Here is a 55695-nt window from a genome sequence, read left to right as displayed (position 1 = left end):
CGCGTCGCCGCGATCGGCCGCGTGGCGCAGCACCGCGCTCAGATTGTCGAGTTCGGCGGTCACCGCGAGCACGGCCGCGACCTGGTCGCCCGTGCGGAACTCGCGCGCCGCGGCGGCGGTGAATCCGCAGGCCCAGGCCGCCATTCGGTCGCGGACCAGCGCGGATTCGGCGCCGTCGGTGCGCGCGTCGACCTCGGCGAGCTGTTCGGCGCCGAACTCGCGCACCGTTTCGAGCATGCGGTAGCGCACGCCCGCGCCGTCCGGGTCGTCCAGGACGGTCAGCAGCGACTGGCTGACCAGCCCGTCGACGGCGGTGGCCACCTCGGGGCCCGCGGCGACGATCTCGGCCGCGGCCAGGGTGAACCCGGCCGGGAAGCGACTGAGCCTGCGCAGGGTGACCTGCTGCTCGGGATCGAGCAGGTTCCAACTCCACGCGATCACGGCGTGCAGGGTGCGATGGCGGTGCGGGGCGGACCGGTCGCCGCTGCGCAACAGGGCGAAGCGGTGTTCGAGCCTGGTCTCGATCTCGGCCACACTCATGGTGCGCACCCGGGCGGCGGCGAGTTCGATCGCCAGCGGGAGGCCGTCGAGGGTGCGGCACAGGCGCGCCACGAGCTCGGGATCGAGGCGCACGTCGGGGCGCACGGCGCGGGCGCGGGCCGAGAACAGGTCCGTCGCGGGTGAGCCCGCCGCGTCGATCGCCAACGGGTCGAGGGGATAGACGGATTCGGCCGTGATCGACAGGGGTGAGCGGCTGGTGGTGAGCACGGTCAGGTGCGCGCAACCGCCGACCAGATCGGCGACCAGGTCCGCCACCGCGTCGATCACGTGCTCGCAGTTGTCCAGGATCAAGACCATCGGCCGGGCCGCCAGCGCCTCCCGCAACCGCCGACCCGAGTCGATGTGTCGGCCCGGCCGCAGCCCACCAGGCTCGCGCGCCTCACCCAGCCCGAGCACCTGTCCGATCGCGGCCTCCACCGCCGCGCGCGCGTCGGCGCCCCCTTCCGTCTCGGCCTGCACCGACGCCAGTTCGACGAGCGCCACCGGCACCGAACTCGCCAGCCGCTCCCCCACCGCGTTGGCGACCCTGGTCTTGCCGGTCCCGCCCGGACCGAGGATCGTGGTGACGCGGGAACGGTTCGTCAGACCGGCGATGGCCGCGAGATCGGCTCCGCGACCGAGCAATTCGTTGGGTGCGGCACGCAGGCCGACAGCCGAGCGCGGGCCGGACCCACCCGGGTCACCCGACTCGCGCGCACCGCTGCCGACCGACGCGACCGGATCGCGCCCCTGCCGTGTGCCGGGGTCGGACAACACGGCCGGATCGCGCACCTGCCGTGTGTCAGCGTCGGACAACGCGGCCGGATCGCGCACCTGCCCTGTGCCGGGGCCGGACAACGCGTCTGCCCCACCCGGCTGCGGGGCACCGACCGACTGCCGTGCGACCGTGATCGGCTCGCCGCGCAAGATGGCGGTGTTGAGGGCCAGCAGGGCCGGACCGGGATCGGCGCCGAGTTCTTCGATCAGGCGTAGGCGGTAGGCGGCGAAGACCTCGAGAGCTTCCGATGATCGATCGGCGAGGGCGAGCAGGCGGATCAGGGTGGTGTGGGCGGATTCGTCCAGTGGATCGGCGGCGGCGGTGGCGCGGGCCAGCGGGAGGGCGGTGGTGAAGTCGCCGAGGGCGGTGTGAGCGGCGAGTTCGAGGTGATCGAGCCGGTGACGCACGGTCTCGGCGGCGGTGCGCAGATCCTCGGCAGGGGTGGAATCGGGTAGGTCGGCGCCCGGCTCGCCACGCCACAGTGCGCGGGCCCTGGCGATCTCGGTGAGGCTGTCGGCCGGATGATCGGCCAACCGCTGGTCGGCGCGACGGGCGAGGTCGGCGGCCAGGGTGAGGTCGATGCTGTCGGCGGGCAGGGTCAACCGATACCCGGCGGGGCCGATCTCGAGCGCACCGTCGGGCAGCAGCGCGCGCAGGCGCGAGACCTGCGTGTGCAGGGCGTTCATCGGCGCGCGCGGCGGCTGCCGACCCCACACCTCCTCGATCAGCGCCTGCGCACCGCGCGCCCGGCCGGGACGCACCGCGAGCGCGGCCAGCAGCAGGCGGGCGCGGGCACCGGGCAGCGCGATCAGGTCCTGGTCGCGGCGGATCGCGATCACGCCGAGGACACCCACGACAACGCGGGAAACAGCCTCGGCGGGCGACCCGACGGGGCCGCGGAGTTGTGCAGACATGGGCGGAACTCATCGTAGGCGAGAACACCGACCGAACACGGTGCGCGCCCGTCGGCGACACAGCCCGCGACGGTGTCGCGACATCGACCCCACCGCCACTTAAGCTCACGCGCATGGGCAATTTCGCGGTGTCGCGGCGCACCCTCATCGCCGCCGAACCCACCCGGATCCACGCGCTGATCGACAACTTCCGCCAGTGGCGACTGTGGTCACCCTGGGAAGACGCCGACCCCCAACTCGCCCGCACCTACACCGGCCCCGAATCCGGCGTCGGCGCCCGCTACGCCTGGCGCGGCAACCGCAAAGCCGGGGCGGGTGTGATGGAGATCAAAGCCGACGCCGACCGCGAGATCGGAGTGGAGCTCACCTTCGAAAAGCCGTTCAAGGCCACCAATTTCGTCACCTTCACCCTCGCCGACGCCGCCGGTGGCACCGAGGTGAGCTGGCAGATGACCGGCACCCGCACCGGCCTGATGGGCGTGCTGGGCAGCGTCTTTCCCATCGACAACCTCATCGGCAAGGACTTCGACAAGGGCCTGGCCCGACTCAAGACCATCGCCGAATCCGCTCCGGCCTGACCGAATTCGGGCCGACCGCACCGAGGCGGGCAGCGCGCGAGGCCGAGATCGGATTAGGCTTCGAATCATGGCTACAGCAGCGGAATGGATCGAGGGCGCCCGACCACGGACGCTGCCCAACGCGATCGCGCCGGTACTCGCGGGCACCGGCGCCGCCGCCTCGCTCGACGGGGCCGTCTGGTGGAAAGCGCTGCTGGCCCTGCTGGTTTCGCTGGCCCTGATCATCGGCGTCAACTACGCCAACGACTACTCCGACGGCATCCGCGGCACCGACGACGTGCGGGTCGGTCCACTGCGCCTGGTCGGGTCGAAACTGGCCTCGGCGCAATCGGTGCGCACCGCGGCCGTGCTGAGTCTGGCGCTCGGCGCGGTCGCCGGGCTGGTGCTCGCCGCGACCACGGCCTGGTGGCTGGTGCTGCTCGGCGCGCTGTGCCTGGCCGGTGCCTGGTTCTACACCGGCGGCAGCAAACCCTACGGCTACAGCGGTTTCGGCGAGATCGCGGTGTTCGTGTTCTTCGGGTTGATCGCGGTGCTGGGCACCCAGTACGTGCAGGCGCTGCGGGTCGACTGGGTCGGGCTGCTGCTCGCGATCGGGGTGGGCGCGTTCTCCAGCGCGGTGCTGGTCGCCAACAACCTGCGTGACATCCCCACCGACACCGAATCGGGAAAGGTCACCCTCGCGGTGAAACTCGGCGACGCGCGCACCCGCACCCTGCACCTGATCCTGCTCGCGACACCGTTCGTGATCAGCCTCGCGCTCGTGGCCCGCACACCGTGGGCCCTGGTCGGCCTGCTCGCGCTGCCGCTGGCGATCCGCGCCAACGCGCCCGTGCGCACCGGGAAGGGCGGGCTGGAACTGATTCCCGCCCTTCGCGATTCCGGGCTGGCGCTGCTGGCCTGGTCGGCACTGAGCGCGCTGGCGGTCGGGCTCGGTTAGTCGTCGCCGTCGGGCACCAGGATGCCGAGCACCCAGTTGACCAGAGTGATGATCACACCGCCCCACAGCGCCGCCCAGAAACCGTCGACGCGAAGACCGTAATCGGTGATCTCGGTGATCTTGGCGGTGAGCCACAGCATGAAGGCGTTCACCACCAGCAGGAACAGCCCGAGAGTCAGGATCACGAAGGGCAGCGACAGCAGTTTCACGATGGGCTTGATCACCGCGTTGACCACCGTGAACACGGCGGCGACGATGACCAGGACCAGCGCCTTGCCCCAATTGCCCCATTCGGCTTGCCAATCCGGCGGCACGATGACGTCGATCTTGTCGATCCACGCCGCCGCGGCCCAGATGGCAATGGCGTTGATGACCAACCGTATTGCTAGTTGCATACACGCAATGCTAGGCCCGAAAACGGACATCGCGGCGGGTCCGACACAGACACGGGAAGAATTCAGGCGGCGCGGTCCAGGCTCGCGTAGATGTCGGCGCGCAACCCGGTCGATGCCTCGGTGCCGACCGTTCGACACACGGGGTCAGCCCAATCGATAAGTGAGCTTGGCGAACTGCCCCATTCGTTCCACCTCGACCAGCGTCATCCGGTCGGACAGGATCCGTCGCGGCAGCAGCGGTGCGCCACCACCCAGCGTCACCGGCGTGATCCCGACGATCACCTCGTCGAGCAGGCCCGCATCGGCGAAACTTCCCGCCAGCTCACCACCACCGATGAGCCAGATGTCACGGTCCCCCGCGGCCGCGACCATCTGCTCGTGCACCGGCTCCACCACCCCCTGCACGAACCGCACGTTCGCGTCCGCGATCACGGGCAGTTCGCGATGGGTGAACACCCAGCAGGGCCGATCACCGTAGTTCTCGCGCCAATACTCCGGCGGATTGTTGGCCGCCATCCACTCGTAGGTGGTCGCGCCCAGGCACAGGGCGCCGATCTCGCGCAGGAACTCGCCGATGTCATCGGTCGCCTCGTCGGCCTCTGACACGGCCAGCAGCCAGTCCAAGGAATTGTTCGGGTCGGCGAGATAGCCGTCGAGGCTGGCCGCGGTGTAGTAGCGAGTCGTCATGGACATCGATCCTCACACCAGAACCTGACATCTCCTGTCAGGGTTGCGCGACGGGTTTCAGCCGTTCCAGCGGCCGGTGGTGGCGAATTCGTCGAGGATCGCGGTGGGGGCGGCGAGGTCGAGGTTCTGGGCGGTGACCCAGGCGTCGTCGAAATAGGTACCCGAGTAGCGGTCGCCGCCATCGCACAGCAGGGTCACCACGCTGGCGCTACGGCCGGACTCGAGCAGCTCCGAGACGAGGCTGAACGCGCCCCATAGGTTCGTACCGGTCGACCCGCCCACCCGGCGGCCCAGCACGTCGCTGGCGTGGCGCGCGGTGGCGATCGACGCGGCGTCGGGCACCGCGATCATCCGGTCCACCACCTGACCCACGAACGACGGCTCCACCCGAGGTCGGCCGATCCCCTCGATCCGCGACGGCAACCCGGTCTCGAACCCGGCGTCACCGGACTCGTACCCGCCGAAGAACGCCGAATTCTCCGGGTCGACGACCGCCAGCCGGGTCGCGTGCCTGCGATAACGGATGTAGCGGCCGATCGTGGCGCTCGTGCCACCCGTGCCCGCGCCCACCACGATCCACTCCGGAATCGGATTCGTCTCCAACGCCAACTGCTGGAAAATGGACTCGGCGATGTTGTTGTTGCCCCGCCAGTCCGTGGCCCGCTCGGCATGGGTGAACTGGTCCATGAAATGCCCACCCGACTCGGCCGCCAACCGCTTGGCCTCGGGATACATCTCCGACGGACAGTCCACGAAATGGCAGCGACCACCCTGGGCCTCGATCAGCGCGACCTTCTGCGGCGAGGTGCTCGCCGGCATCACCGCGACGAAATCCAACCCGAGCAGTTTCGCGAAATACGCCTCGCTCACCGCCGTCGACCCCGACGACGCCTCGACCACCGTCGTCCCCTCGGTCACCCACCCGTTGCAGATCGCGTACAGGAACAGCGAGCGCGCCAACCGGTGCTTGAGACTGCCGGTGATGTGAGTCGACTCGTCCTTGAGATAGAGCTGCACCGGCCACCGACCCGGCAGCGGATACCGCAGTAGATGGGTGTCGGCCGACCGTTGGGCGTCGGCGTCGATCAGCCGGACCGCGTTGTCGACCCAGTCCCGCGACGCGCTGCGATCGAGGAACCTCACGCCGAGGAGCTGTCGTCGTCACCCCGTAGTCGAGCCCGCAGCTGCGCCTTGTCCTGGCGACGGCGTTCATCGACGACGGCGATGTCCTCGTTCACCCGCACCCGCAGATTCTTGAACGGCGTCAACGTCAACGACAGCGGCATCGCCACGATCAACGCGAACAGGGCCGCGACGATGATCGGAACTTCGACACCGATCAGCGTCGCAACGCCTACGATCAGTGCGGCGATCAACACCACCAGCCCGATCCGCGCCAGCGTGTAGAGCGCGAGATTGCGCGCCAAGCGCTTGCGTGCGTCCTGCTGACCGGTTGCTTCGCTCACCACCTCAGCCTAATGGTTGCCGCGGCGCACCCTGTTCGCGGCTTTTGTCTATTACTTCCCCTTTACCAACAGTAGGTGGTTCGACTACATGGGGGTCGCAGTGCGACGATGACGCCACTGATGAGGGAACTGTCGAGAACGGAGAGGTTAGCTATGACTGCGATCACCGTCGGCCTTCAGGACACTCTGCTGACACCAGGCCAAGTGGCCGCCATGTTCCACGTAGACCCCAAGACCGTCACCCGGTGGGCGCATGCGGGCAGGCTCGGTTCGCTGCGCACGCCGGGCGGGCATCGTCGATTCCGCGAGTCCGAGGTCTTGCAGTTGCTCAAATCGCTCACCACCGAGGCAGCACCGCGCTGACTCACGGGCTGACGCGAGCCCGCACGGGCTCGCGTTCACCGTAAATTTCCCTCCTCGTGCGCATGCGTACATCGGCTACCCTCGATAGCAGGAGGTGAGCGACGTGACGTACCTGTTGGCACTCATCGCGATCGTGGCCATCGCGGTGCTGTGCTGGAAGGCGTTCGGGCCCCAGCGCCCGAGCCCCCGATCCGGCCCGCCCCCGCGCAGACCCGTTCTCGGTCCCGACGACGACCCGGAATTTCTCTGGCGCCTCGGCAAACAACCCCGCGACGACTCCGGCCCCACCGAGTGACCCCGCGATGTTGATCACCGTGAGCTGAGGCACATACCCCCGTTGTGCGGTGAAAGCACCGGGTAGATAACGTATTCCGGTGATTGATGTGCAGCAGGGTTCCATCCCGACCACTTGGCGCGCGGCCGACGGCAGCGCCGTGACGTTCACCGAGGCGCGCTCGGAGTGGACTCGCGCGGCACACGAGGTGCTGGCCGACACCGCCACCCGGTTCAACAACTTCATCGTCAACACCGAACTGGCCGAGCTGGTGCAGGAGGAATCCGGCATCCGCACGCACGTCAAATGGCAGCACTGGCTGCCCGTGGTGCTCGACAAGGTCTCCGAGCACTGTCACAAGAACAACGAGCCGCCGCTGAGCGCGCTGTGCGTGCGCAAGAACCAGACCGTGGGCACGAGCTACCGCCACATCCTCGAACTCGCGGGCCTGCCCATCCCCGACGATCTCGAGATGCACGCCGCCGCGGCCCGCTGGCAGTGCTACCAGCACTACGCCACCGACCTCCCCGCCGACGGCGGCCTGCCCACCCTGCCTCCCAAGGTCGCCGCCATCCGCCACTCCACCTCCGCGGACCTGGCCACCGCCGAAAAAGCCGAAGCCGCTGTCAAGCGCCCTTCCACTTCCCGCCGCACCGTCGCGGTCCCCAAGCCCGAACCGGTCCGCAAACCGGTCTGCCTGCACTGCCACGTAGAACTCCCCGCCAACGGGATCTGCTACTACTGCTGAGAGGTCGCGAGCCCGGCCGCACCACGCCCGGGCTTCCCTTCCGCTCCAGTTCCGAGGCCGTCAGCCCTCGATCCGATGAACGAGTTCCCTACCCCGCTGCCTCGGCGTCCACCCTCGGCGCAGCGCCTGGTGCACCACCCGCGCGACCAACCGCGGAGTGATGACCGTGCCGTGATCAACCCAGGTGACCATCCGCTGCCCGTGGCCCTCGGCCACTTCCACCACGATCGCCAGCCCAGGCTCATCATTCGGCGCGACCACCCACCGGTACCGCTCCCCATCCAGGTCCAGAATCCGTGTTCCCTGCCGCGCCAATCCCATGCGACGACTGAACACTCCCCCCACCGACATATTCAACGGGTTTTCATGGCCCCCACATCTCGGCCCGGGCGACGAACTCGGATCAGGCGCAGCTCGGCATGCCGAAGCCGCCGGTGCTGGAGCCGTTGGTCAGGCATAGGAGGGCGAGGGTGGGGAGGGCTGCTGAGCCTGATCGGGGGTCTGCCCAGGCCAACCACGGGGCGGTGTTGGAGCCGGTGTCGACGATGGGCTGTGCTGGCGTGGGAGCGGCTGAGGCGGTTGCCGGTGTCGATACTCCGCAGCCCAGCGAGACCGCTATCGCCGCGATCACGCTGAAACTTCGACCACGCATGTGCTCACACTCCTCGAACGTTCGTCAGGACATCGAGAAGGTAGCGCACTCAGCGCATTGTGAAACGCCCGCATTTTTGTGGGGTTGCGTGATCAGGCGCCCGGGGGACGCGATCGCCTAGTTCAGGCCCGCGTAGCTGTGCAACCCGCTGATCACCATGTTGATGATGAAAAGGTTGAAAAGCATCGCGGTGAAGCCGGCGATGTTGATCCAGGCGGCCTTGGTGTCGCGCCAGCCGGAGGTGGCTCGGGCGTGGAGGTAGGCGGCATAGAGGACCCACGCGATGAAGGAGCAGGTTTCCTTGGGGTCCCAGCCCCAGAAGCGGCCCCAGGCGGCTTCGGCCCAGATGGCGCCGAGGATGACGCCCGCGCCGAAGAGGGGGAAGCCGATGATGGTGGTTTTGTAGGCGAGCTGGTCGAGGGTGCGGGCGTCGGGGAGGCGGCGGGCGATGGTGCCGAAGATGCTGTCGGATTCCTCGCCGGCGGGCTGACGCATGCGGAACAGGTAGAGCAGGCTGGCGACGCCGGAGACCAGGAACACGCCGCTGCCGACGCTGACGATGGTGACATGGATGGGCAGCCAGAACGAGCGCAGCGCGGGGACGACGGGGGCCGCGTCGGCGTAGAGGACGGTGCCCGCCAGGAACATCAGGATCAGCACGGGGACCAGCAGGAAGGTCCACATGGCCCGGTAGCGCTGGTCGCGCAGGAAGTACAGGCCGATCACCACGGCGGCCGCGGTGGCCATGGTGGTGAACTCGTACATGTTGCCCAGCGGGAAACGGTGGGTCGCGAAACCGCGCAGCACGATCGAGGTGATGTGCAGGACCGCGCCGACGACCAGGACCGAGAAGGCCATGTTGCCGAGGCGTTCGCCCAGCGGTGTGGCCTGGGGCGTCTCGACCCGGCCGGGCAGCCCGGGATCGCCCGCGGGGACGAGTTCGCGGGCGGCGACCTGTTTGGCCCGCGCCGAGGCGTACTGCACGATCAGCAGGATCGTCGCCAGGGTGTAGATGGCGATAGCCGACATGAACGCGAAGTCGCTGTAGCGTGCGAGCGTTTCGTCGATCTGCATCAGGATTCCGTCTCCGTGTCGAGTGCGCGCGTCCGTGCCCGTAGTCGGTCGAACTCGGCGCCCCAGCCCGCTTGGTCGCTGCGGGCCAGACCACCCATCTCTACTACGGTACGTCGTTGATCCACGGTACCTGCCGCGACCTCGCCCGGGTACGCCCGGACCCAGATCCGGCGGCGTTTCACCAGCAACGACACCAGCAGACCGGCCATCATCGTCAACGCGGTCACCAACACCCACTGCTGGGCGGGGTCGTGCGAGACCTGCAGGTTCACGAACTCCTCGGCGCCGTCGAAGGTCACCTTGGTGCCGTTGGGCAGCGTGGTGGACTCACCGGGACGCAGGTTGACCCGCGCCTCCTTGGTCAGGCGGCCCTGCTTGATCATCTCCGGGTCCAGCGCGAACAGCGACTGCGAACGGCCGGTGTCCAGGCCGGTGTTGCCCCGGTAGACGTCGACCGCCACGGCCGGATCGTCCATCGTCGGGAACGAGGAGGTCAGCAGGTTGCCGTGGAACATGGCAGTGGGTGCGAACAGGCCTTCGATGGCGATCTGGTTCTGGCGACGTTCCTCGTCGGTGGCGTACATGCCGCCGGGCGGATCGATGCGCAGCACACCGCTGGACAGGAAGGTCTGCGCGTCGTCGGGCCGCCACTGGATGGTCTCGGTGCGGGTCTGCCCGTTGGGGAAGGTCACCGTGAAGGTCGGCGCGAAACCGTGTCCCTGCAGGTAGATGCGGTCACCGTCGGCGCGCAGCGGATGGTTGACGCGCAGTTCGGTGCTGCGCCAGGTGTCGGTGCGCAGGTCGTCACCGGCCTGGTACTCGATATTGGAGTGGAACATCTCGGCCTGACCGGTGGGCAGGTAGTCGGCCTTGAAGTCCTTGACCTTGATGCACAGCGGCGTCATGCCGGTGCCGTCGTTGACATTGCCCGCGCGGAACGAGTCGAACACCGCGGGCGAGGTGGTGCAGAAGCCGGGACCGTTGTTGGCGATCACGATGACATTGCCCTCGTACCCGAACAGCTTGCCCAGCGCGATCGCGACCAGCAGTCCCACCAGCGACAGGTGGAATACCAGGTTGCCGAACTCGCGCACGTAGCCCTTCTCGGCCGACAGCGTCACCTCGCCGTCGCGCTGACCGGGCCGCACCTCGGTCCGCCAGCCACGCAGCGACGCCTGGGCGGCCTCGATCACCTGCTCGGGAGTGCGCTCGTCGGTGTCGCTCGAGTGGTGCGGCAACCGGCCCAGATTGCGCGGCGCGGGCACCGGCGGGGTGCGCAGGGCCCGGTAGTGGTCCCAGCAGCGCGGCAGGATGCAGCCGACCAGCGAGATGAACAGCAGCACGTAGATGGCGGTGAACCAGAAGCTGCCGAACACGTCGAACAGTTCGAACCGGTCCATCCACGGGCCCAGCGTCGGCCGGTCGAGAATGTACTGCTCGACCTTCTGGGTGTTGAGACTGCGCTGCGGCAACAGCGCGCCCGGAATGGCGGCCAGCGCGAGCAGGAACAGCAGCACCAGCGCGGTGCGCATGCTGGTCAGCGAACGCCAGGAATTGCGGACCATGGCCCACACCCGGGCAGGCAGCGACTGCCGGACGGGCGGAGTGGGGGTGGTCGGCGCGGTCAGTGTGTCAGTCATCAGATCGGAAGAGTCACCTCGGAGACGAACCCGTCACGCACCCAACCGACGAACTGATCCCACGCCCCCGTGACCAGTGCGACGCCGACGGCGACGAGCAGAACACCCCCGATTACCTGAATGATGCGCGAATTGCGCCGCAGCCACCCGACCCCGCGCAGCGCACCGGCCGACCCGAAGGCCAACACGATGAACGGCAGCCCGAGACCGAGGCAGTAGGCCACGATCAAGCTCACCCCGCGCACGGCGGTGGTGCCCTCGGTGCCCGCGGACACCGCCATCACACCCGACAGCGTCGGGCCGAGACACGGCGTCCAACCGAGCGCGAACACCCCGCCCAGCAACGGCGCGCCGAGGATGCTGGTGAGCCTGCGCGGCTCCATCCTGGTGTCGCGTTGCAGGGCGGGAACCAGACCGATGAACACCAGACCCATCAGGATCGTGACCACACCGCCGATGCGTTGCAGCAGCTCCCGGTTCACGTTCAGGGTCTGGATCACGCCGAACACGGTGGCCGTGGCCAGCACGAACACCACCGTGAACCCGGCGACGAACAGCCCGGCGGCACCGGCCACGCGCAGCTTGGCGCTACGGCGTTGCGCGGTGAGCGTGCCTGCCTGCGCACTGGTGGCCGGCGGTGCCTCGGCACCGACCAGACCGGCCAGATACGACAGATATCCGGGCACGAGCGGCACGACACACGGTGACGCGAACGACACCAGGCCCGCCAGCAGGCAGGCTCCCAGCGCCAACAGCAACGGACCCGATGCCGCGGTCTGCTGGAAGGAATCCCCGACTGCGGCGAGCGGTATCACTCGTCGGTGCCCGCGTCGTCTTGCTGCTCGTCGCGCGGCAACGACAGGGTGCGCTCGGTCTCGGCCGGTTCAGCGGGGCCGAAATCGAACAGCCCGGCACCGGCGACACTGCGCGGGACGGTCGCGATACCGGCCCAACGGTCATCGACCGTCCAGCCTGCACCCATGCGGCGCGCGCCCTGACGGGGGCGACACGCGGTCAAGTTTCCGGGACGACGACGGCTCACTGCTTCTCCTCGGCGGCGATTTGCTCGACCACGGGCTGCAAGTCTTCTGCCAATAGCGAGCGAAGGAAGACCGCGGCGACCCGGTGCTGACGATCCAGGATCAACGTGGTCGGGATAACACTGGTGGGAAAGTTTCCGCCGAGCGCGAGCAAGGTTCGCATCGACGGGTCGTAGATGGACGGGAACTCGATCTTGTTGTCCACTACGAAGTCCTGGGCTTTGTCACGCTGGTGGTCGCGGACGTTGATTCCCAGGAACGCGACGCCTTGATCTCTGGTCGCCGCGAACACTTTTTCTAGCGCGGGCGACTCGGCGCGGCACGGGCCACACCACTGTCCCCACAGATTCACGACCACGATCTGGTTCGGGAAATCATCGACCGAAACGATCTTTCCCTCGTTCATCAGATCGGGCCCCGAGAGCGTGCCGATCGTCCCGCGCGAGGCGGGCGGGTCATATCTGATATCCGTTTTACCACCGGGTGAGACGAATTCGAAGGTCCCACCGCCGGTGGCCACCGCATCGGTACCGGTCGAGCAGCCCGCGGTGGCGAGTACCAGCGCGGCCGACGCGACGGCGATCAGCACCCGCGACCGATGGCCACGGGTGGATCCCGATGAAGTGCGGACAATCATGCGCCGTGTACCGACGGATCCGACGCGCCCGCGGGCTCGGAGTAGACGATGTCGACGAGGGTGTCGCCCTGGTAGACCAGCGAGGTCAGCGAGGCGAGCGAGCACTGCCGGTTGCGCGGGTCGTGCCACAACCGCTGGCCCTGCAGGAATCGGCGCAGCGTCCACACGGGCAGCTGATGCGAGACCAGCACCACCTCGTGGCCTGCGCCCTCGACGCGGGCCTTGTTGACCGCGGCGAGCATCCGGTGGGCGATCTGCAGGTACGGCTCGCCCCACGACGGGGTGAACGGGTCACGCAGCTTCCACCAGTGCCGGGGCTTGCGCAGGGCGCCGTCACCGACGGACACGCGCAGGCCCTCGAAGGTGTTGCCCGCTTCGATCAGGTTCTCGTCGGTGCGCACGATCAGGTCGTGGGCGGCCGCGATCGGGGCGGCGGTCTCCTGGGCGCGCTGCAGCGGCGACGCGATCACCATCGAGATGTCGTGATCAGCCAGCGAGCGCGCGACCGCGTCGGCCTGGGCGCGACCGGTGGCCGACAGGCTGAAACCGGGCAGGCGGCCGTAGAGGATGCCGTTGGGGTTGTGCACCTCGCCGTGGCGCAGCACGTGCACGATGGTCTCGACGCTCGACGGGTCGTCGTCGAGGGAGGGCGGGGCGGCGGCGGGCGCGGGGTGGGGCGCCTCGTCGCTGTTCGCCGGGACGGGGGCGAATTCTGCGTCGGGCTGGTCGGAGCTCACGCTGGGGATCCTTCGGGGGTTGCGGCCGCGGCCGCGAGGGCGGCGGCGGGCAGAGCGGCGGCGATACGGTCGAACGCGTCCTCGTCGAGTGCCGCGGAGACGAACCATGCCTCGTACGCGCTCGGCGGCGCGTACACGCCCGCGTCGAGCAGGGCGTGGAAGAAAGCGGGGTAACGCCAGGTCTGGCTCGCTTTGGCGGCGGCGTAGTCGGTCACCGGGCGGTCGGCGAAGAACACGCTCACCATATTGCCTGCGAACTGGACTTGATGCTCGACCCCGGCCTCGGTCAGCGCTTTCGCGAACAGCGAGCCGAGGCGACCGGCGTTGCGGTCCAGCGCCGCGTACACCTCGTCGTCGGCCGCGCGCAGCGTCGCCAGGCCGGCGGCGACAGCTACGGGATTCCCGGACAGGGTGCCCGCCTGGTAGACCGGGCCGAGCGGGGCGAGGTTGTTCATGATCTCGGCGCGACCGCCGAACGCGGCGGCGGGCAGGCCACCGCTCATCACCTTGCCGAAGGTGTAGAGGTCACCGGCGACGCCTTCGCGGCCGTACCACCCCGCGGCGCTGACCCGGAAACCGGTCATCACCTCGTCCATGATCAGCAGCGCGCCGTTGTCGTGGGCGAGGGTGCGCAGGCCCGCGTTGAAACCGGGCAGCGGCGCGACCGCGCCCATGTTGCCCGCGGCGGCCTCGGTGATGACGCACGCGATCTGGCCGGGGTGCGCCTCGAAGGCGGCGGCCACGGCGGCGAGGTCGTTGTAGGGCAGCACGATGGTGTCGCCCGCCTGGGCGCCGGTGACGCCGGGCGAGGTGGGCAGGCCGAGGGTGGCCACGCCCGAGCCCGCGTCGGCCAGCAGCGCGTCGACGTGACCGTGGTAGCAGCCGGAGAACTTGATGATCTTGGAGCGACCGGTGAAGCCGCGGGCGAGGCGGACCGCGCTCATGGTGGCCTCGGTGCCGGAGTTCACCAGGCGCACGCGCTCGACCGGGTCGACCCGGGCGGCGATGGCTTCGGCGAGTTCGATCTCGGCCTCGGTGGGCGCGCCGAACGACAGTCCGCCGGTGGCGGCCTTCTGCACGGCTTCCACGACGGCGGGGTGGGCGTGGCCGAGGATCATCGGACCCCACGAACACACCAGATCCACGTACTCGTTGCCGTCGGCGTCGAGGAGGGTGTAGCCGTTGGCCGAGGCGATGAACCGCGGCGTACCGCCGACCGAATTGAACGCACGAACCGGGGAATTGACACCACCCGGGATCACCGAGGCTGCCCGCTCGAAGAGCTGGGCCGAAACCGGTACCTGCGTAGGACTCACGGATTCCAGTGTCTCAGTTCGCCTCGGCACGCCGGACGACAGGGTGGAGCACAGTGACCCAGACCGCAGCGACCCACCGGCGACACGCCCGACACGCCGCCCGGATTCCCGTCGATAGTCGGGTCTAGGGCCATTGGCCTGCGGCTACGCTCCCCCGGCCGGTGTGGTGGGCGAGGACACAGCAGGCGAATCCGTCGGCGCTCGACTAGGGCGTCGGTGCGCGATGCCTACCGAGAACGCGGACGACGGCGTCGATGATCAACAGGCCCGCCACGATCACCAGCGCGGTGGCCAACACCAGCATCGGCGGCACGTACCGCACGGCCACGAAACCGGGATGCTCGTCGGTGCCGGGGAACTCGGTGAGACGACGCGCGTCTCGCCAGCTCAGGACCGCGCAGGCCGACAGGAGCACGGCGAGGCCGAGTTCGAACAGCGCGATCGAGCGTCTCATTCCTGCGATCCTGCCAGGAACAAGATCGAATCAGCCGACCAGGCTCGGGAGCAGAATCAGCGCGATCACGGCGAGGGTGAGCACCACCATCAATCCGAGGACCAACAGGTCGCGTCGCAGGCTGTGTGGCTGCTGAATCACCACGCGCATCAATGCCTCCGCTCAACCGATGTGATAAACCTCACCATACACTGTGTCCGGTCAGCGCCGGCGCGACTGGAAATACTTGGTCGAATCCGGGCGGTAACTCAGATACGCGGCACCCGCGGCCAGCACGCCCTGCACGATCGACGCGCCCCCGGCCACGATCGTCGCGGGACCGACCTCGTCGGCGAAGGTGAACATCGTCGCGAGCGCGCCGATGCTCAGCCAGACCGCGACCACGGTCAGCACCGTGCGCGCCCACAGCTTGCCCTTGCTCATCAGATGGGCGATGAGCACCGTGAGACCGCCCAGCAGCACGCCGATCACCGCGGCGAACACGAAGGACAGCACCACCATCAGATCCACGGTGGACGCGGGCAGCGGCGGGTCCACCTTGTACATCTCGACGACCTGCTCGGCGACCTCGTCGCGGCGGCCGAACATCGTGAACAGACCCGCCACGGTGGACACGACGCCGAGGCCGGCGACACCCCACCACAGTTGTCGAGAGGTGACGAGGTCCTCGGGCAGGGGAACGAGCTCGGGTTTGTGCGGTGGAACGATCACGACAACCAGTGTGCTGCCTCGGTCGCCCAGTAGGTGAGCACGATGTCCGCGCCCGCCCGCCGGATGCCGATCAGCGACTCGAGCACCGAGGCGCGGCGGTCGATCCAGCCGCGCTCGGCGGCGGCGGTGATCATCGCGTACTCGCCGGAGATCTGGTAGGCCGCGACGGGGACCGTGGAACGGTCGGCGACATCGCGCAGGATGTCGAGGTAGGACATCGCGGGCTTGACCATCACGATGTCGGCGCCCTCGGCCAGGTCGAGGTCGAGTTCACGCAGCGACTCGCGGCGGTTGGCCGGATCCTGCTGGTAGGTGCGACGATCGCCTTCCAGCGAGGAGCCGACGGCCTCGCGGAACGGGCCGTAGAAGGCCGAGGCGTACTTGGCCGTGTAGGCGAGGATGGCGGTATCGGTGCGTCCGACCGCGTCCAGGCCGCGGCGGATGGCGCCGACCTGGCCGTCCATCATGCCGCTGGTGCCGAGCAGATCCGCGCCCGCGTCGGCCTGGGCCAGGGCCATCTCGACGTAGCGGTGCAGGGTGGCGTCGTTGTCGACCGCGCCGTCGGTGCCGAGCACGCCGCAGTGGCCGTGATCGGTGAACTCGTCCAGGCAGGTGTCGGCCATCACGACCGTCGCGTCACCGACCTCCTCGGCCAGTGCGCGCAGACCCCGGTTGAGGATCCCGTCGGGATCGCTGGCCTGCGAGCCGATGGCGTCCTTGTCCTCGGGCAGCGGCACGCCGAACAGCATCAGCCCGCCCACCCCCGCGGCCACCGCCTCCACCGCGGCTTTGCGCAGCGAGTCCAGCGAGTGCTGGTACACCCCCGGCATGGAGCTGATCTCGCGCGGCTCGTCGAGGCCGTCGGCCACGAACATCGGCAGCACCAGCTGACGCGGCTCGAGCGTGGTTTCGGCGACGAGGCGACGCAATGCCGGTGTCCTGCGCAACCGCCGCGGGCGGTCGAAAGCGGTCATAACCCGCAGAATACGCTGGCGCTCCCCTGGTCGCCGCGGCGACTACAGCGGGTCGGCGGTTCGGGCCAGTTCGCCGAGAATCCGCTCGAAGGTGGCGAAGACCGGCGGCGGGCCCGCCGAGCCCCAGGACTGGTCGGTGAGCAGGATCGCGATCACCGGGCCGTCGGTGGACCAGATCGAGCCGAGCCCGCCCGCCCAGCCGTAGGCGCCGGCCCGCGGGCCGTCGGGGAGGTCGCGCAGTTGGACACCGACGCCGTATCCCCATCCCGCGCTGCCGTCGGGGCTCGGACCGCCGCGCGCGAGTTGTTCGGGGGTGAGGTGGTTGGTGGTCATGGCGGTGACGGCGCGTTCGGACAGGATCCGGGTGCCGTCGAGTGCGCCGCCGTCGCGCAGCATGCGGGCGAAGCGGTGGTAGTCGGCGAGGGTGGAGACCAGGCCGTCACCGCCGCCCTCGAACGCGGGCGGGGTGCTCCATTGACCGTCGACGGGGTCGAAAACCGTACGGGCGCCGTCGATCTCGGCGTAGTGCGGGCTGAAGCGGGCCAGCTTCTCGGCCGGTACGGAGAAGCCGGTGTCGGCCATCCCGAGGGGGCGCAGGACCCGGTCGGCCAGGAATTCCGAGAGCGGCCGACCGGCGGCGCGGGCGACCAGCAAGCCCAGGACCGACGCGCCGACGTGGTACAGCCAGCGTTCGCCGGGTTGATAACGCAGCGGCAGGGTGCCCAGTCGCGCCAACCAGGTGTTCGGTGCCGGCATCCGCGCGGGAGTCGGTGGACCCCACCCGAGTTCGAGGTCGTTCCAGGCCGCGTCGAGGGGCGTGGGTGCGAAGTCGGCGAAATCCATGCCCCAGCCGAGGCGGAAGGTCAGCAGGTCGTCGACGGTGATCGGGCGGTTCGCCGGGACCGTGTCGGTGAGCTCGGCGGCGGGGTTCGCCAGTACCCGGCGGTCGGCCAGTTCGGGCAGCAGCGCGTCGACCGGTTCGGCCGGGTCGAGGACGCCGTCGTCGATCAGGATCGAAGTGGCGACCGCGGTGAGCGGTTTGGTCATCGAGGAGATGCGGAAGATCGTGTCGGTGCGTACCGGGGTGGTGCCCGCGGCGTCGAGATGGCCGATGGCGCCGGTGGTTACGTCGTCGCCGATCGCGACGAGCCAGGCCAGGCCGGGTAGTTCGTCAGCCGCGATATGCGCGCCGAGCCGTCGGTCGATCTCGTGCACCGTCATCGCCGCTCCTCGAGGTGGGTTGCGCTACTAGACCACAGCCCTCCGACAGCTATCGGTGATTGCCGAGCAGCAGCGCTTCGGCGAGGTCGACAACCCGGTGCGGCGAACCTGTGGATAACATCGAAACCCTCTGAAGCTCAACGGCTTCCGCGTGAGAGCACCGAAACTTGTCGGTGGCCCTCGCTATAATCGAAAGCGTGTTCGAGGGTTCCGACGAACGGGGGCGGAACCCACACGCAACGGGAGGACGCCGCATGAACGCCATCGCCGCTCAGACCACTGTCATCACCGCGCCGTACGTGCCGCTGGAGAAGAAGCGACTACCCGCGGGCCGTCCGCGCCGCTGGTACGTGACGCACAACCGTCGGCTCAAGGCCATGCGGTTGACGATCGCGCTGCTGGATTCCGGTGTCTACCTGCCCAATCAGGCCACCAACGAGACGATCCGACGCACCGCCGAGAAGATCGACATCCGCCCGCCTTCGGATGCCACCTGTCGACTCGTGCGCACGCTGCTGCGCTACAGCCGGTGACCCTGATACGCCGAAAGCCCGCCGTCGCGGGCGGGCTTTCGGGGTTTCTCCTGAGATCAGCGGCTGCTGCTGCGGCGGCTCTTCTTCCGCGGCGGCGGCAGCAGGCCCTCGGCGCGCAAGCGCGACGCGTGCTCGGCCAATGCCTCCACCAGCGGGCCCACCTGCGCCGCCTCGGGCTGCACATCCACCCGCAGCCCGAACTCGATCGCGGTCTCGGCCGTCTTGGGGCCGATGCAGGCCACGATGGTGCGCGCGTGCGGCTTGCCCGCGATGCCCACCAGGTTGCGGACCGTGGAGGACGAGGTGAACAGCACCGCGTCGAAACCGCCGGTCTTGATCATCTCGCGGGTCTCCGCCGGCGGCGGCGAGGCGCGCACCGTGCGGTAGGCGGTCACGTCGTCGATCTCCCAGCCGCGCTCGCGCAAGCCCTCGGCGAGGGTCTCGGTGGCGATGTCGGCGCGGGGCAGCAGCACCCGGTTGACCGGGTCGAACACGTCGTCATACGGCGGGAAGTCGGCCAGCAGGCCCTCCGAGGACTGTTCGCCGCTGGGCACCAGCTCGGGGTTGATGCCGAACGAACGCACCTTCTCCGCGGTGGCCTCGCCGACACAGGCGATCTTCACACCGGAGAACGCGCGAGCGTCCAGACCGAACTCGGCGAACTTCTCCCACACCGCGCGCACAGCGTTGGTGGAGGTGAACACCACCCACTGGTAGCGGCCGTCGACCAGGCCCTTCACGGCCCGCTCCATCTGGGCCGGGCTGCGCGGAGGCTCCACCGCGATGGTCGGCACCTCGATCGGGATCGCGCCGTGGGTCACCAGGCGCTCGCTCATCTCGCCGGCCTGATCCTTGGTACGCGGCACCAGCACGGTCCAGCCGTAGAGGGCACGCGACTCCCACCACGACATCTTGGCGCGCTTGTCGACTTCCTTGCCCACGGTGACCACCAGCGGGCCGACCAGCTCGGAAGCGGCGTTGTTCAGCGAGGCCAGCGTGGCCTCGATGGTGCGCTGCTGACGGGTCGTGCCACGCACGGTCACCGCGACCGGGGTCTGCGGGGCCAGCCCGTGCTCGACCAGCGCGCTCGCGGTCTCGGCCAGGTGACCGGAGGTGGCGTGCAGCACCAGCGGGCCGGGGGCGGCGGCCAGCGCCGACCAGTCCACCTCGCCGCGCACATCGGCCTCGGTGTGCCCGGAGCCCAGCGCGATACCCGCGTAGCTGGGCACCGCCGAGCCGTTGGGCAGGCCCGGCAGCACCTCGAACACCATGTGCGACCGGGTGACGGCGTTGACCTCGTTGATCACCGAATCGGTGGTCAACGGGTCGCCGGTGACGATGCGGACCACGTCGTGACCGTTGCGGGCCTCGGAGATCAGCGTCTTGGCCACCTCGGCGGGCTCGCCGAGGGCGGGCCGCACGTCGACCCGGCTCTCGCCGTCGGCGCCGGGCTCCACGGCGATGCCGATCAGGGCGAGCACGCCCTTGTCGACATCGGGGTCGGTGAACGCCAGCGTCGCCCGCTCGAGCACCTCACGGGCGCGCACGGTCAGCAGGGCCGGGTCGCCGGGGCCGGATCCGACGAAAAGGATCCGCCCTGGTTGCTTCTTGGTAGCTCGGCTGCTGCTCATCGGTTGTTCTCCATCGGGCTGGAATTAGGGAAGTCGGTGGGTGCCGGTTCGTCTGTGACGCTCAGCAATGCGCGAGCACCCAGGTCCAGCAGTTCGCGCGCCAGCGTGCGGCCGAGTTCGGCCGCGTCGCTCGGGGCGCCGACGATCGAGGCGCGCAGCACATCCGAGCCGTCGATCGCGGCGGCGCAGGCGCGCAGCGAGAGTTCGTCGAAGATCCGGCCGTCCTCGTCGATCGACTCGACGACCTCGGCCAGCGCGCCGATCGGTGCGGTGCACCCCGCCTCGAGCTCACCGAGCAGCGAACGCTCGGCGAGCACCGCGGCTCTGGTCGCGGCGTCGTCCAGACCGGTGAGGATCTCGATCACCGCCGTATCGTCGCTGCGGCATTCGACCGCGAGGGCGCCCTGTGAGGGCGCCGAGAGCATCTGCACCGGTTCCAGCGATTCGGTGATCGCGTCGGTGCGCCCGATCCGCGAGAGCCCGGCGCGGGCGATCACGATCGCGTCGAGCTCGCCCTCGGCCACCTTGCGCAGGCGGGAGTCGATATTGCCGCGCAGCGGAAGGATGTCAAGACCCAATCCCAGTGCGCGCAACTGGGCGGCGCGGCGCGGCGCCGAGGTGCCCACCCGAGCACCGGCGGGCAGCTCGCCCAGCACCAGACCGTCGCGGGCGACCAGCGCGTCGCGCGGGTCCTCGCGGGGCGGAATCGCGGCGATGACGAAGCGCGGATCCTGCGCGGTGGGGAGGTCCTTATAGGAGTGCACGGCGATGTCGATCGTGCCCGCGGCCAGCTCGTCGCGCAGCGCGGAGGTGAACACGCCGACACCGATCTTCTGCACCGGCTCCGCCGACAGATCGCCGGGGGTCTTGATGACCACCAGTTCGGCGGCCTGCCCCGTCGCGATCAGCGCATCACGGATGGTGCCCGCCTGTGTCAGCGCGAGCAGGCTGCCGCGCGTGCCGATCCGCCACGGCGAGCCGGTGCTGCCTGCGGTCACGGTGTCCTCTTCCTGCACTGTCGTGGTCATGCGGTTTCCTCCTGCGCATGCCCGAACGGCGCGGCGTGGTTTCGCACGCTGCCTGTCTCGGGCCTCGACTCAGTCATGCGGGCGTGCTCGTCGGCCAGATGTGCTGCGGTGAAGTCGTCGGCGAGGGCGGCCTCGCCGGTGGCGTTCGCGGCCACCTCCATGGGCGCCGCGACCGCCTGTACCGCACCGGGTTTCAGTTCGAACAGCTCCCGCAACGCCTCGGCGTAACTGTCGCCCCCGGGGGTCGAGGCCAGCTGTTTGACGCGCACGGTCGGCGCGTGCAGCAGCTTGTCGACGACGCGGCGCACGGTGCGCGCCACCTCGTCGCGGGCCGGATCGGCCAGGTCGGGCAGTCGCGAGTCCAGGCGGAGCAGTTCGGCCTCCACCACATCGGCGGCCCGCTGACGCAGCGCGGCCACCGTGGGGGTGACCTCCGCCATGCGTTGTCCGGCAAGGTATTTGGCGAGTTCGTCGGCGACGATGTGGCGAGCGGCGGCGGTGTCGTCGGCCGCGGCGCCCGCGGCCGGATCGCGCTGCAGCGATTCGATGTCGATGACGGCGACGCCGGGCAGCCCGGCCACCGCGTGCTCCACATCGCGGGGCAGACCCAGATCGCAGAAGACCAGCGGACGTTCGGCGGCGTCGGTGCGCGCCCGACCCGCGAGCGCGCGATGGGTATCGGCCAGGGTCACCACGGACCCGACCGCGCCGGTACAGGTGATCACCACATCGGTGCCCGCCATGGCCTCGGTGAGCCGCGACATCTCGACCGCCTCGGCGTCGACACCGTGCATGGTGCGCCCGGTCTCGGCGAGGCGCTGCGCGCGCTCGAGGGTCCGGTTGACCACGATCACGCGCGCCACCCCGGCCCGCGCCAGATGCGCCATCGCCAGACCGCCCATCGCGCCCGCGCCGACCACCACCGCGGTCCGGCCGGCCAGCTCGCCGACCACGCCGCGGGCCCGATCCAGCGCCACCGACACCACCGACGCGCCCGCCCGGTCGATCCCGGTCTCGGAGTGCACCCGCTTGCCGACCCGCAACCCGTGCTGGGCCAGCTCGTGCAGGGTGCGCCCGACGGCCTGCTGGCTGTCGGCGCTGGCGTAGGCGCCGCGGATCTGGCTGAGCACCTGCTGCTCGCCGACGACCATCGAGTCCAGGCCGCTGGCCACCGCGAACAGGTGTTCGGCGGCGGCTTCGCTGTAGCGCACGTAGGCGTGCTTGGTGAGGTCGCCCAGCGGCAGACCGGAGTGCTTGGTGAGCAGATCGCTCACCTCGCCGAGGCCGCCGTGGAAGGCGTCGACGACCGCGTAGACCTCGACCCGGTTGCAGGTCGAGACGATCATCGCCTCGGACACATGGCTGGAGGCGAGCAGCCGGTCCACCAGTTTCGGCCGATCGGCCTCACTGATGGCGACCTTCTCCAACACCGAGACGGGGGCGCTGCGATGCGAGATCCCGACCAGAAGAACACTCACGACCACACCTCGCCGCCGAGTTGCTGATTCGCCCGCTGACGCTCGCTCATGGCGTGATCACCGATCCCTTGGTGCTTGGCTCCGTTGCCGAGTGGGGGGTGGCCGAGTGCGGCGCGGTGCGACGCGCTGGCCTGCCGCGAGCCGGTTCGACCGGCGCGGCATGTGTGAGGAGGCTTGGTTGCGGTACCCGGCGCGCGATCCGGCCGGAGCCGACCTGGGCGATCTCGGGCAGCGCGGGCGCGTCGTTGCGCGCGGCGTCGAAGGACAGCATCTGCAGTTCCATCGCCAGATCGACGCGGCGGATCTGCACGTGGGCGGGCGCGCGCAGTTCCAGCGGCGCGAAACTCAGAATCGAGGGCAGCCCGGCCTCGACGAGGTGGTCGCACACGTCCTGGGCGGCCTCGTCGGGCACCGCCACGACCGCGATCGTCGGCGCCAGCGCGGGAATCTGCGCGGTCAACTGCTCGACATCGCGCACCACCAGACCGGCGAAGGACTGCCCGATCACCGCGGGATCGTTGTCGAAGATGCCGACCACGGTGAAGCCACGGACCCCGAATCCGCCGTAGCCGACCAGCGCGCGACCCAGATTGCCCGCGCCGATCAGCACCACCCGATGTCCCTGCGACAGTCCGAGCACGTCTTCGATCCTGGTGCGCAACTTGGCTACGTCATAGCCGACACCCCGCACACCGTTGGGTCCGAGGAAGGAAAGATCCTTGCGCAGCTTCGCCGAATTGACACCCGCCGCGACAGCGAGTTCCTCACTCGATACGATGACAACACCGGAGTCGACCATCCCGGCGAGAACACGGAGATAGGTAGCCAAACGAGTCACCGTGGCCTGCGGGATGTCCCGCACGAGAGCCTTGCCGGAGGCGCCACTCGGCGTCTCGTGCTGCTCTGTCACGTCGTCGGCTCCTCGTTCCGGGCCTGATCGCGGTCCGGATCCTCTGTTTCGTTCACCGGTGTGGGTCGCTGCAATGACGAGAGCGCGACCGGTGCCATAGGGGCGGTACAAATCCCGCCACCGCCGCTGCGGGCCGACGGTGCGGATTGCGTGTCACCACCGTAACCGCTTGTGCAGGCGTTCACAAAGTCGGTGAATTCGGCCTCATTTTCCGTCGCTACCAGCGATGCGGCTCAGGTCGGCTCGCAAACGTGGCTCGTCGACGTCGAAATAGCTGTGTTCACGGCCGTTCAACAGGACCACAGGCAGTCGATCACCGTATTCGGCGCGCAATGTCGAGTCGCTGACCGCGGCTTCGTCGACATCGACCGTGCCGACCGGGAGACCGAAATCACCACAGATGGTCTGTAATTGCGCCAGTGCCGTAGTGCACAGGCCGCATCCGGCGCGGGTCAACAGGGTCACAGTGGGTGTGGGATTGGTCATGAGCCCTATTTAATCCCCGAGCCCGCACCGTGTTGTCGGTGCGGGCGGTTACTGTGGACATGGTTCGCGCGACTAGCGGAGGGTACTGGTGCCGGAACGTTCGAAGGTGACTAGGGCCGGATTCGTCGCAGGGCGATTCGGGGAGTTCCCTGCGCGGTGGCAGCCCAGCCGCCTGGGTCAGGAATTGCAGGAGCAGTTCGCACGGCTGCCACGCAGCCCGTTCGGGCCGAGCGAGGAGGAGCTGCGCGCCAATCTGGCCGGTGAGGCCAGTGCCGACGCCGCGCTCGAACTCCACGACGCCGAACTGGCCGAGCAGGGCACCGATCGTGGGGACGTCCCGCGCGATCTCACGGCCGCGGCGTTCTTCGATGTCGACAACACCCTCGTGCAGGGTGCCTCGATCGTGCATTTCGCCCGCGGGTTGGCCGCGCGCAAGTACTTCAAGACCTCCGACCTGGTCGATGTCGCCTGGAAGCAGGTGAAGTTCCGGGTCACCGGCAAGGAGAACTCCTCGGACATGGTCTCGGGCCGGGAGAAGGCGCTCAGCTTCATCGCCGGCCGTCCCACCGCCGAACTCGCCGCCCTCGGCGAGGAGATCTACGACGAGATCATCGCCGACAAGATCTGGCCCGGCACCCGCGCGCTCGCGCAGATGCATCTCGACGCCGGTCAGCAGGTCTGGCTGGTCACCGCCACCCCGGTGGAACTGGCGAACGTGATCGCCAAGCGCCTGGGTCTCACCGGCGCGCTGGGCACGGTCGCCGAGAGCGTCGACGGCAGGTTCACCGGCCGCCTGGTCGGCGATATCCTGCACGGCCTCGGCAAGGCCCACGCCGTGCGCACCCTCGCCATCCGCGAGGGCCTCAATCTCAAGCGCTGCACCGCCTACTCCGACAGCCACAACGACGTGCCCATGCTGTCGCTGGTCGGCACCGCCGTGGCGATCAACCCCGACTCCGACCTGCGTGAGGTGGCCAAGAACCGAGGGTGGGAGATCCGCGACTTCCGCACCGGACGCAAGGCGGCCAAGATCGGCGTGCCCACCGCGCTGGCCTTGGGCGCGGCGGGCGGCGCGGTCGCGGCCGTGGTGGCCCGCCACCGCGAACGCTGAGCTAGCCGAGCACCACGTTGCGGCGCTTGGCCAGCAGCTTGTACAGGGTCTGCTGAATCGTCTCGCGGACCTGGTCGGTGACCTCGAACATCGTCATCGGGTCATCGGCCTCCTCCGGCTCGTACGCCGTGGTCGCGATCGGCTCGCCGAACTCGATGTACCACTTCGACGGCATCGGCACCGCGCCCAGCAGGCCCAGGTGCGGGAACGTGGGCGTGACCGGGAAGTACGGCAGGCCGAGCAGACGCGCCAGCGGCTTGATGTCGGCCAGCTTCGGGTAGATCTCCTCCGAGCCCACGATCGACACCGGAATGATCGGCACCCCGGTGCGCACCGCCGCCGAGACGAACCCGCCGCGCCCGAAGCGCTGCAACTTGTACCGGTCGGCGTAGCTCTTGCCGACACCCTTGAAGCCCTCCGGGAACACCCCGGCCAGATGCCCGGAGCGCAGCAGCCGTTCGGCATCGGGATGGCAGGCCAGGGTGTGCCCGGCCTTGCGGGCCAGCGCGCCCAGCAGCGGCAGTTCGAAGATCAGGTCGGCGGCCAGCAGGCGCAGCGCCCGCTGCTGGGGGTGCTTGTCGTGCACGGCCAGTTGCAGCATCAGCCCGTCGAGCGGCACGGTGCCCGCGTGATTGGCGACCAGCAGAGCGCCGCCGGTGGCGGGGATGTTCTCGATGCCGGTGGCCTCGACACGGAACCAGAAGTCCGACAGCGGGCGCAGCGCGGGCAGGATCACCGATTCGAGCAGGTGACGGTCGTAGCCGAACTCGTCGATCTGGTAGTCGCCGGTGAGACGACGGCGCGCGAACTCGGCCGTGCGCTCGATCTGCTCGCCGACGGCGCCGCGCAGGATCTCGGTCAGCGACTTGGGCGGGGGCGTCGGCATGCCGGGGCGCCGCTCGCTGAGCGAGGTGACCGGGGTGGGCGTCGCGGGCTGCTCCGGCCATCGCCTGGCCTGTGGTCGTTGTCGGGGCTCGACAGTGACGTCGAGACGAATGACTTTGGCGCCCTCGTTCATGTATGCGCTCCTGAACCGGCCCCGATGAGGCCGAGCAGTTTGTGTTCCGCGACGTCGATCCATGCCGGATCGAAGACAGGCCGCAACGCTGCGCCCGCGATGAAGTCATCGAATGCCTGGACCGTGGTCCAGCGCGGGGTGAAGCCGAGTTCGGTTCGCATGCGGGTGGTGTCGAGACCGCAGCCGAAGTAGAAGTAGTCGGGTTGTTCACCGCTGAAACCGCGCATGATCGGGCCCATCAGGGAGCGACCGACCGTACGGAAGACGAAGAACGGCACCGGCGCCACGATGCGCCCGGCCCGTCGGATCGCCTGTGACATCGCCAACGCGCCGTCCCCGGCGATATTGACCGTGCCGCCGTGAGCACGCTGGGCCGCGTGCACCAGCACCGCGACCGCGTCCTCCTCGTGCAGCAACTGCAACCTGGCCTCGCGCCCGAGCACCGTGGGCGTGACCGGCGAGCGCAGGTACTGCACGCCGCGATCGGCCAGGCGCGGGCCGACGATCGGCGCGAACCGCAGGATCGAGGCCGAGATATCGGGTCTGCGCCGCGCCATCCCGCGCACCAGCGCCTCGATATCGATCATGTCGCGCGCGAACCAGCCCGACGGCGGGGTGCGCGCGCCCATCTCCTCGGTGAACTTGGCCGGATCCTTGGCGCTGCACCCGTACACGGCCGAGGACGACCGCACGACCACGCGCCGCACCGAGGGCGCCTTCTGACACACCGCGAGCAGCTGCATCGTGCCGAGGACGTTGAGATCCTTCATCACCGCGCGACCACCACCGGCCGGCGGGCGGGCCAGCACGGCCGCGTGCACGACGGTGTCGACGTCGTTGCCCTCGATGACCTTGCGAATCAGGGGATTGCGGATATCGGCGCGCACGAACTCGGCGCTGCCCATCCGGCGGCGAAGCTCGCGGCCGGGCGTCATGGTGTCGACCGCGATGACACGGTCGACGCCGGGTTCGGCAGCCAGACGTGCCGCGACATTGCCGCCGAAGAACCGGCTGGCACCGGTGACCAGCACAACTCTCGGCGCGTGTCGTTCCCGCGTATCGGAACTCGGACCAGACCCCACTCAAAGCCCCCTGCTTCTCATGTTTCGCGTACCAGAGTAGCCGCATTCGCGCCACTCGCCGTCACGATCTACAAGCTTTTAACGAGGACGACTCGTCCCGTCACAGTGAGATTCACAAATCCGGACATTTCACAGCGAGAGCCCGCCACCTCGAAAGAACGGGATGACGGGCTCGTCGCGGACACGCGGGCTTACTTGCCGAGTTTGCGCCGCTGAACACGCGTGCGGCGAAGCAGCTTGCGGTGCTTCTTCTTCGACATACGCTTGCGGCGCTTCTTGATCACAGAACCCATAGGGTTTCCTCGCGTTCTCTCTACTCGGCATACACACGCGTTCGTCACGTGCGATCGTTTTGGCGTCGCGCCGCCGGGGCAACCGGACACCAGCGACGGTGCCACCGGCAGGCGGACACGAACCAGTGGTCCATGCTACCGGGACACCCGAGCCCAAACGAAACCGCCCTCACGCCCAGCCGGACCAACTCATCCGGCATCGAAATACGACGTTTCCAGGTAGTCGTGCACCGCCTTCGCGTGCACTCGGAACGAGCGACCGACGCGCACCGCGGGCAGTTCACCCGAGTGCACGAGCCGATAGACCGTCATCTTCGAGACCCGCATCAGGTCCGCGACTTCGGCGACGGTGAGAAACTGTGTGCCACCGCCGATCACGGTTTGCGGGGTGGAGCCGGGGCGCGGTCCGGACGAACCCGAACCACCGCCCGACGCCGGTGAATTACTGGACATTCTGTTCGCAGACATCATGGCACCATTGACCTCCGGCACGTCCGCGCCGCCGGCTTCCCCACCAGCGGAACAGACACGCACGTGCTTCTACGAGCTTAGCGGGACCAGTGGGATTACTGCGACGGGTGTGAGAAATCGGTTTTCAAATCGGGTACCCGTTCGTCACTCGTTCGATGCACCGTGTTCGGCTGAGCGATGCTTGGCCGCGTGCAGGGCCTCGATGAAGGTCGAACGGAGCGCGCCACGTTCGAGTTCGCGCAGGGCGGCGGCGGTGGTGCCGCCGGGTGAGGTGACCGCGGCGCGCAGGTCGACCGCGCTCTGACCGGTTTCGTCGAGCAGCGCGGCCGAACCGATCATGGTCTGGACGACCAGTTCGTTGGCCACCTCGCGGGTCAGGCCAAGGGCGACGCCCGCGTCGACCATGGCCTCGACCACCAGGAAGAAGTACGCCGGACCCGAGCCGGAAACCGCGGTCACCGCGTCCATCTGCGCCTCGGGCACCGTGACGACCTTGCCGACCGCCTCGAGCATCTCGCCGACCTGCTCGAGCTCCTCGGGCTTGGCGTAGCGACCCGGCGAGAGCACACACATGCCCTGCCCGACCAGCATCGGCGTGTTCGACATGACCCGCACGACCGGGAACCCGGCGGGGAGCTTGGACTCGAGCCGCGCGGTGGTGACGCCCGCGGCCAGCGAGACCAGCACCTGGTCGCGGCCGTTGTCCAGATCGGCCTTGGACAGGTCGGTGAGCACCGAGTCGACCACGCCGGGCTTGACCGCGATGACGACGATGTCGGCGCCCTCCACGGCGTCGGCGACCGACTTGCTCACCCGGATCTTGAACCGCTCGGCGAGCTGCGCGGCGCGCGCGGCGGCCGGTTCCACGACGACCAGATCCTTGGTCGCGCGGCCGGATTCCAGCAATCCGGCGACCAGCGCCTCACCGATCCGACCGCCACCGACTACCGCAATTCTCGTCATGAGAACAAGGTTAGTTGGCCCGTGCGACTCAGCGTGCCGCCGGGATCAGGGCGAGCTGACGGCTCTGGGCCACCACGGCCCCGGTCGAGTCGATGACCAGGTGGTCCTCGTCGAACATGCGCTCGCCGACCTCGCGGGAACTGGCGATGACGCGCAACCAGCCCGGCGCCGGGATGCGACGCAGGTAGGTGGTCATCTGCACGGTGGGCGACCATCCGAAGTGGCCGAGGTTCATCGGCACCGGCGGGCTGATGTCGGCGGCCATCATCGCGAAGGCGGCGCGGGCGCGCGGGTCGGCCTCGTCGCCGTCGAAGGGTCGGATCCACAGGCGCAGCCGGGGCGGGCCGGTCTCGCCGCGCAGGAACTCGCCCCAGGTGGGGTCGATCACCAGGTGCGCGCCCTGGCTGACGTGCACGATCGCGCCCAGCGGCGAGTCGGCGGTGTAGCGGATGGAGTCGGACGTGGGTTCGACGGCCATGTCGGTTTCGGGGCCGCTCCAGCGGGTTTCGGCGGCGTCGAGGTGACCGAAGGTGAAGGCAGTGCGCACCAGCACGCGGCCGTTCTGGATCAGGTCGGTGTCGGCCAGGCAGATCTGGCGACCCTTCTTGCGGATGTGGACCGCGTATTCGACCTCGCCGGGGTCGGGGGCGCCGAGGAAGTCGGTGCTGGCGGCGATGGGGGCCATCGCGGCCAGGGATTCGTCGGCTTCGGTGAGCCAGCGGGTGGCCGCGGCGGCGGTGGCCGCGACCATGGTGCCGCCGTGCACCTTCGGGCCGATGGTCCAGGTGTCGTCGATGACGCCGGCGTAGCGGCCGGTCTCGGTGTCGGTGGTGGTGAGCTCGGTCAGGTCGAGGACCCGACTGAACGGCGCGTCGGTCGCTAATTCTCGCGTCACTGGTCACTCCTGATCGAGGGAATGGGGTTCGTACAGCGTACAAGCTGGGTCTTCGGGGCGCTGGGGGCGCTCGAGCGGGGGGCTATCGGCGATGTTCGGGGTGGCGGTCATCGGCGATGTTCGGGGTGGCGGTCATCGGCGATGTTCGGGGTGGCGGTCATCGGCGATGTTCGGGGTGGCGGCCATCGAGGAGGTTCGGGGTGGCGGTCATCCAGGAGGTTCGGGGTGGCGGTCATCCAGGAGGTTCGGGGTGGCGGTCATCCAGGAGGTGGGCAGGCTGTGTTTTTGGAGCGCTGGCGCGCTCGAGCGGGGCCCTGGTGGGCCCCGATCTTCCCTCCCTCCGGGTACTCCTTCGTCGCACCCTCCGGTCAGTCCAGATCGGGGCGGGCCCCTTTGGTAGAGACTTTCACCGGTTACCCGACCGGGGCTGTGTGCGGGGTCGGCGGACGGGCCGCGACCTGTGTTACGGCAGGTCGGCGTGGTGGGGGTCGGGGGCTGTGCCGGTGAGGTGGAGGCGGGCGAAGTCGAGGGTGCGGGCCAGTTGGGTGGCGCGTTCGGTGGTGGTTCTGGCGTTCTGGGTGTTGATCTCGGCTACGGCGTGGCCACGGAAGCCGGTGTGGACCAGGTGTTCGCACAGTTGGGCGCAGGGTTGGGTGCCGTCGCCGGGGACGAGGTGTTCGTCGTGGGCGGCGCCGCGGCCGTCGGCCAGGTGCAGGTGGACCAGGCCCTCGCCCATGCGGCGGGCCAGGTCCAGGGCGTCGGTGCCCGCGGTGGCGGTGTGGGAGAGGTCGAGGGTGTAGTGCTCGAAGCCGATGTCGGTGGGGTCGTAGGAGGGGCTGAACGCGCTCACCGCACGGCCGGGGCCCGCGCGCCGTTCCAGCCTGCGCACCGCGCCCTCGCGGAAGATCGTGTCCGCGCGCATCGGGAACATGTTCTCCACGGCGACCTTCACCGGGTGATGGGCCTCCAGCTCACCGACCTGATCGGCGAAACCCTTGGCGTAGCGGCGCTGCCAGCGAAACGGCGGGTGCACCACCACGGTGTCGGCGCCCAGTGCCTCGGCGGTGCGCACGCTGCGTTCCAGCTTCGCGACCGGGTCCGCCCCCCACACCCGTTGCGAGATCAGCAGACACGGCGCGTGCACGGCCAGCACCGGCACCCCGTAGCGCTTGGCGTAGGACTGCACGGTCGCGATGTCCTGACTGGCCGGTTCGGCCCAGACCATCAATTCCACACCGTCGTAACCCAATTCGGCGGCGTAGCGGAACGCCGCCTGGGTGTTCTCCGGATACACCGAGGCCGTCGACAGCCCGATCGCGATGTCCTGCGCGTTGTCCACGCCTCGCCCACTCCCTGTATTCAGCTGGTACTGAGAAGGAAGGCTAGCGGTCCCATCGTCACGAAGACGCCGACGACCACCGCGATCACGGTGCTGAAGATGTCGTCGGTGCGGCGCAGCACGCGAACCAGCGCCACCAGCCCGAGGATCACCACCATCGCCAGGGCCAGCGCGACCCAGTGCATCCGCTCCCACATGGTCTCGAAGCCCTTGAACAGCAGCATGCCCGCGATCGCGGCACCGGTGGCCTGCGCGGCGAGGATCAGCCACTGACGGCGGTTGTCGGCGTCGGCGTCGGCGCGGGCCCGACCCGAGGTGCGCTTGCCCGGTGCGGTGCCCGCGCGTTTGCCCGGCAGCCGGCTCGCGGCCCGCGACTTGGCGCGACTGGCCACCTTCGACGCGGCGGCCTTGGTCGCCGCGCGCCTGCCCGCCCTGGTCCGCACGGGTTCGGGTTCGTAGTCGTCGTACTCGTCGTCGTAGTCGCCGTCGGCGTAGTCGGACTCGGAGTAGTCGTTGTCGACGTAATCGCGGTCCGGGTAATCGGATTCGGCGTAGTCGTCGGTGACCGGCTCGGCAGCGGCACCGAGTCGATGCACCTCGGTGTGCGCATCGGCGTCGTGATCGGCCCGCTGCCGCAGTAGCTCCCCGGCCACCGACTGCCCGGACAGCAGCGGCTGCTCCTGGCTGACCGGCGACCAGGCGGCCGTCGGGAACCCGCCGCTCTCGGGCGCGGACTTGTCGGGTCGATGCCTGCGCGCCGACCACACCGGCAACCCGCTCGACTTCGGCTCGCCCGACCGCCTGCGGTCCAGCGACGGCCGCGGATCGGCCTCGCGCGCGGGCGGGGCCTCGGGGGCGACCTTGTAGGCCTGGGTGGCGTGGTCGGCGGAACCGGGAAAACCGCCGTCGACGCTCGGGAGGGGCGAACCGTCGAACGATTCACCGGGCCGACCGTTGAAGGCCGTCGCGGGCTTGGCGTTGAATCCGGGCGCGGGCGACCCGTCGAACGACTCCCCCGGCCACCCGTTGAACCCGGCCGATCCGGTCCCCCGGTTCTCCTGGAAATCCAAGCCGATATCGGGCAGCTCGTCGAAACCGCGCGACTGCCCCGGTCGACCCATGAACGCGCGCGGCGCCTCGATCCCCGACTCGTGCAGTGCCTCGAACCCCGACGGCGCGGCCGGCTCGACGGCCTCTTCCGCGGCCTCGGCGGCCCGCCTGCGCGCCGCGCGCCCACCACCGGCCGACGGTGCGGGCGGCGCGGGTTCGGCGGGTTCCTCGGGCTTGTGGCGCCTGCCCCCACCCACGGCGGGGATCGCGCCGGAGCCGAACATCTCGGCGATGCCGGGATCCACCGGCTGCGCGTTCGCGCCGGGCACCCCGAGCCTGCCCGGCGCGCGGGATCCGGCGTCGCGGGCCTCGGCGCGGAACGGCCCGAACGGGTCGGGGCGCGCCGGCGCGGGCAGGTCGGCCTCGGACAGGCCGGTGTGCGGGTCGAAGCGGGTGATCGGGCCCGACATCGGCGAGAACGCGGGCTCGACCGGTCCGGGCGGCGGGTAGGGCGCGGGCTGGTAGGCGGCGGGCGGCTCGTAGCCGGTCGGCGCCGCCGGGGCGGGCGCGGCGTGCGAGTTCGGCTTGACGGCCGCGTTCTCGCCGGTCAGGTCGGTGACCGACAGCCCGCGTCCGCTGCGTCGTCGACGCCCGCCGCCGGAGGCCGCGGGTGCGGCACCCTGCGCGGCATTGCGCGCCAGCAGCTCGGCTACCGACAGCTGCTTGGAATCCTCGCCACTCATCCTGCGTCCCTCCGGCAATTCCTGCCGTATAACTTCGGCCTCGGCAGGCGCTGACCGCTCATGCCGACTCCACTTCCGCCACCGGTGTCACCGGCGGCTCGACCACCGGAGCACCACCGTTGGGCTCGGAGTCCAGTTTGCGCAGGATCAGCCCTTCGCGCAGCGCCCACGGGCAGATTTCGATGCTGTCGAGCGACAGCGCCCGCATGGTCGCCTCCGCGACCAGCGCGCCGGCCACCAGTTGCTGGGACCGATCCGAGCTCACGCCTTCCAGTTCCGCACGGTCCGAGGCGGTCATCCGGGAGATGAACGCGATCAGCTGGCGCAGCCCGGAGCTGGTCAGTGTACGGCGCACCCGCGGCCCGGCGGCCGAGGGTGCGGCGCCGGTCAGGCGGGCCAGCGAGCGGAAGGTCTTGGAGGTGCCGACGGCCAGGTCGGGTCGGCCCGCCTCGATCAGCGTCTTGGACGGGACCACGAGTTCGGCGTCGAGCCAGTCGCGCAGCACCGCGACCTTGCGCTTGCCCGGCGGATCGTCGCGCAGCCACTCGCGGGTCAATCGGCCCGCGCCGAGCTGCAACGACAGCGCCACATCGGGTTCCTCGTCGCCACCGTTGGACAGCTCGAGCGAGCCGCCGCCGATGTCGAGGTTCATGATCCGGCCCGCGCTCCACCCGAACCAGCGGCGCACCGCGAGGAAGGTCAGCCGGGCTTCGTCCTCGCCGGAGAGCACCCGCAGGTCGACCCCGGTCGTGGCGCGCACGCGAGCGAGCACGTCCTCGGAGTTGGTGGCCTCACGCAGGGCCGAGGTGGCGAACGGCATCAGTTCGACGCACCGGGAGTTGCGGGCCAGATCGGCGAATTCGAGGATGGTCGCGATCAGGCGCGCCTCACCCTCCTCGGTGATCCGCCCCATCGAGTCCATGCTCTCCGACAGGCGCAGGGTGGCCTTCGACGAGCTCATGGGCATCGGGTGCCCACCACGATGCGCGTCCACCACGAGCAGGTGGACGGTATTGCTTCCGACATCGAGAACACCAAGCCGCACATGAATACGGTACTTGGTGATCCGGTACAGCGAGCCAGGCGACCGAACTGTTAGCGTCACCGCTTGTGACCGAAGGCGCAGTTGGCACCGCGGAGGCCGGGCTCCGACCTGGGGGAAAGATCGTCGCGGCCCCCGAAGTGGAGCTCGATTTTCCCCGCGAGTGGATCGAGTTCACCGACCCAGCAAACGACGAGCACCAGATCGTCGCCGATATGACCTGGCTGCTCTCGCGCTGGACGTGCGTGTTCGGCACGCCCGCCTGCCAGGGCATCATCGCCGAACGCCCCGATGACGGGTGCTGTTCGCACGGCGCGTTCCTGGCCGACAAGGACGATCGCAAGCGCCTGGCCGGTGCTGTGAAGATGCTCACACCCGCCGATTGGCAACTCATGCCGGAGGCGACCGAGAACGGCAAAGTTGTCAAGAAGGGTTACCTCGAGCTCGACGAACTCGAGGACGAGCCCGCCCTGCGCACCCGCCGTTTCGACGGTGCCTGCATCTTCCTCAACCGTCCCGGTTTCGCCGCGGGCCCCGGGTGCGCGCTGCACATCATGGCCGTGCGCAAGGGCATCGAGCCGCTGGAGGTGAAGCCGGACGTGTGCTGGCAGCTGCCGATCCGGCGCACCCAGGACTGGGTGGAGCGTCCCGACGGCGAGCAGATCCTGCGCACGGTGGTCACCGAGTACGACCGCCGCGGCTGGGGTCCGGGCGGCCTGGATCTGGACTGGTACTGCACCGGCTCCCCCGACGCCCACGTCGGCAAGAAACCGGTGTGGCAGTCCTATGGCCCCGAACTGCGCGAGCTGCTCGGCGCGCCCGCCTACGAGGAACTCTCACGCCTGTGCCGCCGCCGCGAGGGCCTCGGCCTGATCGCGGTGCATCCGGCGACGGTCGAGGCCGAGCGCATCCACCCCGAAGCTCACCATTCGGATCAGGACGTGTGAAAACCTCGCAACAATTCGGTTCACCTGCCTGCCACGCACCGGTCACCCGGATCGGGTTGGATAGCTGATCATGTTCAAGAAAGCACTCTGCGCGGCAACCCTGATGATCGGCGCCACCGTCGCCCTCACCGGCCAGGCCGCCGCCGAACCGAACGGCGACCCGGCCAAGTACGCCGACTTCACCACGAGCTTCGTCAACTACACCGACCCCGCCGCCCTCAACGCCGCCACCGACGGCAAATACATCATCATCAGCCCCCAGGGCACCTCCTCCACCATCGCCTGCCGCGGCAACGGCACCGACGTAGAGATCTACGACTGCCAGCAGGAGGACGCCTTCGGCTGGTACCCCCTCCGCAAGATCGACACCCCCCTCGGCCCCGCCTGGAGCTCTATCTGATCGGCGGCCGGCACCGCGGGGTTTTCGGCCCCTTGAAATCCGCCATGACCACCCAACCCAGCCCCGCACATCCCGACCTCTAGGAGGGATCGCCGCGCAGCGGCGTAGCGGCCCGGCCGCGAGTTAGCCGCCGTTGCGTCCGCGGCGCAGCCGCCAGCAACGGTGGCTAACTCGCGGCCCCTGGGGGCCGCGCTCGAGCGCGCCAGCGCTCCAAAAACACAGCCTGCGCAACCCCCTGGGACCAGTACCCCCCAAATCTCCCCCCCAACGCAAAGAACCCGCCCTAAGACGGGTTCCCTGCAAAACAACCTCAGGCCTCGAGCTTGTACCCCAACCCGCGCACAGTCACCAGATGCTCCGGCTTGGCCGGATCAGCCTCGATCTTCGACCGCAACCGCTTGACATGCACATCGAGCGTCTTCGTATCGCCCACATAGTCAGCACCCCACACCCGGTCGATCAACTGCCCACGGGTCAGCACCCGCCCGGAGTTGCGCAGCAGATACTCGAGTAGATCGAACTCCTTGAGCGGCAACGTAACCTGCCCCCCGTTGACATGCACGGTATGCCGATCCACATCCATCCGCACCGGCCCGGCCTCGAGCACATTGTTCTCACTACCCGAGTCCAGCTCGTCACCCGCGCCGCGCCGCAGCACCGCCCGAATGCGAGCGATCAACTCCCGCGCCGAGTACGGCTTGGTGACGTAATCGTCCGCGCCGAGTTCGAGCCCCACGACCTTGTCGATCTCGCTGTCGCGCGCCGTCACCATGATCACCGGTACCCCGCTGCGCAGCCGCAACTGCTTGCACACGTCGGTGCCGCTCATGCCGGGCAGCATGAGGTCGAGCAGCACGATATCGGCGCCGGAGCGGTCGAATTCGGCCAGCGCGGAGGGTCCGTCGCCGACGACGGTGACATCGAAGCCCTCTTTGCGAAGCAGGAATGCCAGCGGGTCCGCCAGCGATTCCTCGTCTTCGACGATCAACACACTCGTCATCTGCGTGCCTCCACACCGTTCGTTCGTCCCGCGAGAGTCCGCGTGACGGTGGTTTCTCTTGTGGTGGGCTCCGACGTCTGTTCGGCGTCCTCGTCCCCATCGGTTTCCAGATGGGCGGGGATGCGCAGGGTGAACGTCGAGCCGGTGCCCAATTTGCTCCACAGCGTGATCTCGCCGTTGTGGTTGGCCGCCACGTGTTTGACGATGGCCAGGCCGAGCCCGGTGCCGCCGGTCGACCGCGAACGGGCTTTGTCGGAGCGGAAGAACCGCTCGAACACCCGCTCCTGGTCTTCCTTGGCGATCCCGATGCCGCGATCGGTGACCGCCATCGCGACGTGATCGCCGCGCAGCGACCGGCTCACCGACACGTGCGAACCCTGCGGCGAGTACGCGATCGCGTTCTCCACCAGGTTCGACAGCGCGGTCACCAGCAACGTTTCGTCGCCGAGCACTTCCAGCCCGTTGGGCCGGTCGGTGCTGACGGTGATGCCCGCGGCTTCGGCGGCGGTGCGCGAGCGGTCGACCGCCTGCTGCACGACCGCGTCGACGTCGACCACGGCCAGGTCGGGCAGTTTCTCGGCGCCCTGGAGTCGCGAGAGCGCGATCAGCTCGGTCACCATCTTGCCCAGGCGCCGGGATTCGCCGAGGACGCGGGACCCGAAGTGGCGCACCGCCTCGGGGTCGTCGGCCGATTCGAGCATGGCCTCGGCCAGCAGGCTCATCGCGCCGACGGGGGTCTTGAGTTCGTGGCTGACGTTGGCGACGAAATCGCGGCGGGTGGCTTCCATGCGCGCCTGCTCGGAGTCGTCGTCGGCGAACAGCACCACGAAGCTGGTCTCCTCGCGGGAGAGCCGCCGCGCCACGCCGCGCACCGCGATGCGGCCGCGGCCGGGTGAGGGGTTCTTGGCGGTGAGGTCGAATTCGGCGGATTCGCCGTTGGCGAGCACCTTCTCGACCGCCGACCAGGCGCGTTCGTCGAGCAGCCGGTTGCGGACCAGGCCGAGTTCCTCGGCGCGCGGGTTCACCAGCACCACATCGCGGTACTCGTCGACCACGGCGATCCCGGATTCGGAGGCGAGCACGATCAGGTCGAGCACCTGCGACATCGTCAGCCCGGTGTCCTCCTGCGTGCGGGCGGCGTGGCGGGCGTTGACGAACGGGATCAGCAGGCCCCCGACTGCCAGTCCGACGACAGCCGCGAGGACTGCCAACAGCACGGCCTGCGGAACACTCACAGGATTGATCGTACGAGTGCGCGGCGTTCTCACGTTGCCGGGTCGACGAAGTTTCGCGCAGGTCACGGGCACTTGGCATGGTGTTCGCGTGCCGTTCACCCGGCGGGCACTTGACCATTCGCCGGGCGTGTCACTCGCCGTCGCGGGCCGGTCTGACGGCGTACAACCCGGCGTGACTCATGCGCGAATCACATGAATCACCAACGAGCAGTTCACAGCCCACCGCACGGCCGCTCCCCCACCCCCAGCGGCGGTTCCCACCCGTCGCGGCACCCCGCGACCCACCGATTTCGGACCGCCGCCGCGAACAGTTCGCTGTGACATTGCGGACCCCCGAACACACGAACGGCCCCACACCTCGAAGCGGTGCGGGGCCGTGGCGTGCGGGGTTACTTGCCGCCCTGGTTGGCGACCGCGGCCGCACCGGCGGCGGCGGCTTCGGCGTCGAGGTACTCGGCGGGCTTGACCGGACGCAGGTTCTCGTCCAGTTCGTAGACCAGCGGGATGCCGGTGGGGATGTTCAGGCCGGAGATGTCGTCGTCGGAGATGCCGTCGAGGTGCTTGACCAGCGCGCGCAGCGAGTTGCCGTGGGCGGCGACCAGCACGGTCTTGCCGGTGACGAGCTCCTTGGCGATGGTGTCCTCCCAGTAGGGCACCATGCGCGCGACAACGTCTTTCAGGCACTCGGTCGTGGGGACCTCGATGCCGGCGTAGCGCGGGTCGTCGGCCTGGCTGTAGGGGTTGTCGGACTGGATCGGCGGCGGCGGGGTGTCGTAGCTGCGACGCCAGAGCATGAACTGCTCCTGGCCGTACTCCTCGCGCACCTGCTCCTTGTTCTTGCCCTGCAGGTTGCCGTAGTGGCGTTCGTTGAGGCGCCAGTCGCGCACGACCGGGATCCAGAGCCGGTCGGCGGTGCCGAGGGCGTTGTCGGCGGTGCTGATCGCGCGACGCAGCAGCGAGGTGTAGACGATGTCGGGCAGGATGCCCGCTTCCTTCAACAGCTCACCGGCCCGTTTACCCTCGGCGATGCCCTTGTCGGTCAGTTGCACGTCCACCCAGCCGGTGAACAGGTTGAGGGCGTTCCATTCGCTCTCGCCGTGGCGCAGCAGCACGAGGGTGTAGGTCATAGGGGCCATTCTGACATTGCGGTGCGCTCAGGCCCACTCCACCTCGTCGAAGCCGACGTTCATGGCGTGTGGGCCACCGGCGATCAGGGCGTCGATGTGTAATCGCGACGCCACCGAGTCAACCTCGCGCACGACGGCGCACACCCCTTGGAACGGACCCTCCGGAATATGGACGACATCGCCCGGCACGTAGTCGGCAGCCACCTCACCGAGGCTACGCCCGTGAACGCCGAGCTCAGCCCAACGCGCCCAGGCATTCTCGAGTTCGGACCGAAGAGTCCCCACCCGGCCTGCTCATCGGCTCACCGCGAACTCCCCTGCGCCACAGCCTCGATCGCCAACACACCCGCTCCCACCAGCGTCGCGCCGTCGCTCAACGTCGACAACTCCACCTCCAGTTCCCGAATGAACGACAGCCCCGAATGTCGCGCCACCGCGGCCCGCAACGGCCCCCACAGCGGTTCCCCCGACTGCGCGAACCCGCCGCTGATCACCACCCGATCCACATCCAACAGCGCGGCGGCCGACGAAATACCCTGCCCCAGCGCGGTTCCCGCCCGCGCCAACGCGGCCACCGCGACCGGATCCCCCGCATGCGCGGCCGCGGCCAACTCCACCCCGTCGACCCCGGCCCAGCCCCGCGACCGCGCCCACCGCACGGCCGACATCCCACTGGCCACCGCCTCCACGCACCCGAATCCCCCACAGGGACAGGCGGTGTCATCCCCGGACACCACCATGTGCCCGATGTGCCCCGCGTTCCCGGTGCGCCCCACCACCACTCGCCCGTCCGCGATCATCCCCCCGCCGACCCCCGACGACACCGTCAACGCCAACCCGTTGTCCACCCCGCGCAACCCGCCCACCCGATGCTCGGCCAACACCAAACAGGCCCCGTCGATCGCCAACCGCACCACCGCGTCGGGAAACAGCGTCCGCACGTGCTCGACGATCGCGAACCCGGCGCGCCACGGCCCCAGATTCAACGGCGCCACCACCCCCGCGCGCACATCCACCGGCCCCGCCGAACCGATCCCGACCGCGCGCACCCGGTTGTCACCCGCCACAGCGAGCAACAGGTCGCGGCAGGCCGCCCACGGATCGGCCGTCCCCGCCGCGACCTGTCGCACACCGTGCGGTCGGTAGTCCGACCCCACCGTCGCCGCCGCGAATTTCGTCGCTCCGATGTCCAGCGCGAGCGCGGTCATGGGCACCTCTTCCTCCGGTATCGCCGCAGTTGGCTCCGGTCACGATGTGAGTAGTCACAGTTTGTGGCATCCGACACTTTGATTACTGGTCGGTACAAGTCACAAGTTTTCGTTAGATACTTCGACGCGGGTCGGGTCATCTCCCTTGGGCAGCACTACATCTGATGAAGGAAAGCTGTGTCGAAATTTGTCGTACTGGTGTTGAGCTTGCTGTGCGTGAGCTTCCTCGCCGCTCCCGCGGGCGCCAACCCGCTCTATCCCACGCCTGATCCGGATCCGTTCTTCGCCGCGCCCGCCGATATCGGCGAGCTGGCTCCCGGTGACGTCGTGCGGACACGTCGCATCGACACGTGGATGTACCCCGGCACCGAAGGCCACCAGGTCGCGTTCCGCTCCACCAATTCCTCGGGCAACGCGATCATGGGCGTGACCACGGTGCTGCTGCCGATCGGCGTGAAGAACCCGCCGCTGGTGTCCTACCAGGCGCTGATCAACTCGATCGGCACCCGCTGCAACCCCTCGCAGTCGCTGTTCAACGGCGAGCTCCAGGACGCGCCCGGCGCCATGCTGCCGTTGGCGCGTGGCTGGGCCATCTCGGTGCCCGACTACCTCGGCCCGACGGTCGCCTACGGCGCGGCCAAGCTCAGCGGCATGATCACCCTCGACAGCGTGCGCGCGGTGCAGAAGGTCGCCGAGCTCGGTGTCGGTTCCTCGCCGGTCGCGCTGGCCGGTTACTCCGGCGGCGGCATGGCCACGGCGTGGGCGGGCGCGTTGCAGCCCACCTACGCGCCGGAGCTGAAGCTGGCGGCCGTGGTGTCCGGCGGCATCCCCGCCGACCTCGAACTGATGGCCGACGCGCTCGGTTTCGCCCCGCACCCCGGTTTCGGGCTGGCCTTCGCCGCCGCGATGGGCATCGAGCGCGAGTACCCCGATCAGGTGCCGGTCTCCGACCAGCTCAACGAGAACGGCCTGTGGTTCCGTGAGTTCACCAAGGACGCGTGCCGTCGCTTCCTGCTGTTCCACGGCATCCTGCGCAACGCCGAGCAGATGGCGGCGTCCAAGGAGCTGCTGAGCAGCCAGGTGGCCCGTGGGGTGCTGCGCGAGAACAGCCTCGTGCACTTCCAGGGCGCCCCGACCGCGCCCACCTACATCTGGCAGGGCAAGTACGACACCCTCACCCCGTACGGCCCGGTCGCCCAGACCATCGGCCACTGGTGCGGGACGGGTTCGCCGGTGCAGTTGAACACCGTCGAGATCTCCGAGCACATGACCGCCGCCGTGGCGGGCTTCCCCGACGCGTGGAACTACGTCGAGGCCCGCTTCCGCGGCGAGCCGGCGCCGTCGAACTGCTGAGCTGAGCACCGAGGCCGGACAGGAACTCTCCTGTCCGGCCTCGTCGTGTGTCAGGGCTTGTCGGCCTCGTCGATGATGTGCTCGAAGGCGCGCAGGTTCTTCAGCGACTCCCCGCGCGAGACCCGCCACTTCCACTCCTTGCGAATGGATTCGGCGAACCCGAGTTCGAGCAGGATGTTGAAGTCGTTGTCGACCGCCTCGAGGATCTGGCCGAAGATCCGGTCGAGTTCGTCGGGGGTCACCGATTCGGCCGACATCCGACCGACCAGGTAGATGTCGCCCACGTTGTCGAGGGTGTAGGCCACCCCGTAGAGGCGCCGGTTGCGGCGCAGCAGATACTTGTAGACGCCCTCGAAGTTCTCGTCGGGCTTGCGGCACACGAACGACTCGGTGCGCACGCCGTGCTTGCCGAGAGTGAGCATCACCGTGGTCTTGAGCTTGCGCTCACCCGGCAGCACGACGATGAAGGTGTCCTCGCCGTGGCGGGTGTATTCGATCTCGCGCTCGCGCAACGTGTCGTCGATAATCCGCGAAACGCTGTCCTGCGACACGTCGCTCACCTGCGCACTCCCGTCCGGCGCCGCCACAGCGCCCGCGATCTGGCCTGACTGGTCTCGCCCGCGTGCAGGGCGATCGGGCCGCGTTCGGCCCGGAATCCGACCATGGCCGCAGCGTAGCTGTCGAGCAGGCCCTCGGCGGTGTGCGCCCAGGAGAACCGGCTCGCGTGCGCGACGGCGGTGGCGCCCATGCGGGTGAGCCGGTCGGGGTCGTCGAGCAGGGCGGCCATGGCGTCGGCCCAGTCGGGGGTGCGATGCCCCGGCACCAGCAGCCCGGATTCGTGATCGCGCACCGCGGTGCCGAGGCCGCCGACATCGGCGGCGAGCACGGGCGTGCCGCTGGCCTGCGCCTCGATGGCGACCAGGCCGAAGGATTCGTTGTAGCTGGGCACGGCCACCACATCGGCGGCCCGATACACCTGGACGAGCGTGTCCGCGGGCTGCGGCGGCAGGAACGTGACCCGCTCGGCGATGCCGAGATCGGCGGCCAGCTCGATCAACGCGTCCGGCCTGGCCAGCCCGGTCCCCGAGGGTCCGCCCACGATCAGCACCCGGAGCTTGCGGCTCGGATCGCGCGAGAGCAGTTCGGCCGCAGCCCGCACCAGCACATCCGGCGCCTTCAACGGCTGGATCCGGCCGACGAACGCCACGATCTGCTCGTCGGCGCGCAGCCCGAGTTCGGCGCGCGCGGCGAGCTTGTCACCGGGCCGGTAGCGGCTCAGATCCGCGCCGGGCGGCACCACGTCGATGCGGTCGCGGCGGGCGCCGTAGAGCTCTACGAGCTGGCGGGCCTCGTCGCCGGTGTTGGCGACCAGCCGGTCGCTCTCGGCGATCACCTGCTTCTCCCCGATCACCCGCGTCTCGGGTTCGGGGGTGTCCCCGTCGGCCAGCGCGGCGTTCTTCACCGCGGCCAGGGTGTGCGCGGTGTGCACCAGCGGCACCCGCCAGCGATCGCGCGCGAGCCAACCGACCTGCCCGGAGAGCCAGTAGTGCGAGTGCACGAGGTCGTAGTGGCCCGGCAGGTGCCTGGCCTCCTGGCGCAGCACCTCGGCGGTGAACGGGCACAGCTGCGTGGGCAGCTCCTGCTTGTCGAGTCCCTCGAACGGTCCGGCCACCACGTGCCGCACGAGCACGCCAGGTCCGGCCTCGGCCACCGGCGGCAGTTCCGAGGAGGTCGCACGGGTGAAGATCTCCACCTCGGTGCCACGTTTGGCCAGCTCGAGGGCGGTTTGCAGCACGTAGACGTTCATCCCGCCCGCGTCCCCGGTGCCCGGCTGCGCCAGCGGCGAGGTGTGCACCGACAGCACCGCGATGCGGTGCGGCAGAACTTCGGGACGACGCTGACTCACACACTCCAGTGTGCACTCCTCGACGCCACCGACCATCCCCGTACCCGGATCGGTGACAGCTGTCACAGCGCCTTCGTCAGCGCCGCCTCGAACACCGGCCAGGATTTGTGCATGTCCTGTTCCCAATAGCCCCACGAGTGCGTGCCGTTGGGCCGCAGGTCCACCGTGGCCGGGATGCCGAGCTGTTGGAGCCGATCGCGTAACTGCTGGGTGCACAGATTGGTCACGGCCTCGAGGGAGCCGCCGAAGAGCACCTGGGTGAGCAACTGCATCGGGTCACGTTCGGCGGCGGGGGTGTCGAACGGGCCGGGCAGTCCGTTGCCGGAGGAGATGTAGACCTCGGTGCCACGGAACGATTCGGCCTGGAGATAGGGGTCGTTGGCCGTCCAGGCCGGGTCGGTGGGCGGACCCCACATATTGACCGCGTTGCCCATCCGGCTGCCCACCACGGTGCGCACGATGGCCTGTCCGCGGGGGTCGCTGGTGCGCACGCACCCGCTGTAGGACCCGATCGCCCGGTACAGCCCCGGTTCGGCGAGCGCGAGCTGGAACACCGAGGTGCCCGCCATCGACAGTCCCGCGATGGCGTTGGCGCCGGTGCCGTGGAATTCGGCGTCGATCACCGGCGGCAGTTCCTTGGTGAGAAATGTTGCCCACCGAGGTTTGCCCAGCACGGGATCGTTGGCGCGCCAGTCGGTGAAGTAGCTGCCCGCCCCGCCGAACGGGATCACCACATTGACCTGTTTGTCGCGGAAGAACTCCACCACATCGGTGCGATCGAGCCAGTTCCCGTCACTGCCGCCGCCCACACCGTTGAGCAGGTACAGCGTCGGCGCGGGCGCGTTCGGATCGGCGGCGCGCAGCACACGCACCCGCGTGACCATGTCCATCGCCGGCGAGTACACGCCCACGTCGATCGTGCGGTCGGCCTGTTCGGCGCGATCCTCGATCCGTGCCGCCCCCGGCTCGGCACCCACCGGAAACGCCCCGACGACAGCACCGCACACCAGGGCGAGTACCGCCACGACCACGCGCGCGCCCACCATCATCGAACTCCGATCTCGACGCGTAAATGCTCGTCTCCATCTGTGATCCAACGACATCAGGCGAACGCTACTCACCTATTTCACAGAAGTCTGTGACGATTACCAGAAGATTCGACGCGGACCTGTTCGATCAAAAGCTGTTGTGCGCGAGTACAATCACGAGCCGATCACATCGGTGCCGCAGACCAATCACACCACCGCCACTACCTGCTCAGATGCCGCGTGCGACATTGCCAGCAATTGCTAATTTCGGCGTGACAAATCCTGCGAATAATTCCGCGAGACAGGAAATTTCGCGCGTTCAGCGCACGCGCAACGCCGTGGCGAACAGCGGCCACGACCGACGCAAATCATTGCGCCAGTATCCCCACGAGTGTGTCCCGTTCGGCCGCAGATCCACCGTGACCGGGATGTCCAGCTCGCGCAACCGACCGGCCAACTGCTGGGTGCACATCGCGGTGACCGCGTCGAGGATCCCGCCGATGACCAGCTGATCCACCAGCTTCATCGAATCGCCATCCACCCCCGGCCCGTCGACGGTGTCGAGCCCGCCCGCCATCCCGTTGCCCGAGGACACGTACAGCGCCAGCCCGCGCAGCCGATCGGCGTGCACGAAGGGATCATGGGCCGCCCAGCGCGGATCGCCGGGCCGCCCCCACAGATTCACCGGATCGCCCTTCTGCCCGGCGACGACGGTATTGACCATCATGTGCCCCTGCGGCCCACTCGTGGACACGCAACCGCTGTAGGAACCCGCGGCCCGGTAGAGCTTCGGCGCGGCCAGCGCGAGCTGGAAGGCCGCGGTGCCCGCCATCGACACTCCCGCCACGGCGTTCACGCCGGTGCCGCGGAATTCGGTGTCGACGACGCCGGGTAACTCGCGGGTGAGGAAGGTCGTCCAGCGCTGGCGCCCGAGCACGGGGTCGTCGGCCTGCCAGTCGGCGTAGTAACTGCCCGCCCCGCCGATCGGCATCACGACGGTGACCTGCTTGTCGGCGAAGAATTCCTCGGCGTCGGTGCGGGTCAGCCAGTTCCCGCCGTCGCGCCACCCCGCACTCGGCCCCGCGCCGCCGTCCACACCGTTGAGTAGATACAGCACCGGCGCCGCCACCGCGCGATCGGCGGCGGGCAGCACCGCCACGGTCACCGACTTGCCCATCGCCGCCGAGTACACCGTCAACTCGACCACCCGCCCGGGTCCCGGCTGCGCCGAGATCAACCGCGCCGAATCCGGGATCGGGCTCGCCTGCGCGGCCGGGGCGACGCACGCCACCCCCGCCGCGAACGCCAGCACACACCGCGTCAAGACGCCCATGCGCCACCTCCATGCCCGGCCGCCGACATGGCCGTCGAGCACAGAGTAGGGCGACCTCACCCGCCCCGGACACATTTCTGAAACATTGCCAAGTCACAGATTTTCGGGGCGGCGAACCCCTAGAGCGCGTCGATGAACTCGCTGACCTCGGCGACGAAGCGCTCCCGATCCTCGATGAACAGCCCGTGCTGGGCCCCCTCCCAGAACGACCCGCGCGCGTCAGGAGCGGTCTCGACGATGTAGCGACCGTTGTCGGCGGGCACCACCGGATCCTCGACACCGTGCAGCACCAACACCGGAACATCAAGGGCGCGCAACGTTTCGGTGTTGTCGACCGTGCGATAGAACAGCGCCTTGCGCACCGACGGCGCCGTCGCCAGACTCCCGCCGAACAACCGCTGCGCGTCGGGCCCCTTGTCCGCGCCCGGCCCGGTATTGGCGTTGCCGAACACCGCGAACGCGCGCACCGCCCGACCGGCCGCCTCGTCGAACACCCCCGGAATCGCCTTCGCCATCGCCGGTCCCACCGCCGCACCCGGCACCTCGGGCCCGATATGGGCGGTCGCCCCGCAGTAGACGACCCCCGCGACCGCCGAGGTCCCGTAGGTGGCGAGGTAATCCGTGGCGACGATTCCGCCGTAGGACCAGCCAAGCAGCACCGCCCCCGCGTCGATCCCCTCCGCCGCCAGCACCGCGGCCACATCACCGGCCCACGCCGTCGGATCGTCGTAGCCGGTCTCCGGATCGTCGGAGTAGCCGTGCCCGCGCAGATCCACCGCGATCACCCGATACCGCCGCGCCAGATCGCTCGCCGCCGCACCCCAGCAGCGCAGATTCCCCGCCCACCCGTGCAGGAGCACCAGCGGTCTCCCCTCGCCTTCCACCCGGTAGACGATCCTCGTCCCGTCCGCACCGACCGCATCACGAATAGCCATACCGACAGGCTAACCACGTTTCACATCACCGTGATCGCAGTCATGGCGAGCGCGAATCCGCGGCTAATAGGATCGACCAACATGAGCAATCGCACCGCCGTCGTCACCGGAGCCAGCTCGGGAATCGGTGAAGCCACCGCCCGCGAACTGGCCGCGCAGGGTTACCACGTCTACCTGGGCGCCCGCCGGTTCGACCGGGTGCAGCGGTTGGCGCGGGAGATCGGCGGCATCGCACTCGAACTCGACGTCACCTCCGAGGACTCGGTGCGCGCGTTCACCGACGCCGTCGACCACGTCGACGTGCTGGTCAACAACGCGGGCGGCGCGAAGGGCCTGGCGACCGTACTCGACGCCGACCTCGACGACTGGCGCTGGATGTGGGAGACCAACGTGCTGGGCACCCTGCGCATCACCAAGGCCCTGCTGCCCAAACTCATCGCCTCCGGGGACGGCCTGATCGTCACCATCACCTCCATCGCCGCCCAGCACACCTACGACAACGGCTCGGGCTACACCTCGGCCAAGCACGCCCAGGGCGCCGTGCACCGCACCCTGCGCGGCGAACTGCTCGGCCAACCGGTCCGGCTCACCGAGATCGCCCCCGGCGCGGTCGAGACCGAGTTCTCGCTGGTCCGCTTCGACGGCGACACCGAACGCGCCGCCAAGGTCTACGAGGGCATCGACCCGCTCTACGCCGCCGACATCGCCGAGATCGTCGGTTTCGTCGCCTCCCGGCCCCCGCACGTCAATCTCGACACCATCGTCGTCAAGCCCCGCGACCAGGCCGGACCGGGCTCGTTCGCCCGTCGCTGACGTGAGACGCGCCACCCACCCCGAGGACAGCTGAGGCGTTCGAGTGGCGAGCTGAGCGGCCGGAATTGATACTGAGGACGATCCCTTCCGGCATTGCCGCCGATTCGCCATAACGTGCGAATGTGCGTTAACGTGCGCGTTTGCCGTTAGCCAGTCCTAGGAGTAGTACGCCGATGCCCGGTTTCAAGTCCGTTTTCAGCGGGTTCAAAGATTTCCTGATGCGCGGAAACGTCATCGACCTCGCCGTGGCCGTGGTGATGGGCACCGCGTTCACCGCCGTCGTCACCGCGGTCACCAAGGGCGTGGTCACCCCGCTGCTGGCCGTGTTCGGCTCGAGCAACGAACTGGGCCTTGGCGTCCAGCTGATCGCGGGCAAGCCCGCCACCTTCATCGCCATCGGCCCGATCATCACCGCGTTCATCGACTTCGCGATGGTCGCCGCGGTGCTGTACTTCGTGCTCATGCTGCCGATGACCACCCTCAAGAACCGCTTCGGCACCACCAAGGCCGCCGAGCCCACCGAAACCGAACTCCTCATCGAGATCCGCGACCTGCTCGCCAAACAGCACGGCCTGAGCGTCGACGAAACCCACGCCCTGAGCAAGGAACGCGCGAACGAGTCCGCGGAGTCCTGACAGCTGGTTGGTCCGCCTCTCCGCTGTCCCGCCTCTCCACTGTCCCGCCTCTCCACTGTCCCGCCTCTCCGCGATTTTTGCCGACAGCGGGGAGGCGGGTTGCGTCTCGCATCGGGCATGCGGGTCAGTACGTGACCAGTTTCGGGCGTGCCCGGTGAGTTACCCATGTTCGTGCGAGATCAGTTATCGCGTCTGGGAAAAGCCACGGGAATAGCTGAGCCTCCTATGCTTGTTATTGCGTTCATACGCAGATAAGCAGATTGGGGAGGCGGCACATGAGCACCGCACTGTTCGCGCATCGTGATTACCGTCTGCTCTTCACCGCCCAGGTTGCGGCCCTGTTCGGCACCGGCTTGACCACCGTGGCGCTGGGGCTGCTCGCCTACGAGTTGGCGGGTGGTGACGCGGCCATCGTGCTCGGGACCGCGCTCACCCTGAAGATGGTCGTCTACGTGATCGTCGCCCCGATCGCGGGCGCCTATGCCGGGCGGCTGCCGCGTAGGCGATTTCTGATGGCGCTCAACGGGATTCGTGGCGTCATCGTGGTCGCGCTGCCGTTCGTGGACCAGATCTGGCAGATCTACGTCCTCATCACGCTGCTGCAACTCGCCTCGGCCGCCTATACCCCCACCTACCAGGCCGTTCTCCCCGACATCCTGCCCGATGAGCGCGACTACACGAGGGCGCTCTCGGCCGCCCAGCTCGCCGCGACCATGGAAACTCTGCTCAGTCCCATGCTGGCCGCGCTGGCCCTGAGCCTGATCAGCTTCCACTGGTTGTTCGTCGGCACCGGACTCGGCTTCGCGATCTCGCTCGCGCTGGTCGCGGCCGCGCGCATCCCGAACGCGGCCGCCGCCGACGGCGCGATCACCGAACGCCTGGTGGCCGGCCTGCGCCTGTTCGCCGCGACTCCGCGCCTGCGCGGTCTGCTCGGTCTGAATCTCGTGGTCGCCGCGGCGGGTTCGGTGGTCATGATCAACACGGTGAACTACGCGCGCGACGTACTCGGCGCCGACCAGTCCGGCGTGGCCGTGCTTCTGGCCGCCAACGGCCTGGGCACCATGCTCGTCGCCCTCGCCCTGCCGCGAATCCTCGACCGCCGCGGCGAGCGCCCGGTCATGCTCACCGGCGCCGCGTTCCTACTCACCGGCCTGGCCGCCGCCTTGACGCTATCGACCCTGCCCACCGGCCCCTGGCACTGGCCCGCCGCCCTGAGCACCTGGGCCACCATCGGCGCGGGCACCGCCCTGATCCTCACCCCCACCGGCCGCGTCCTGCGCCGCTCGGCCCACCCCGAAGACCGCCCCGCCCTGTTCGCCGCCCAGTTCTCCCTCTCCCACCTGGCCTGGCTGCTCACCTACCCGATCACCGGGTGGCTGGCCACCACGGCCGGCTTCACCACCACCTGGGCCGTCCTCGCCGCGATCGCCACCCTCGGCACCGCAGCCGCACTCCACTCCTGGCCCCGCCACGACCCCACCGAGATCACCCACGTCCACGAACTGGGCACGGTGGACCCGGCCATCCTGGTCGACGCGATCAAGATCGGCCCCCGCCACTACCAGCACACCCACGCCTACGTCATCGACGCCAACCACCCCCGCTGGCTCCCCGCCACACAGCCGACGATGTAGCGCCCGCTACGCGATCAGCGCGGCGCGGACACCGCGGTCCCCGCGGGCAACGCCGACATCGACTTCCATGTCTCCCAATCGATCGCCCAGTCGTAGATATCCCCATCGGCCTGCGACAACTCGATCGAGGTACCCGTCACCTCCACCGGATCACCGTAGAGAGCGGTCGGGAAATAGGCCTGCGCGTCAGCGGGCGAGAGATTGATGCACCCGTTGGTCACATTCGAGGACCCCTGCGCCGACAGCGATTCGGGATTGGCGTGGATGAACTCACCGTTGTTCGAGATCCGCACGGCCCAGCGCTCCCGAACATTGGTGTAGTACGGCGGATTCGACATCATGAAGTCCTCGTACTTCTCGGTGACCACGTGCACCCCCGAGCGCGTCACATTGCGCGCCTCGTTGCCCTCCCCGTAGGACACCGCGAAGTCGAAGATCGTGGCCCCGTCGCGCACCACCTGCATCCGATGGCTCGGCGCGTTCGCGAGCACGATCTGACTGCGCCCGATCGTGAAATCGGAGGTCACATCGGACTCCCCGTACGCCCCGCCGCCGAGATCCACCCCGTAGAGCTTCGCCGCCACCTGCACGGTGGTCCCCGGCGTCCAGTAGTTCTTCGGCCGCCAGTGCGCCCGCGACCCGTTGTCGTCGGGCAACCACGCCCACGATCCCTCGACCCCGGGCTCGGTGGTGACGGTGAGCGCCTTCTCCGCCGCCGCCTTGTCGGTCACCGCCCCGGCGAATTTCACGATGATCGGCGCCGCGATCCCGACTTCCTGCCCGTCGCCGATATTGATGGTGGCCGGAATGGTCGAGTCGGGCGTGAGCGTGGTGAACGAGCCCTCGATCGGCACGGTCTTCGCCGCCGCGCCCACGGCCGTTCCCGACCACGTGTAGGTGGCCCCGTACCCGAGCGGTTCACCGATCCGATAGGAGGTGCGGTCGGGACTGAGCTGCCCGGCGATCTGCTTGCCCTCGGCGTTGGTGAGCGCGATCTGCTCGATCGTGCCGTCGGCCACCGTCACCGACACCGGCGCGAGCGGCGCCACCTCGTCGGCCCCGGCGGCAGGCGCGAGCGTGACCTGCGCGCCCGAACTGGCCGCCGGCGACCCACCACCGGGCGAGTCACCGGAACAGCCCGTCATCACCAGAAGCACCGCGAGCAAGAACACGGCAACCACAGAGCGAGCACCGAGAACACCCAGCCCACCCGAACCACGCGGGGCCGCACGGCGTCTCGCCGCACGCGCCCGCAACAACCCGGTTACCGCATCTGTGCTCACGTCCCGAATGTACGCCGAGCCACCGACACCCACCCCGTGACAGCGCTCACCGGGACCGGGGAACTACTTCCGGTTCAACCATTCCTCGGTGAAGGTGGCCTCGTTGCCGAGCAGTTCGATCAGCCGCTCCGAGATGGCCGCTTCGATCTTGCCGCCGAACAGCGGGATCTTCACCTCGATGGTGCCGTTGATCGCGCTGGTGGACCCGGTGCCGCCGTCGGGGGCCAGGGTCACGGTGCCGCGTACCACCGCGGGCGCGCCGTCGACGTGGGCCTCGAAGGTGCCGCCGGTGCCGGTGTAGCTCTCGGTGCGCGGAATGACCAGGTCACCGGGGCGCACGGCGGTGATGGCGGGCGGGAGCTGATCGGCGGGGATTGCCTGCACCATCTGGATACGGACCTGGTCGCCGTCGACGGCGAATCCGTCGAGCCGGGCACCGGGGCCGCCGACCTCGGCGATCCGGGCCTTCCAGTACTGCTCGTCGGAGTACGCGGCGCGCACCGCGTCGACGGAATGCGTGTAGCCGGCAGTGAACGCCAGAGGTGTAGCCATGCCGGACACGGTACCGTCTGCGAACGTGCGTACAACACGGGTGGTGTCCTCCGATCAGCTGCGTGACCTGCTTGCCGAGACCGGCGCGACGGTCCGCGATTCGGTGCGTTTGTCCGAATTGACGACCCTGCGGGTGGGTGGCCCCGCGCTGCTGGCCGAATGCGCGAGCACCGACTCCCTGGTCGCCACGGTGAAAACCCTGGACGCGGCCGATATCCCGGTGCTGCTGGTGGCGGGCGGGTCGAATCTGCTCATCGACGACGCCGGGTTCGACGGCGTGGTCGTGCGGATCGCCACCACGGGCATCGACCTCGCCGCCGACGGCGTGCTCGCCGAGGCGGGCGCGCCCTGGGACACCGTCGTCGCCGACACCGTCGCGGCCGGACTCGGCGGTCTCGAGTGCCTGTCCGGCATCCCCGGCTCGGCCGGCGCCACGCCCGTCCAGAACGTCGGCGCCTACGGCGTCGAGGTGGCCTCCCTCCTGCGCCGAGTCCACCTGCTCGACCGCAAGACCGGCGAGGTCCGCTGGGTCGAACCCGCCGAACTCGGCTTCGGCTACCGCACCAGCGTGCTCAAGCACAGCGACGACGGCGTGATCCTGGCCGTCGACTTCGCCCTCGACCCCACCGGCCGCAGCGCCCCCCTGCGCTACGGCGAACTGGCGAAAGCCCTCGATGCCGCCGACGGCGAGACCCGCCCGGTCGACCAGGTCCGCACCGAGGTCCTGCGCCTGCGCGCGGGCAAGGGCATGGTCCTGAACCCCACCGACCACGACACCTGGAGCGCGGGCTCCTTCTTCACCAACCCCGTGGTCCCCGCCGAGCGCCTCCCCGAGGTCATGGCCGCGATCACCGCCCATGTCGGCGACGCCAAGGTCCCCACCTACCCCGCCCCCGACGGCACCAAGCTCTCCGCGGGCTGGCTGATCGAGCGCGCCGGTTTCGCCAAGGGTTTCCCCGGCGAGCCCGCCCCCGCCCGCCTCTCGACCAAGCACACCCTGGCCCTCACCAACCGCGGCGCCGCCACCGCCGCCGACATCGTGGCCCTGGCCCGCACCGTGCGCGCGGGCGTCGCCGAACGCTTCGGCGTGACCCTCGAACCCGAACCGGTCACGGTCGGCATCACCCTCTGACCCCGAACCCACCTCTCGCCCCGGAGCCCGGCCCAACCCCGTAACGTGTTCTGGCATGGCACGCCGATTGGACTACTCCGCCCGCTACCCCCTGCACACCACCGAAGAGCTCTACGCGGCACTGCGGGACAGGGATTACTGGGAGGCGCGCGTGGCCGAGATGCGCAAGTACGCGCCGCACAACGAAGTGGTCAGCCTCGACGTCACCGACGACAGCATCGACGTCGTCCTGCACCACACCCTGCCGCGCGAGATGCTGCCCGAGATCGCCCAGACCGTCATGCGCAAGGACATGGTGATCACCCGCAAGGAGAGCTGGGGCCCGTTCGCCCACGACGAGACCGAGGGCAAGTTCTCCGCCTCGATCCCCGCGGGTCCGGGCAGCCTCAACGGCACCATCCGCCTGTTCCCCACCGAGACCGGCGCCACCGTGCGCTTCTCCCCCACCGCCAAGGTCTTCATCCCGATGGTCGGCCCGCGCCTCGAGCAGCTCATGCTGGTGAACCTGGTGGACCTGTTCCGCGCCGAGCAGGAGGAGACCCTGCGCTACCTCGACGACAAGACCGCCGACAAGCCGGTCTGACCCGAGTTCACCCGTGGCCCCGACCCGCAAGACCCCTCCCCCGGTCGGCACCATCACCCGCGGTACCACCGGGGTCAACCGGCTGCGCCGCAGCGACCGCTGGCTCGTCAACGACGACCTGGTCCGCACGACCCTGCGCGAAGCCCCCACCCCCCTGGTCGTGGATCTCGGCTACGGCGCCGCACCATGGACGACCTTCGAGCTCGCCGCCCGCCTGCGCACCGTGCGCCCCGACCTCGAGGTGGTCGGCCTCGAGATCGACCCGGCGCGCGTGGTGCCGCCGCGCGACGGCGTCCGCTTCGCCCGTGGCGGCTTCGAGCTGGCGGGCCTGCGCCCCACCCTCGTGCGCGCCTTCAACGTCCTGCGCCAATACCCCGAGGACGCCGTCGGCGACGCCTGGTCGCGCATCCAGGACAACCTCGCCCCCGACGGCCTACTCGTCGACGGCACCTGCGACGAACTCGGCCGCCGCTGCGCCTGGGTCCTGCTCGACCGACACCGCCCCCGCTCACTCACCCTGGCCTGGGATCCGTTCACCGTCGACCGCCCCTCCGACATCGCCGAGCGCCTGCCGAAGGTGTTGATCCACCGCAACATTCCCGGCGAGAAGATCCACACCCTGCTCACCGCCGCCGATCGAGCCTGGGACCGCGCGGCCCCGATGGCGCCCTACGGCCCCCGCATCCGCTGGCGCGAAACCGCGAAACTGTTGCGCGACAACGGTTTTCCGATCCGTGCCTACAACCGTCGCATGCGTGACTGCGTCCTGTCGGTGCCGTGGGACGCCGTCGCCCCCTCAGACCCGGCTCAACGCCCGCCGCACCCGTGAGGCCGCCCGCGTAGCCAATTGCTGCCCGCCCCACCAGATCTCGTCGGTATCGCACCGATGGATCGCCACCGCGTCGGCCACCACCTCGTCCAACGCCGACTGCGCGATCTCGGTCTCGGCCAGATCCAGCACCGTGCGCACCGGCGTCGTCACCAGGAACGGCCCCGCGGACTCCACATCCCCGTCGCCGAGCCTGCGCCGCGTGAGCACCAGGCGCGGGGTCACCGGCGGCCGCCCCGCCGACACCGACAGGTGCAGAAACCGCGGCTGCAACCGTCCGAGCCCGTGCAGTTCGGCCGCGCTCTGATAGGCCACCGCCGCCGCCCCGTCGAACCAGGCCGCCCACATCGCGTACTCGTCGAGCGGTCCCGCCCGCCACTGCCCCAACCGCATCATCCCGACCCCGGCCCTGGTCACCGTCCCGTCCCCGAGCGCGGCCCTGACCTGCTGTTCGCAGCCGGTGCGCAGGACCTGTCGGGTGGTGAAGTAGCCCGCGTGCCGCCCCGCCAACCGCCGCAGCACCCGCCACCGGTGATCCGCCGTCCCCGCCACCCGGCGTGCGTCCTCGCCAGTCATCCCCCCAGGGTACGCGGGCCGGAGTGCGCCAGGTCACAGTTTGCTGGGAAGGCTTTCACGGCGTCCACAGAGCGAACACAGAAAGATCGGGAAGAATTCGATGCCATGACCACGAACACACCCACTCGCCCCAGAATCGGTCGCCGCCCGCTGGTGATCGCGTTGGCCGTGGTCGCCGTTCTGCTCATCGCGGCCATCGGCGGCACCGAAGCCTATGCGCGACACCAGATCTCGCGCTGCATCAGCGGCGCCTTCGAACAGCAGATGGGATCGTCGATCGATGTCGGCTTCGGCGCCAAACCGATCCTGCTGTCCTATGTGGACGGCAAGGTCGGCACCCTGACCGTCGACAGCGAGGACAACAAGTTCGGCCCCGCCGTCGGCATGGTCGTGCACGCGAAATTCCACGACATCGAACTCACCGACCGCGGCGCGGGCGGCGGCACCATCGGCAGCTCCACCGCCGACGTGACCTGGAACAACGACGGCATCCGCCAGACCCTCGGCACGATGGTCAGCGGCGTGAAGTCCTCGGCCGCCACCGGCGCGATCACCCTCGACGTGCTCGGCGGGCTGGCCCAGCTCGAGGTCCAACCGCTGATCCGCGACGGCAACATCACCATCGAGACCAAGTCCGCGCAGCTGCTCGGCATCGGCCTGCCCACCGACCTCGTCCAGGGCATCATCGACACCTTCTCCGAGAGCCTGCAGAGCTACCCGCTGGGCCTGCGCGCCCAGGAACTGAAGGTCACCGACGACGGCATCGCCGTGCACCTGGCCGGCGGCAAGACCGATCTCGACGCCGCGACCAGCCCGACGGGTCAGCAGACCGAGATCACCTGCTGAGTGCGTCAGTCCGGGAAGCCGTCGAGCACCACGGCCGACTTCGACAGCCCGAGCCGGGTGGCGCCCGCCGCGATCATCGAGGCGGCGGTCGACTACAAGCTGGCCCTCGACACCGAGGCGATCCCGCCGGT

Annotated in this window: 60 protein-coding genes and 1 pseudogene (1 of these 61 running past the window's edge); 17 read left to right on the top strand and 44 right to left on the bottom strand. The window is 69.2% G+C overall.

Going from position 1 to position 55695, the window contains the following annotated elements:
- Positions 1-2232: the 5' portion of an AfsR/SARP family transcriptional regulator gene (locus ACFP3H_RS21770; protein WP_378608796.1), read on the bottom strand. Its footprint begins 1269 nt before the window's first position; only the first 2232 of its 3501 coding nucleotides appear in the window; its start codon is at positions 2230-2232; the stop codon falls past the left edge of the window.
- Between the two features lie 113 nt (positions 2233-2345).
- On the opposite strand from ACFP3H_RS21770, the gene ACFP3H_RS21765 reads away from it, so the two are divergent.
- The gene (locus ACFP3H_RS21765) at positions 2346-2810 is read left to right on the top strand and encodes an SRPBCC family protein (protein WP_378608794.1); all 465 of its coding nucleotides are present in this window, start codon (positions 2346-2348) and stop codon (positions 2808-2810) included.
- A 67-nt stretch (positions 2811-2877) separates the two neighbouring features.
- Complete coding sequence (locus tag ACFP3H_RS21760; protein WP_378608793.1) at positions 2878-3747, top strand: 1,4-dihydroxy-2-naphthoate polyprenyltransferase; 870 nt, start codon at positions 2878-2880, stop codon at positions 3745-3747.
- Here the strand turns inward: ACFP3H_RS21760 and ACFP3H_RS21755 are convergent.
- The 4 genes from ACFP3H_RS21755 to ACFP3H_RS21740 all read right to left on the bottom strand — a co-directional run bounded on the left by ACFP3H_RS21755 (position 3744) and on the right by ACFP3H_RS21740 (position 6295).
- On the bottom strand, positions 3744-4142 hold the full coding sequence (locus tag ACFP3H_RS21755; protein ID WP_378608791.1) for a phage holin family protein: 399 nt from the start codon (positions 4140-4142) through the stop codon (positions 3744-3746). The genes ACFP3H_RS21760 and ACFP3H_RS21755 overlap by 4 nt on opposite strands.
- Positions 4143-4286: 144 nt before the next feature.
- Entirely contained in the window at positions 4287-4829 is a 543-nt protein-coding gene (locus ACFP3H_RS21750) for a dihydrofolate reductase family protein (protein ID WP_378608790.1), read from the bottom strand.
- Between the two features lie 57 nt (positions 4830-4886).
- Positions 4887-5972, bottom strand: coding sequence for an L-cysteine desulfhydrase Cds1 (gene cds1 / locus ACFP3H_RS21745; protein ID WP_378608788.1), 1086 nt, complete (start codon positions 5970-5972; stop codon positions 4887-4889).
- A complete protein-coding gene (locus ACFP3H_RS21740) occupies positions 5969-6295 on the bottom strand; it encodes a DUF4229 domain-containing protein (protein WP_378608787.1) in 327 nt (108 codons plus the stop codon). Before ACFP3H_RS21740 ends, cds1 begins: the two co-directional genes overlap by 4 nt.
- Before the next feature lie 153 nt (positions 6296-6448).
- Between ACFP3H_RS21740 and ACFP3H_RS21735 the strand changes: the two genes are divergently transcribed.
- The 3 genes from ACFP3H_RS21735 (at position 6449) to ACFP3H_RS21725 (ending at position 7680) form a co-directional block, all read left to right on the top strand.
- Positions 6449-6658, top strand: coding sequence for a BldC family transcriptional regulator (locus ACFP3H_RS21735; protein ID WP_378608785.1), 210 nt, complete (start codon positions 6449-6451; stop codon positions 6656-6658).
- A gap of 103 nt (positions 6659-6761) precedes the next feature.
- A complete protein-coding gene (locus ACFP3H_RS21730; RefSeq protein WP_378608870.1) occupies positions 6762-6953 on the top strand; it encodes a hypothetical protein in 192 nt (63 codons plus the stop codon).
- A gap of 79 nt (positions 6954-7032) precedes the next feature.
- The gene (locus ACFP3H_RS21725; RefSeq protein ID WP_378608784.1) at positions 7033-7680 is read left to right on the top strand and encodes a hypothetical protein; all 648 of its coding nucleotides are present in this window, start codon (positions 7033-7035) and stop codon (positions 7678-7680) included.
- A gap of 769 nt (positions 7681-8449) precedes the next feature.
- Here ACFP3H_RS21725 and ccsB read toward each other — a convergent pair.
- From ccsB to ACFP3H_RS21670, 11 genes are all read right to left on the bottom strand, one after another.
- Positions 8450-9406, bottom strand: a complete 957-nt coding sequence (gene ccsB / locus ACFP3H_RS21720; protein WP_378608782.1) for a c-type cytochrome biogenesis protein CcsB — start codon at positions 9404-9406, stop codon at positions 8450-8452.
- Positions 9406-11046: a cytochrome c biogenesis protein ResB gene (resB, locus tag ACFP3H_RS21715; protein WP_378608781.1), complete on the bottom strand. Its 1641-nt coding sequence runs from the start codon at positions 11044-11046 to the stop codon at positions 9406-9408. Before resB ends, ccsB begins: the two co-directional genes overlap by 1 nt.
- Positions 11046-11861 (bottom strand): cytochrome c biogenesis CcdA family protein, encoded by an 816-nt coding sequence (locus tag ACFP3H_RS21710; RefSeq protein ID WP_378608779.1) that lies wholly within the window; start codon positions 11859-11861, stop codon positions 11046-11048. Before ACFP3H_RS21710 ends, resB begins: the two co-directional genes overlap by 1 nt.
- A complete protein-coding gene (locus ACFP3H_RS21705; protein ID WP_378608778.1) occupies positions 11858-12028 on the bottom strand; it encodes a hypothetical protein in 171 nt (56 codons plus the stop codon). The genes ACFP3H_RS21710 and ACFP3H_RS21705 overlap by 4 nt, the downstream gene beginning before the upstream one ends.
- Before the next feature lie 56 nt (positions 12029-12084).
- Positions 12085-12723, bottom strand: coding sequence for a TlpA disulfide reductase family protein (locus tag ACFP3H_RS21700; RefSeq protein ID WP_378608777.1), 639 nt, complete (start codon positions 12721-12723; stop codon positions 12085-12087).
- Positions 12720-13460 carry a histidine phosphatase family protein gene (locus ACFP3H_RS21695; RefSeq protein WP_378608776.1) on the bottom strand — a complete coding sequence of 247 codons (741 nt, stop codon included), beginning with the start codon at positions 13458-13460 and terminating at the stop codon, positions 12720-12722. The genes ACFP3H_RS21700 and ACFP3H_RS21695 overlap by 4 nt, the downstream gene beginning before the upstream one ends.
- Positions 13457-14776: a glutamate-1-semialdehyde 2,1-aminomutase gene (gene hemL, locus ACFP3H_RS21690; RefSeq protein WP_378608775.1), complete on the bottom strand. Its 1320-nt coding sequence runs from the start codon at positions 14774-14776 to the stop codon at positions 13457-13459. The genes ACFP3H_RS21695 and hemL overlap by 4 nt, the downstream gene beginning before the upstream one ends.
- A gap of 205 nt (positions 14777-14981) precedes the next feature.
- Complete coding sequence (locus ACFP3H_RS21685; RefSeq protein ID WP_378608774.1) at positions 14982-15230, bottom strand: hypothetical protein; 249 nt, start codon at positions 15228-15230, stop codon at positions 14982-14984.
- A gap of 201 nt (positions 15231-15431) precedes the next feature.
- Complete coding sequence (locus ACFP3H_RS21680; protein ID WP_378608773.1) at positions 15432-15941, bottom strand: hypothetical protein; 510 nt, start codon at positions 15939-15941, stop codon at positions 15432-15434.
- Positions 15938-16915 (bottom strand): porphobilinogen synthase, encoded by a 978-nt coding sequence (hemB, locus tag ACFP3H_RS21675; protein ID WP_378608771.1) that lies wholly within the window; start codon positions 16913-16915, stop codon positions 15938-15940. Before hemB ends, ACFP3H_RS21680 begins: the two co-directional genes overlap by 4 nt.
- 42 nt (positions 16916-16957) lie before the next feature.
- Positions 16958-18136 carry a serine hydrolase domain-containing protein gene (locus tag ACFP3H_RS21670; RefSeq protein ID WP_378608770.1) on the bottom strand — a complete coding sequence of 393 codons (1179 nt, stop codon included), beginning with the start codon at positions 18134-18136 and terminating at the stop codon, positions 16958-16960.
- Between the two features lie 254 nt (positions 18137-18390).
- On the opposite strand from ACFP3H_RS21670, the gene ACFP3H_RS21665 reads away from it, so the two are divergent.
- Positions 18391-18669: a hypothetical protein gene (locus ACFP3H_RS21665; RefSeq protein ID WP_378608768.1), complete on the top strand. Its 279-nt coding sequence runs from the start codon at positions 18391-18393 to the stop codon at positions 18667-18669.
- Between the two features lie 56 nt (positions 18670-18725).
- Here ACFP3H_RS21665 and ACFP3H_RS21660 read toward each other — a convergent pair whose 3' ends face one another.
- The 5 genes from ACFP3H_RS21660 to ACFP3H_RS21640 all read right to left on the bottom strand — a co-directional run bounded on the left by ACFP3H_RS21660 (position 18726) and on the right by ACFP3H_RS21640 (position 24202).
- A complete protein-coding gene (locus tag ACFP3H_RS21660) occupies positions 18726-20300 on the bottom strand; it encodes a bifunctional uroporphyrinogen-III C-methyltransferase/uroporphyrinogen-III synthase (protein WP_378608767.1) in 1575 nt (524 codons plus the stop codon).
- Complete coding sequence (hemC, locus tag ACFP3H_RS21655; protein ID WP_378608765.1) at positions 20297-21328, bottom strand: hydroxymethylbilane synthase; 1032 nt, start codon at positions 21326-21328, stop codon at positions 20297-20299. The genes ACFP3H_RS21660 and hemC overlap by 4 nt, the downstream gene beginning before the upstream one ends.
- Positions 21325-22806 (bottom strand): glutamyl-tRNA reductase, encoded by a 1482-nt coding sequence (locus ACFP3H_RS21650; RefSeq protein WP_378608764.1) that lies wholly within the window; start codon positions 22804-22806, stop codon positions 21325-21327. Before ACFP3H_RS21650 ends, hemC begins: the two co-directional genes overlap by 4 nt.
- A gap of 46 nt (positions 22807-22852) precedes the next feature.
- Entirely contained in the window at positions 22853-23716 is an 864-nt protein-coding gene (locus tag ACFP3H_RS21645) for a redox-sensing transcriptional repressor Rex (protein WP_378608762.1), read from the bottom strand.
- A 204-nt stretch (positions 23717-23920) separates the two neighbouring features.
- Positions 23921-24202: a glutaredoxin family protein gene (locus ACFP3H_RS21640; RefSeq protein ID WP_378608761.1), complete on the bottom strand. Its 282-nt coding sequence runs from the start codon at positions 24200-24202 to the stop codon at positions 23921-23923.
- Positions 24203-24290: 88 nt separating this feature from the next.
- Here ACFP3H_RS21640 and ACFP3H_RS21635 point away from each other — a divergent pair, with 88 nt between their 5' ends.
- Entirely contained in the window at positions 24291-25313 is a 1023-nt protein-coding gene (locus tag ACFP3H_RS21635; RefSeq protein ID WP_378608759.1) for an HAD family hydrolase, read from the top strand.
- Position 25314: 1 nt separating this feature from the next.
- Here the strand turns inward: ACFP3H_RS21635 and ACFP3H_RS21630 are convergent, their stop codons facing one another.
- The 9 genes from ACFP3H_RS21630 to ACFP3H_RS21590 form a co-directional block, all read right to left on the bottom strand.
- Positions 25315-26331: a lysophospholipid acyltransferase family protein gene (locus tag ACFP3H_RS21630; protein WP_378608758.1), complete on the bottom strand. Its 1017-nt coding sequence runs from the start codon at positions 26329-26331 to the stop codon at positions 25315-25317.
- Complete coding sequence (locus tag ACFP3H_RS21625) at positions 26328-27362, bottom strand: NAD-dependent epimerase/dehydratase family protein (protein WP_378608756.1); 1035 nt, start codon at positions 27360-27362, stop codon at positions 26328-26330. Before ACFP3H_RS21625 ends, ACFP3H_RS21630 begins: the two co-directional genes overlap by 4 nt.
- Positions 27363-27604: 242 nt before the next feature.
- Positions 27605-27706: a 30S ribosomal protein bS22 gene (locus ACFP3H_RS21620; protein ID WP_003402602.1), complete on the bottom strand. Its 102-nt coding sequence runs from the start codon at positions 27704-27706 to the stop codon at positions 27605-27607.
- Positions 27707-27895: 189 nt separating this feature from the next.
- Positions 27896-28177, bottom strand: coding sequence for a helix-turn-helix domain-containing protein (locus ACFP3H_RS21615; protein ID WP_378608755.1), 282 nt, complete (start codon positions 28175-28177; stop codon positions 27896-27898).
- Positions 28178-28321: 144 nt separating this feature from the next.
- Entirely contained in the window at positions 28322-29140 is an 819-nt protein-coding gene (gene proC, locus ACFP3H_RS21610) for a pyrroline-5-carboxylate reductase (RefSeq protein WP_378608753.1), read from the bottom strand.
- Positions 29141-29168: 28 nt separating this feature from the next.
- Positions 29169-30035, bottom strand: a complete 867-nt coding sequence (locus ACFP3H_RS21605; RefSeq protein WP_378608752.1) for a thioesterase family protein — start codon at positions 30033-30035, stop codon at positions 29169-29171.
- Positions 30036-30498: 463 nt separating this feature from the next.
- Positions 30499-31374 carry a sugar phosphate isomerase/epimerase family protein gene (locus tag ACFP3H_RS21600; protein WP_378608751.1) on the bottom strand — a complete coding sequence of 292 codons (876 nt, stop codon included), beginning with the start codon at positions 31372-31374 and terminating at the stop codon, positions 30499-30501.
- A 20-nt stretch (positions 31375-31394) separates the two neighbouring features.
- The gene (locus tag ACFP3H_RS21595) at positions 31395-33167 is read right to left on the bottom strand and encodes a hypothetical protein (protein ID WP_378608749.1); all 1773 of its coding nucleotides are present in this window, start codon (positions 33165-33167) and stop codon (positions 31395-31397) included.
- A 58-nt stretch (positions 33168-33225) separates the two neighbouring features.
- The gene (locus ACFP3H_RS21590; RefSeq protein WP_378608748.1) at positions 33226-34212 is read right to left on the bottom strand and encodes a Ppx/GppA family phosphatase; all 987 of its coding nucleotides are present in this window, start codon (positions 34210-34212) and stop codon (positions 33226-33228) included.
- 137 nt (positions 34213-34349) lie between these two features.
- Here ACFP3H_RS21590 and ACFP3H_RS21585 point away from each other — a divergent pair, with 137 nt between their 5' ends.
- Both ACFP3H_RS21585 and ACFP3H_RS21580 read left to right on the top strand, forming a co-directional pair.
- Positions 34350-35156 carry a DUF3109 family protein gene (locus ACFP3H_RS21585; protein WP_378608869.1) on the top strand — a complete coding sequence of 269 codons (807 nt, stop codon included), beginning with the start codon at positions 34350-34352 and terminating at the stop codon, positions 35154-35156.
- A gap of 70 nt (positions 35157-35226) precedes the next feature.
- Entirely contained in the window at positions 35227-35556 is a 330-nt protein-coding gene (locus ACFP3H_RS21580; protein WP_378608746.1) for a hypothetical protein, read from the top strand.
- Positions 35557-35866: 310 nt separating this feature from the next.
- On the opposite strand, the gene ACFP3H_RS21575 is transcribed toward ACFP3H_RS21580, so the two are convergent.
- The 5 genes from ACFP3H_RS21575 to ACFP3H_RS21555 form a co-directional block, all read right to left on the bottom strand.
- Positions 35867-36556 carry a winged helix-turn-helix domain-containing protein gene (locus tag ACFP3H_RS21575; RefSeq protein ID WP_378608745.1) on the bottom strand — a complete coding sequence of 230 codons (690 nt, stop codon included), beginning with the start codon at positions 36554-36556 and terminating at the stop codon, positions 35867-35869.
- Complete coding sequence (locus ACFP3H_RS21570; RefSeq protein WP_378608743.1) at positions 36553-37791, bottom strand: sensor histidine kinase; 1239 nt, start codon at positions 37789-37791, stop codon at positions 36553-36555. Before ACFP3H_RS21570 ends, ACFP3H_RS21575 begins: the two co-directional genes overlap by 4 nt.
- Positions 37792-38180: 389 nt before the next feature.
- A complete protein-coding gene (locus ACFP3H_RS21565) occupies positions 38181-38918 on the bottom strand; it encodes a phosphoglyceromutase (RefSeq protein WP_378608742.1) in 738 nt (245 codons plus the stop codon).
- A gap of 27 nt (positions 38919-38945) precedes the next feature.
- The gene (locus ACFP3H_RS21560) at positions 38946-39122 is read right to left on the bottom strand and encodes a KOW domain-containing RNA-binding protein (protein ID WP_378608740.1); all 177 of its coding nucleotides are present in this window, start codon (positions 39120-39122) and stop codon (positions 38946-38948) included.
- Between the two features lie 98 nt (positions 39123-39220).
- Positions 39221-40126 carry an ROK family protein gene (locus ACFP3H_RS21555; protein ID WP_378608739.1) on the bottom strand — a complete coding sequence of 302 codons (906 nt, stop codon included), beginning with the start codon at positions 40124-40126 and terminating at the stop codon, positions 39221-39223.
- 177 nt (positions 40127-40303) lie between these two features.
- On the opposite strand from ACFP3H_RS21555, the gene ACFP3H_RS21550 reads away from it, so the two are divergent.
- Entirely contained in the window at positions 40304-41479 is a 1176-nt protein-coding gene (locus tag ACFP3H_RS21550; RefSeq protein ID WP_378608737.1) for a lipase family protein, read from the top strand.
- A 50-nt stretch (positions 41480-41529) separates the two neighbouring features.
- Here ACFP3H_RS21550 and ACFP3H_RS21545 read toward each other — a convergent pair whose 3' ends face one another.
- The 5 genes from ACFP3H_RS21545 to ACFP3H_RS21525 all read right to left on the bottom strand — a co-directional run bounded on the left by ACFP3H_RS21545 (position 41530) and on the right by ACFP3H_RS21525 (position 46681).
- On the bottom strand, positions 41530-42039 hold the full coding sequence (locus ACFP3H_RS21545) for a type III secretion system chaperone family protein (protein ID WP_378608736.1): 510 nt from the start codon (positions 42037-42039) through the stop codon (positions 41530-41532).
- On the bottom strand, positions 42036-43394 hold the full coding sequence (gene mshA / locus ACFP3H_RS21540; protein WP_378608868.1) for a D-inositol-3-phosphate glycosyltransferase: 1359 nt from the start codon (positions 43392-43394) through the stop codon (positions 42036-42038). Before mshA ends, ACFP3H_RS21545 begins: the two co-directional genes overlap by 4 nt.
- A 53-nt stretch (positions 43395-43447) precedes the next feature.
- The gene (locus tag ACFP3H_RS21535) at positions 43448-44434 is read right to left on the bottom strand and encodes an alpha/beta hydrolase (RefSeq protein WP_378608734.1); all 987 of its coding nucleotides are present in this window, start codon (positions 44432-44434) and stop codon (positions 43448-43450) included.
- A 298-nt stretch (positions 44435-44732) separates the two neighbouring features.
- Positions 44733-45746, bottom strand: a complete 1014-nt coding sequence (locus ACFP3H_RS21530) for an alpha/beta hydrolase (RefSeq protein ID WP_378608733.1) — start codon at positions 45744-45746, stop codon at positions 44733-44735.
- Between the two features lie 119 nt (positions 45747-45865).
- Positions 45866-46681, bottom strand: coding sequence for an alpha/beta fold hydrolase (locus tag ACFP3H_RS21525; RefSeq protein WP_378608731.1), 816 nt, complete (start codon positions 46679-46681; stop codon positions 45866-45868).
- Between the two features lie 81 nt (positions 46682-46762).
- Here ACFP3H_RS21525 and ACFP3H_RS21520 point away from each other — a divergent pair, with 81 nt between their 5' ends.
- The 3 genes from ACFP3H_RS21520 to ACFP3H_RS21510 all read left to right on the top strand — a co-directional run bounded on the left by ACFP3H_RS21520 (position 46763) and on the right by ACFP3H_RS21510 (position 49763).
- Positions 46763-47494 (top strand): SDR family NAD(P)-dependent oxidoreductase, encoded by a 732-nt coding sequence (locus ACFP3H_RS21520; protein ID WP_378608729.1) that lies wholly within the window; start codon positions 46763-46765, stop codon positions 47492-47494.
- Positions 47495-47667: 173 nt separating this feature from the next.
- Positions 47668-48129, top strand: coding sequence for a large conductance mechanosensitive channel protein MscL (gene mscL, locus ACFP3H_RS21515; protein WP_378608728.1), 462 nt, complete (start codon positions 47668-47670; stop codon positions 48127-48129).
- A 275-nt stretch (positions 48130-48404) separates the two neighbouring features.
- Positions 48405-49763, top strand: a complete 1359-nt coding sequence (locus ACFP3H_RS21510; protein WP_378608726.1) for an MFS transporter — start codon at positions 48405-48407, stop codon at positions 49761-49763.
- A 14-nt stretch (positions 49764-49777) separates the two neighbouring features.
- Here the strand turns inward: ACFP3H_RS21510 and ACFP3H_RS21505 are convergent, their stop codons facing one another.
- Together ACFP3H_RS21505 and ACFP3H_RS21500 are read right to left on the bottom strand one after the other, a co-directional pair.
- The gene (locus ACFP3H_RS21505; protein WP_378608867.1) at positions 49778-50908 is read right to left on the bottom strand and encodes a L,D-transpeptidase; all 1131 of its coding nucleotides are present in this window, start codon (positions 50906-50908) and stop codon (positions 49778-49780) included.
- A 201-nt stretch (positions 50909-51109) separates the two neighbouring features.
- Positions 51110-51598, bottom strand: a complete 489-nt coding sequence (locus ACFP3H_RS21500; RefSeq protein ID WP_378608725.1) for a DUF2505 domain-containing protein — start codon at positions 51596-51598, stop codon at positions 51110-51112.
- Here ACFP3H_RS21500 and ACFP3H_RS21495 point away from each other — a divergent pair.
- From ACFP3H_RS21495 to ACFP3H_RS21485, 3 genes are read left to right on the top strand one after another with little or no spacing between them, the layout of a single operon-like run.
- Positions 51597-52730, top strand: a complete 1134-nt coding sequence (locus ACFP3H_RS21495; protein WP_378608723.1) for a UDP-N-acetylmuramate dehydrogenase — start codon at positions 51597-51599, stop codon at positions 52728-52730. The two genes, ACFP3H_RS21500 and ACFP3H_RS21495, sit on opposite strands and share 2 nt — an antisense overlap.
- Positions 52731-52785: 55 nt before the next feature.
- The gene (locus tag ACFP3H_RS21490; protein WP_378608721.1) at positions 52786-53313 is read left to right on the top strand and encodes a DUF2505 domain-containing protein; all 528 of its coding nucleotides are present in this window, start codon (positions 52786-52788) and stop codon (positions 53311-53313) included.
- A gap of 13 nt (positions 53314-53326) precedes the next feature.
- A complete protein-coding gene (locus ACFP3H_RS21485; protein WP_378608720.1) occupies positions 53327-54142 on the top strand; it encodes a class I SAM-dependent methyltransferase in 816 nt (271 codons plus the stop codon).
- Here ACFP3H_RS21485 and ACFP3H_RS21480 read toward each other — a convergent pair.
- Positions 54110-54718 carry a hypothetical protein gene (locus ACFP3H_RS21480; RefSeq protein ID WP_378608719.1) on the bottom strand — a complete coding sequence of 203 codons (609 nt, stop codon included), beginning with the start codon at positions 54716-54718 and terminating at the stop codon, positions 54110-54112. The genes ACFP3H_RS21485 and ACFP3H_RS21480 overlap by 33 nt on opposite strands.
- Positions 54719-54823: 105 nt before the next feature.
- On the opposite strand from ACFP3H_RS21480, the gene ACFP3H_RS21475 reads away from it, so the two are divergent.
- The gene (locus tag ACFP3H_RS21475) at positions 54824-55564 is read left to right on the top strand and encodes an LmeA family phospholipid-binding protein (protein ID WP_378608718.1); all 741 of its coding nucleotides are present in this window, start codon (positions 54824-54826) and stop codon (positions 55562-55564) included.
- 5 nt (positions 55565-55569) lie between these two features.
- Here the strand turns inward: ACFP3H_RS21475 and ACFP3H_RS21470 are convergent.
- Positions 55570-55653 (bottom strand): annotated as a pseudogene (locus ACFP3H_RS21470) (2-deoxyribose-5-phosphate aldolase); the annotation flags it as partial.
- Positions 55654-55695: the final 42 nt, after the last annotated feature.

Origin of the sequence: Nocardia lasii (genome assembly GCF_042658545.1) — a bacterium.
Classification (GTDB): domain Bacteria; phylum Actinomycetota; class Actinomycetes; order Mycobacteriales; family Mycobacteriaceae; genus Nocardia; species Nocardia lasii.
The sequence above is the reverse complement of the archived record's forward strand: the minus strand, read 5'-3'. Positions and strand labels throughout refer to the sequence as shown.

What these genes read in the sequence shown, in the direction of transcription:
- ACFP3H_RS21640 (WP_378608761.1), bottom strand. Translation starts at nt 24,202, where the DNA reads ATGACCAATCCCACACCCACTGTGACCCTGTTGACCCGCGCCGGATGC.
- hemB (WP_378608771.1), bottom strand. Translation starts at nt 16,915, where the DNA reads ATGACCGCTTTCGACCGCCCGCGGCGGTTGCGCAGGACACCGGCATTG.
- ACFP3H_RS21765 (WP_378608794.1), top strand. Translation starts at nt 2,346, where the DNA reads ATGGGCAATTTCGCGGTGTCGCGGCGCACCCTCATCGCCGCCGAACCC.
- ACFP3H_RS21490 (WP_378608721.1), top strand. Translation starts at nt 52,786, where the DNA reads ATGGCACGCCGATTGGACTACTCCGCCCGCTACCCCCTGCACACCACC.
- ACFP3H_RS21480 (WP_378608719.1), bottom strand. Translation starts at nt 54,718, where the DNA reads ATGACTGGCGAGGACGCACGCCGGGTGGCGGGGACGGCGGATCACCGG.
- ACFP3H_RS21510 (WP_378608726.1), top strand. Translation starts at nt 48,405, where the DNA reads ATGAGCACCGCACTGTTCGCGCATCGTGATTACCGTCTGCTCTTCACC.
- ACFP3H_RS21475 (WP_378608718.1), top strand. Translation starts at nt 54,824, where the DNA reads ATGACCACGAACACACCCACTCGCCCCAGAATCGGTCGCCGCCCGCTG.
- ACFP3H_RS21705 (WP_378608778.1), bottom strand. Translation starts at nt 12,028, where the DNA reads ATGGGTGCAGGCTGGACGGTCGATGACCGTTGGGCCGGTATCGCGACC.
- ACFP3H_RS21505 (WP_378608867.1), bottom strand. Translation starts at nt 50,908, where the DNA reads ATGACGGGCTGTTCCGGTGACTCGCCCGGTGGTGGGTCGCCGGCGGCC.
- ACFP3H_RS21620 (WP_003402602.1), bottom strand. Translation starts at nt 27,706, where the DNA reads ATGGGTTCTGTGATCAAGAAGCGCCGCAAGCGTATGTCGAAGAAGAAG.
- ACFP3H_RS21520 (WP_378608729.1), top strand. Translation starts at nt 46,763, where the DNA reads ATGAGCAATCGCACCGCCGTCGTCACCGGAGCCAGCTCGGGAATCGGT.
- ACFP3H_RS21735 (WP_378608785.1), top strand. Translation starts at nt 6,449, where the DNA reads ATGACTGCGATCACCGTCGGCCTTCAGGACACTCTGCTGACACCAGGC.
- ACFP3H_RS21500 (WP_378608725.1), bottom strand. Translation starts at nt 51,598, where the DNA reads ATGGCTACACCTCTGGCGTTCACTGCCGGCTACACGCATTCCGTCGAC.
- ACFP3H_RS21580 (WP_378608746.1), top strand. Translation starts at nt 35,227, where the DNA reads ATGTTCAAGAAAGCACTCTGCGCGGCAACCCTGATGATCGGCGCCACC.
- ACFP3H_RS21535 (WP_378608734.1), bottom strand. Translation starts at nt 44,434, where the DNA reads ATGATGGTGGGCGCGCGCGTGGTCGTGGCGGTACTCGCCCTGGTGTGC.
- hemC (WP_378608765.1), bottom strand. Translation starts at nt 21,328, where the DNA reads ATGACCACGACAGTGCAGGAAGAGGACACCGTGACCGCAGGCAGCACC.
- ACFP3H_RS21555 (WP_378608739.1), bottom strand. Translation starts at nt 40,126, where the DNA reads ATGACCGCGCTCGCGCTGGACATCGGAGCGACGAAATTCGCGGCGGCG.
- resB (WP_378608781.1), bottom strand. Translation starts at nt 11,046, where the DNA reads ATGACTGACACACTGACCGCGCCGACCACCCCCACTCCGCCCGTCCGG.
- ACFP3H_RS21700 (WP_378608777.1), bottom strand. Translation starts at nt 12,723, where the DNA reads ATGATTGTCCGCACTTCATCGGGATCCACCCGTGGCCATCGGTCGCGG.
- ACFP3H_RS21750 (WP_378608790.1), bottom strand. Translation starts at nt 4,829, where the DNA reads ATGACGACTCGCTACTACACCGCGGCCAGCCTCGACGGCTATCTCGCC.
- ACFP3H_RS21755 (WP_378608791.1), bottom strand. Translation starts at nt 4,142, where the DNA reads ATGCAACTAGCAATACGGTTGGTCATCAACGCCATTGCCATCTGGGCC.
- mscL (WP_378608728.1), top strand. Translation starts at nt 47,668, where the DNA reads ATGCCCGGTTTCAAGTCCGTTTTCAGCGGGTTCAAAGATTTCCTGATG.
- ACFP3H_RS21670 (WP_378608770.1), bottom strand. Translation starts at nt 18,136, where the DNA reads ATGACGGTGCACGAGATCGACCGACGGCTCGGCGCGCATATCGCGGCT.
- proC (WP_378608753.1), bottom strand. Translation starts at nt 29,140, where the DNA reads ATGACGAGAATTGCGGTAGTCGGTGGCGGTCGGATCGGTGAGGCGCTG.
- ACFP3H_RS21760 (WP_378608793.1), top strand. Translation starts at nt 2,878, where the DNA reads ATGGCTACAGCAGCGGAATGGATCGAGGGCGCCCGACCACGGACGCTG.
- ACFP3H_RS21685 (WP_378608774.1), bottom strand. Translation starts at nt 15,230, where the DNA reads ATGAGACGCTCGATCGCGCTGTTCGAACTCGGCCTCGCCGTGCTCCTG.
- ACFP3H_RS21595 (WP_378608749.1), bottom strand. Translation starts at nt 33,167, where the DNA reads ATGAGTGGCGAGGATTCCAAGCAGCTGTCGGTAGCCGAGCTGCTGGCG.
- ccsB (WP_378608782.1), bottom strand. Translation starts at nt 9,406, where the DNA reads ATGCAGATCGACGAAACGCTCGCACGCTACAGCGACTTCGCGTTCATG.
- ACFP3H_RS21525 (WP_378608731.1), bottom strand. Translation starts at nt 46,681, where the DNA reads ATGGCTATTCGTGATGCGGTCGGTGCGGACGGGACGAGGATCGTCTAC.
- ACFP3H_RS21660 (WP_378608767.1), bottom strand. Translation starts at nt 20,300, where the DNA reads ATGAGCAGCAGCCGAGCTACCAAGAAGCAACCAGGGCGGATCCTTTTC.
- ACFP3H_RS21615 (WP_378608755.1), bottom strand. Translation starts at nt 28,177, where the DNA reads ATGATGTCTGCGAACAGAATGTCCAGTAATTCACCGGCGTCGGGCGGT.
- ACFP3H_RS21630 (WP_378608758.1), bottom strand. Translation starts at nt 26,331, where the DNA reads ATGAACGAGGGCGCCAAAGTCATTCGTCTCGACGTCACTGTCGAGCCC.
- ACFP3H_RS21665 (WP_378608768.1), top strand. Translation starts at nt 18,391, where the DNA reads ATGAACGCCATCGCCGCTCAGACCACTGTCATCACCGCGCCGTACGTG.
- ACFP3H_RS21495 (WP_378608723.1), top strand. Translation starts at nt 51,597, where the DNA reads ATGCCGGACACGGTACCGTCTGCGAACGTGCGTACAACACGGGTGGTG.
- ACFP3H_RS21530 (WP_378608733.1), bottom strand. Translation starts at nt 45,746, where the DNA reads ATGGGCGTCTTGACGCGGTGTGTGCTGGCGTTCGCGGCGGGGGTGGCG.
- ACFP3H_RS21565 (WP_378608742.1), bottom strand. Translation starts at nt 38,918, where the DNA reads ATGACCTACACCCTCGTGCTGCTGCGCCACGGCGAGAGCGAATGGAAC.
- ACFP3H_RS21575 (WP_378608745.1), bottom strand. Translation starts at nt 36,556, where the DNA reads ATGACGAGTGTGTTGATCGTCGAAGACGAGGAATCGCTGGCGGACCCG.